This is a genomic window from Neobacillus sp. NPDC093127, assembly GCF_044754175.1.
GTDB lineage: Bacteria > Bacillota > Bacilli > Bacillales > Cytobacillaceae > Neobacillus.
In genome coordinates this window covers 57,672-115,342 of the sequence record NZ_JBIVOP010000011.1, presented here as the reverse complement: position 1 = coordinate 115,342, position 57,671 = coordinate 57,672, and the positions used below count along the sequence as shown (strand labels likewise).

57 protein-coding genes and 1 pseudogene (2 of these 58 cut by a window edge) are annotated in these 57,671 nt (G+C 40.1%); 13 read left to right on the top strand and 45 right to left on the bottom strand.

All coding sequences use genetic code 11. The features are described from left to right. Positions 1 to 313 carry the 3' portion of a hypothetical protein gene (locus ACIQCO_RS16110; protein WP_400430275.1) on the top strand. It extends 173 nt beyond the left edge of the window, so the window shows 313 of its 486 coding nt (coding positions 174-486); the start codon falls outside the window, past its left edge; the stop codon is at positions 311 to 313. Positions 314 to 456: 143 nt separating this feature from the next. Here ACIQCO_RS16110 and ACIQCO_RS16105 read toward each other — a convergent pair whose 3' ends face one another. Next, complete coding sequence (locus ACIQCO_RS16105) at positions 457 to 1,455, bottom strand: DUF418 domain-containing protein (RefSeq protein WP_400430274.1); 999 nt, start codon at positions 1,453 to 1,455, stop codon at positions 457 to 459. A gap of 36 nt (positions 1,456 to 1,491) precedes the next feature. Continuing rightward, a complete protein-coding gene (locus ACIQCO_RS16100; protein ID WP_400430272.1) occupies positions 1,492 to 2,103 on the bottom strand; it encodes a methyltransferase in 612 nt (203 codons plus the stop codon). Positions 2,104 to 2,342: 239 nt separating this feature from the next. Between ACIQCO_RS16100 and ACIQCO_RS16095 the strand changes: the two genes are divergently transcribed. Continuing rightward, positions 2,343 to 3,161 (top strand): PRD domain-containing protein, encoded by an 819-nt coding sequence (locus ACIQCO_RS16095; RefSeq protein ID WP_400430270.1) that lies wholly within the window; start codon positions 2,343 to 2,345, stop codon positions 3,159 to 3,161. Positions 3,162 to 3,273: 112 nt separating this feature from the next. Here ACIQCO_RS16095 and nagE read toward each other — a convergent pair whose 3' ends face one another. The 8 genes from nagE to ACIQCO_RS16055 form a co-directional block, all read right to left on the bottom strand. Further along, the gene (gene nagE, locus ACIQCO_RS16090; protein ID WP_400430268.1) at positions 3,274 to 4,722 is read right to left on the bottom strand and encodes an N-acetylglucosamine-specific PTS transporter subunit IIBC; all 1,449 of its coding nucleotides are present in this window, start codon (positions 4,720 to 4,722) and stop codon (positions 3,274 to 3,276) included. Between the two features lie 189 nt (positions 4,723 to 4,911). Beyond that, positions 4,912 to 5,400 (bottom strand): PTS sugar transporter subunit IIA, encoded by a 489-nt coding sequence (locus ACIQCO_RS16085; protein ID WP_400430266.1) that lies wholly within the window; start codon positions 5,398 to 5,400, stop codon positions 4,912 to 4,914. Positions 5,401 to 5,765: 365 nt separating this feature from the next. Continuing rightward, complete coding sequence (locus ACIQCO_RS16080) at positions 5,766 to 6,323, bottom strand: hypothetical protein (protein ID WP_400430264.1); 558 nt, start codon at positions 6,321 to 6,323, stop codon at positions 5,766 to 5,768. Further along, positions 6,320 to 6,958, bottom strand: coding sequence for an SCO family protein (locus tag ACIQCO_RS16075; RefSeq protein ID WP_400430262.1), 639 nt, complete (start codon positions 6,956 to 6,958; stop codon positions 6,320 to 6,322). The genes ACIQCO_RS16080 and ACIQCO_RS16075 overlap by 4 nt, the downstream gene beginning before the upstream one ends. Before the next feature lie 275 nt (positions 6,959 to 7,233). Beyond that, on the bottom strand, positions 7,234 to 8,910 hold the full coding sequence (locus ACIQCO_RS16070; RefSeq protein ID WP_400430259.1) for a cbb3-type cytochrome c oxidase subunit I: 1,677 nt from the start codon (positions 8,908 to 8,910) through the stop codon (positions 7,234 to 7,236). 15 nt (positions 8,911 to 8,925) lie between these two features. After that, positions 8,926 to 9,387, bottom strand: coding sequence for a cytochrome c oxidase subunit II (locus ACIQCO_RS16065; RefSeq protein ID WP_400430257.1), 462 nt, complete (start codon positions 9,385 to 9,387; stop codon positions 8,926 to 8,928). A 13-nt stretch (positions 9,388 to 9,400) separates the two neighbouring features. Further along, complete coding sequence (locus tag ACIQCO_RS16060; RefSeq protein ID WP_400430255.1) at positions 9,401 to 9,538, bottom strand: hypothetical protein; 138 nt, start codon at positions 9,536 to 9,538, stop codon at positions 9,401 to 9,403. Positions 9,539 to 10,071: 533 nt separating this feature from the next. Next, positions 10,072 to 11,376: an MFS transporter gene (locus ACIQCO_RS16055; protein ID WP_400430253.1), complete on the bottom strand. Its 1,305-nt coding sequence runs from the start codon at positions 11,374 to 11,376 to the stop codon at positions 10,072 to 10,074. 121 nt (positions 11,377 to 11,497) lie between these two features. Between ACIQCO_RS16055 and ACIQCO_RS16050 the strand changes: the two genes are divergently transcribed. From ACIQCO_RS16050 to ACIQCO_RS16040, 3 genes and pseudogenes are all read left to right on the top strand, one after another. After that, complete coding sequence (locus ACIQCO_RS16050) at positions 11,498 to 12,718, top strand: helix-turn-helix domain-containing protein (RefSeq protein ID WP_400430251.1); 1,221 nt, start codon at positions 11,498 to 11,500, stop codon at positions 12,716 to 12,718. Positions 12,719 to 13,350: 632 nt separating this feature from the next. After that, positions 13,351 to 13,443, top strand: a pseudogene (locus ACIQCO_RS16045) (acetylglutamate kinase); the annotation flags it as partial. Between the two features lie 292 nt (positions 13,444 to 13,735). Beyond that, on the top strand, positions 13,736 to 14,848 hold the full coding sequence (locus ACIQCO_RS16040; RefSeq protein WP_400430249.1) for an alpha-helical endospore appendage domain-containing protein: 1,113 nt from the start codon (positions 13,736 to 13,738) through the stop codon (positions 14,846 to 14,848). A gap of 613 nt (positions 14,849 to 15,461) precedes the next feature. Here the strand turns inward: ACIQCO_RS16040 and ACIQCO_RS16035 are convergent. Further along, positions 15,462 to 15,962, bottom strand: coding sequence for a GNAT family N-acetyltransferase (locus ACIQCO_RS16035; protein WP_400430248.1), 501 nt, complete (start codon positions 15,960 to 15,962; stop codon positions 15,462 to 15,464). 491 nt (positions 15,963 to 16,453) lie between these two features. Between ACIQCO_RS16035 and ACIQCO_RS16030 the strand changes: the two genes are divergently transcribed. Further along, a complete protein-coding gene (locus ACIQCO_RS16030) occupies positions 16,454 to 17,032 on the top strand; it encodes a TetR/AcrR family transcriptional regulator (protein WP_400430247.1) in 579 nt (192 codons plus the stop codon). A gap of 25 nt (positions 17,033 to 17,057) precedes the next feature. Further along, positions 17,058 to 18,164, top strand: coding sequence for a serine hydrolase domain-containing protein (locus ACIQCO_RS16025; protein ID WP_400430245.1), 1,107 nt, complete (start codon positions 17,058 to 17,060; stop codon positions 18,162 to 18,164). Positions 18,165 to 18,247: 83 nt separating this feature from the next. Here the strand turns inward: ACIQCO_RS16025 and ACIQCO_RS16020 are convergent, their stop codons facing one another. The 3 genes from ACIQCO_RS16020 to ACIQCO_RS16010 form a co-directional block, all read right to left on the bottom strand. After that, complete coding sequence (locus tag ACIQCO_RS16020) at positions 18,248 to 19,963, bottom strand: metallophosphoesterase family protein (RefSeq protein ID WP_400430243.1); 1,716 nt, start codon at positions 19,961 to 19,963, stop codon at positions 18,248 to 18,250. A gap of 373 nt (positions 19,964 to 20,336) precedes the next feature. After that, a complete protein-coding gene (locus ACIQCO_RS16015) occupies positions 20,337 to 21,938 on the bottom strand; it encodes an FMN-binding glutamate synthase family protein (RefSeq protein WP_400430242.1) in 1,602 nt (533 codons plus the stop codon). Between the two features lie 216 nt (positions 21,939 to 22,154). Continuing rightward, the gene (locus ACIQCO_RS16010; protein WP_400430240.1) at positions 22,155 to 24,068 is read right to left on the bottom strand and encodes a Xaa-Pro dipeptidyl-peptidase; all 1,914 of its coding nucleotides are present in this window, start codon (positions 24,066 to 24,068) and stop codon (positions 22,155 to 22,157) included. A gap of 373 nt (positions 24,069 to 24,441) precedes the next feature. Between ACIQCO_RS16010 and ACIQCO_RS16005 the strand changes: the two genes are divergently transcribed. Together ACIQCO_RS16005 and ACIQCO_RS16000 are read left to right on the top strand one after the other, a co-directional pair. Then, positions 24,442 to 25,350 (top strand): EamA family transporter, encoded by a 909-nt coding sequence (locus ACIQCO_RS16005; RefSeq protein ID WP_400430238.1) that lies wholly within the window; start codon positions 24,442 to 24,444, stop codon positions 25,348 to 25,350. Positions 25,351 to 25,475: 125 nt separating this feature from the next. Further along, positions 25,476 to 26,624 (top strand): acyl-CoA dehydrogenase family protein, encoded by a 1,149-nt coding sequence (locus tag ACIQCO_RS16000; RefSeq protein WP_400430237.1) that lies wholly within the window; start codon positions 25,476 to 25,478, stop codon positions 26,622 to 26,624. 72 nt (positions 26,625 to 26,696) lie between these two features. Here the strand turns inward: ACIQCO_RS16000 and ACIQCO_RS15995 are convergent, their stop codons facing one another. The 4 genes from ACIQCO_RS15995 to ACIQCO_RS15980 all read right to left on the bottom strand — a co-directional run bounded on the left by ACIQCO_RS15995 (position 26,697) and on the right by ACIQCO_RS15980 (position 29,386). Continuing rightward, on the bottom strand, positions 26,697 to 27,425 hold the full coding sequence (locus tag ACIQCO_RS15995) for an amino acid ABC transporter ATP-binding protein (RefSeq protein ID WP_400430385.1): 729 nt from the start codon (positions 27,423 to 27,425) through the stop codon (positions 26,697 to 26,699). Between the two features lie 27 nt (positions 27,426 to 27,452). Beyond that, complete coding sequence (locus ACIQCO_RS15990) at positions 27,453 to 28,118, bottom strand: amino acid ABC transporter permease (RefSeq protein ID WP_066095846.1); 666 nt, start codon at positions 28,116 to 28,118, stop codon at positions 27,453 to 27,455. 35 nt (positions 28,119 to 28,153) lie between these two features. Further along, positions 28,154 to 28,933, bottom strand: a complete 780-nt coding sequence (locus ACIQCO_RS15985; RefSeq protein WP_400430235.1) for a transporter substrate-binding domain-containing protein — start codon at positions 28,931 to 28,933, stop codon at positions 28,154 to 28,156. A gap of 297 nt (positions 28,934 to 29,230) precedes the next feature. Beyond that, a complete protein-coding gene (locus ACIQCO_RS15980; RefSeq protein ID WP_400430233.1) occupies positions 29,231 to 29,386 on the bottom strand; it encodes a DUF1540 domain-containing protein in 156 nt (51 codons plus the stop codon). A 295-nt stretch (positions 29,387 to 29,681) separates the two neighbouring features. Here ACIQCO_RS15980 and ACIQCO_RS15975 point away from each other — a divergent pair, with 295 nt between their 5' ends. After that, positions 29,682 to 30,062, top strand: coding sequence for a YciI family protein (locus ACIQCO_RS15975; RefSeq protein WP_400430231.1), 381 nt, complete (start codon positions 29,682 to 29,684; stop codon positions 30,060 to 30,062). Positions 30,063 to 30,384: 322 nt separating this feature from the next. Here the strand turns inward: ACIQCO_RS15975 and ACIQCO_RS15970 are convergent, their stop codons facing one another. From ACIQCO_RS15970 to ACIQCO_RS15955, 4 genes are all read right to left on the bottom strand, one after another. Then, positions 30,385 to 31,494 (bottom strand): FtsZ/tubulin family protein, encoded by a 1,110-nt coding sequence (locus ACIQCO_RS15970; protein ID WP_400430229.1) that lies wholly within the window; start codon positions 31,492 to 31,494, stop codon positions 30,385 to 30,387. Positions 31,495 to 31,864: 370 nt separating this feature from the next. Continuing rightward, positions 31,865 to 32,236, bottom strand: coding sequence for an MmcQ/YjbR family DNA-binding protein (locus tag ACIQCO_RS15965; protein WP_400430227.1), 372 nt, complete (start codon positions 32,234 to 32,236; stop codon positions 31,865 to 31,867). A gap of 24 nt (positions 32,237 to 32,260) precedes the next feature. Then, positions 32,261 to 32,656: a VOC family protein gene (locus tag ACIQCO_RS15960; RefSeq protein WP_400430226.1), complete on the bottom strand. Its 396-nt coding sequence runs from the start codon at positions 32,654 to 32,656 to the stop codon at positions 32,261 to 32,263. A gap of 220 nt (positions 32,657 to 32,876) precedes the next feature. Then, complete coding sequence (locus ACIQCO_RS15955; protein WP_400430224.1) at positions 32,877 to 33,272, bottom strand: hypothetical protein; 396 nt, start codon at positions 33,270 to 33,272, stop codon at positions 32,877 to 32,879. Between the two features lie 406 nt (positions 33,273 to 33,678). Here ACIQCO_RS15955 and ACIQCO_RS15950 point away from each other — a divergent pair, with 406 nt between their 5' ends. Continuing rightward, positions 33,679 to 34,014, top strand: a complete 336-nt coding sequence (locus ACIQCO_RS15950) for a L,D-transpeptidase (protein WP_400430222.1) — start codon at positions 33,679 to 33,681, stop codon at positions 34,012 to 34,014. Positions 34,015 to 34,219: 205 nt separating this feature from the next. Here the strand turns inward: ACIQCO_RS15950 and ACIQCO_RS15945 are convergent, their stop codons facing one another. The 18 genes from ACIQCO_RS15945 to ACIQCO_RS15860 form a co-directional block, all read right to left on the bottom strand. Next, entirely contained in the window at positions 34,220 to 34,603 is a 384-nt protein-coding gene (locus ACIQCO_RS15945) for a MaoC/PaaZ C-terminal domain-containing protein (RefSeq protein ID WP_400430220.1), read from the bottom strand. A 90-nt stretch (positions 34,604 to 34,693) separates the two neighbouring features. Further along, positions 34,694 to 35,686: an MBL fold metallo-hydrolase gene (locus ACIQCO_RS15940; RefSeq protein WP_400430218.1), complete on the bottom strand. Its 993-nt coding sequence runs from the start codon at positions 35,684 to 35,686 to the stop codon at positions 34,694 to 34,696. A 289-nt stretch (positions 35,687 to 35,975) separates the two neighbouring features. Further along, a complete protein-coding gene (locus ACIQCO_RS15935; RefSeq protein WP_400430217.1) occupies positions 35,976 to 37,376 on the bottom strand; it encodes a purine-cytosine permease family protein in 1,401 nt (466 codons plus the stop codon). A gap of 274 nt (positions 37,377 to 37,650) precedes the next feature. Continuing rightward, positions 37,651 to 37,785: a hypothetical protein gene (locus ACIQCO_RS15930; RefSeq protein WP_400430215.1), complete on the bottom strand. Its 135-nt coding sequence runs from the start codon at positions 37,783 to 37,785 to the stop codon at positions 37,651 to 37,653. Further along, a complete protein-coding gene (locus ACIQCO_RS15925) occupies positions 37,785 to 38,345 on the bottom strand; it encodes a TetR/AcrR family transcriptional regulator (protein WP_400430214.1) in 561 nt (186 codons plus the stop codon). Before ACIQCO_RS15925 ends, ACIQCO_RS15930 begins: the two co-directional genes overlap by 1 nt. Positions 38,346 to 38,533: 188 nt before the next feature. Then, complete coding sequence (locus tag ACIQCO_RS15920) at positions 38,534 to 39,481, bottom strand: MBL fold metallo-hydrolase (RefSeq protein WP_400430212.1); 948 nt, start codon at positions 39,479 to 39,481, stop codon at positions 38,534 to 38,536. Positions 39,482 to 39,570: 89 nt separating this feature from the next. Then, positions 39,571 to 40,824, bottom strand: coding sequence for an MFS transporter (locus ACIQCO_RS15915; RefSeq protein WP_400430211.1), 1,254 nt, complete (start codon positions 40,822 to 40,824; stop codon positions 39,571 to 39,573). Between the two features lie 248 nt (positions 40,825 to 41,072). Further along, positions 41,073 to 41,999 carry an alpha/beta hydrolase gene (locus ACIQCO_RS15910; protein ID WP_400430209.1) on the bottom strand — a complete coding sequence of 309 codons (927 nt, stop codon included), beginning with the start codon at positions 41,997 to 41,999 and terminating at the stop codon, positions 41,073 to 41,075. Positions 42,000 to 42,046: 47 nt separating this feature from the next. Beyond that, a complete protein-coding gene (locus tag ACIQCO_RS15905) occupies positions 42,047 to 43,159 on the bottom strand; it encodes an FAD-dependent oxidoreductase (protein WP_400430207.1) in 1,113 nt (370 codons plus the stop codon). Positions 43,160 to 43,300: 141 nt separating this feature from the next. After that, positions 43,301 to 44,056, bottom strand: a complete 756-nt coding sequence (locus tag ACIQCO_RS15900) for a GntR family transcriptional regulator (protein ID WP_400430205.1) — start codon at positions 44,054 to 44,056, stop codon at positions 43,301 to 43,303. After that, positions 44,053 to 44,742, bottom strand: coding sequence for a 3-oxoacid CoA-transferase subunit B (locus tag ACIQCO_RS15895; RefSeq protein ID WP_400430204.1), 690 nt, complete (start codon positions 44,740 to 44,742; stop codon positions 44,053 to 44,055). The genes ACIQCO_RS15900 and ACIQCO_RS15895 overlap by 4 nt, the downstream gene beginning before the upstream one ends. Beyond that, positions 44,735 to 45,430, bottom strand: a complete 696-nt coding sequence (locus ACIQCO_RS15890) for a 3-oxoacid CoA-transferase subunit A (protein ID WP_400430203.1) — start codon at positions 45,428 to 45,430, stop codon at positions 44,735 to 44,737. The genes ACIQCO_RS15895 and ACIQCO_RS15890 overlap by 8 nt, the downstream gene beginning before the upstream one ends. 16 nt (positions 45,431 to 45,446) lie before the next feature. Continuing rightward, positions 45,447 to 46,397, bottom strand: coding sequence for an MBL fold metallo-hydrolase (locus tag ACIQCO_RS15885; protein WP_400430201.1), 951 nt, complete (start codon positions 46,395 to 46,397; stop codon positions 45,447 to 45,449). 27 nt (positions 46,398 to 46,424) lie between these two features. Next, a complete protein-coding gene (locus ACIQCO_RS15880; protein WP_400430199.1) occupies positions 46,425 to 48,122 on the bottom strand; it encodes a CocE/NonD family hydrolase in 1,698 nt (565 codons plus the stop codon). Positions 48,123 to 48,178: 56 nt separating this feature from the next. After that, positions 48,179 to 48,598, bottom strand: a complete 420-nt coding sequence (locus tag ACIQCO_RS15875) for a Zn-ribbon domain-containing OB-fold protein (protein WP_400430197.1) — start codon at positions 48,596 to 48,598, stop codon at positions 48,179 to 48,181. 2 nt (positions 48,599 to 48,600) lie between these two features. After that, positions 48,601 to 49,764, bottom strand: a complete 1,164-nt coding sequence (locus tag ACIQCO_RS15870) for a thiolase domain-containing protein (RefSeq protein ID WP_400430195.1) — start codon at positions 49,762 to 49,764, stop codon at positions 48,601 to 48,603. 26 nt (positions 49,765 to 49,790) lie between these two features. After that, positions 49,791 to 50,786: a phosphotriesterase family protein gene (locus ACIQCO_RS15865; protein WP_400430193.1), complete on the bottom strand. Its 996-nt coding sequence runs from the start codon at positions 50,784 to 50,786 to the stop codon at positions 49,791 to 49,793. Between the two features lie 101 nt (positions 50,787 to 50,887). Then, positions 50,888 to 51,949, bottom strand: coding sequence for a phosphotriesterase family protein (locus tag ACIQCO_RS15860; RefSeq protein WP_400430192.1), 1,062 nt, complete (start codon positions 51,947 to 51,949; stop codon positions 50,888 to 50,890). A gap of 391 nt (positions 51,950 to 52,340) precedes the next feature. Here ACIQCO_RS15860 and ACIQCO_RS15855 point away from each other — a divergent pair, with 391 nt between their 5' ends. Beyond that, on the top strand, positions 52,341 to 53,096 hold the full coding sequence (locus ACIQCO_RS15855) for an IclR family transcriptional regulator (protein ID WP_400430191.1): 756 nt from the start codon (positions 52,341 to 52,343) through the stop codon (positions 53,094 to 53,096). A 59-nt stretch (positions 53,097 to 53,155) separates the two neighbouring features. Here the strand turns inward: ACIQCO_RS15855 and ACIQCO_RS15850 are convergent, their stop codons facing one another. Then, the gene (locus ACIQCO_RS15850) at positions 53,156 to 53,614 is read right to left on the bottom strand and encodes a universal stress protein (RefSeq protein WP_400430189.1); all 459 of its coding nucleotides are present in this window, start codon (positions 53,612 to 53,614) and stop codon (positions 53,156 to 53,158) included. Between the two features lie 142 nt (positions 53,615 to 53,756). Further along, positions 53,757 to 55,115, bottom strand: coding sequence for a DHA2 family efflux MFS transporter permease subunit (locus tag ACIQCO_RS15845; protein WP_400430384.1), 1,359 nt, complete (start codon positions 55,113 to 55,115; stop codon positions 53,757 to 53,759). 330 nt (positions 55,116 to 55,445) lie between these two features. Between ACIQCO_RS15845 and ACIQCO_RS15840 the strand changes: the two genes are divergently transcribed. Beyond that, positions 55,446 to 55,943: a CarD family transcriptional regulator gene (locus tag ACIQCO_RS15840; protein WP_400430187.1), complete on the top strand. Its 498-nt coding sequence runs from the start codon at positions 55,446 to 55,448 to the stop codon at positions 55,941 to 55,943. A gap of 76 nt (positions 55,944 to 56,019) precedes the next feature. Here the strand turns inward: ACIQCO_RS15840 and ACIQCO_RS15835 are convergent, their stop codons facing one another. The 3 genes from ACIQCO_RS15835 to ACIQCO_RS15825 form a co-directional block, all read right to left on the bottom strand. Next, positions 56,020 to 56,472: a MarR family winged helix-turn-helix transcriptional regulator gene (locus ACIQCO_RS15835; protein ID WP_400430186.1), complete on the bottom strand. Its 453-nt coding sequence runs from the start codon at positions 56,470 to 56,472 to the stop codon at positions 56,020 to 56,022. A 155-nt stretch (positions 56,473 to 56,627) separates the two neighbouring features. Then, on the bottom strand, positions 56,628 to 57,122 hold the full coding sequence (locus ACIQCO_RS15830; protein WP_400430184.1) for a DinB family protein: 495 nt from the start codon (positions 57,120 to 57,122) through the stop codon (positions 56,628 to 56,630). 32 nt (positions 57,123 to 57,154) lie between these two features. After that, positions 57,155 to 57,671, bottom strand: partial view of an FAD-dependent monooxygenase gene (locus ACIQCO_RS15825; RefSeq protein ID WP_400430182.1) — the end only. Its footprint extends 677 nt past the window's final position; the window shows 517 of its 1,194 coding nt (coding positions 678-1,194); its start codon lies beyond the right edge, outside the window; it ends in the stop codon at positions 57,155 to 57,157.

Sequence of the window (57,671 nt, the reverse complement as noted above, 5' to 3'; positions counted from 1 at the left end):
CTTTAAGGATGATCAAACGATGTACGATGCTTTAACGAAAGAGGTCATTCCGAATTATAAAAAATTAATTAGAGAGATTAACTCGGTTTCAATCAAAACGGATGAGGTAAAGGCAATCCATGAGATTTTTATTAAGGGGGCTGACATCCAGTTTAAAGCCCTTGAAAAAGTTAAGCAGGCGATAGAAGATCAGGACTCTGCTCTAATTGAAGAGGCCAACGATATGTTGGCTGACGCCGAAAAACTTCTTCTTGATTACAAAAACAAGCTGTATAAACTGGCAAAGGAACATGATGTAAAAATTGAAAAATAGACTTCCAATCCGCTTAATTTAATGAAAAAAAACTGAACATGGTCAAAGCAAAAAACAATCCATCCTTTATCAGCCAAACAAGGGTGGATTATCTTTTTCCTATTATAAACTGGCTGCTGTAAAATCAACAACGGCTAATTTATTTACTTCCTTAAGCGCGGTATTTCAAAATAGGTTACTATTCTCCATATCCATTCTAAGGGCCCGAAGCGAAAGAAGTGCAGCCATACTAGGCTAAAAATTAGCTGGAACCCCAAAATGGCCAAACATAAATATAGCGATTGGATATAGGTAATATTGTTGAATAAATGCAGTACGTTCCCCGTGAGTAATATGATGGCAGTTTGTGAAACATAGTTTGTTAGTGCCATTCGTCCATAGCTTTTTAGCGGTGATAATATTTTCTGGACAAACGTGAATTGTAAAAGCCAAATCATGAGCCCAACATATAATGCCGAGACAATCGGACCGATGGTAATTCCAATCCTTGTAAAGCGCTGATTCTCCTGGAAATTCGCTTCTGATCCATTGCCGAATACAACCGGAGCATATTGATATTGAGAGAATAGACCAATAATGCTTAAAGTCAGCATGATACTCGTAAAAATGACGATCTGATTACGGTTTTTAGCCAGTTGCTCAAACATATGAAATTGTCCCGCGGCAATTCCCAATAACATCAGCGGAATAACCATAAACAGTTTGAAAGAAAAGATCGCCATTACGATTAACATTGATGTTCCAAACACAAGATTAACAATCTTATTTGCTTTGTAAAATGGCAAAATAAATAGGCCGCAAATAGCGTAAATCGTTAACGCTTCGCCCGGTTGGAATCGAACATGGAACAAACCAATGATGAATAAGGCAAAAATACGTCTTAGAAATAATACATAACCATTCCTTCCTTTTGCTTCGGCCCGTGAAATAAAAATATAAAACCCAACCCCAAACAAAAAGGTAAAAATCGTATAAAAGCGCCCCTCCACAAATAAATATAAAAACCGCCAGTATACGGCATCTATGGTAGAGGATGAGTGCAGTTTCACCGACAGCAACGGGATAATATTCACCAAAATAATCCCCATAAGTGCAAATCCCCGCAAATAATCCAGCGTCTCTATTCGTTTATTTACAACCATTGCCTTCTCCTTAATAGTGTTAATGGTGCCTGACACCTAAATCAGCCGATACACTAAAAATCTTTCATTAGGATTATGTTCAATTAAATGAGGCAAGATGATTTCCTGTTTGAATTCAAACGACGTCTGGTTTTCGAGAAAATAAATATAATCCGCTGATGGATAATATAACACCAGTTCAACATCCCGCTCCACATTCTCCACTGACAACAAAATATTATTGACAATCTTCCTAAATACTTGAATCGAAAACGGATTGAAGAAATAAAAACGATTATCTCTTGCATCAATCTCAAACTCTTCCGCCAAGCAGCAATAAAACTGAATGGAAACTCTGCTGCTTTTCGTTCTCCTCACATAACTTCCGCGATTTTCGACGGCAGCCTGATAAAGGGTCTCATTCATTTCCACCCCGGTCACAGAAGCATGAAAGAAATAATGGATATAAAAGTTTAACCGCCCTTTCCCGCACCCAAAATCAACCACCCGATCACTGCTTTTCACATGATAATGACGAAATAATTCCTCAAGCGCGCTATATGGCGTCGGTTCATAAGGATGATAATGCAAGGACTGGCTAGAAGGACCCCCATGAGGATCCCTGCTCGTTTTGATGTTCAATAATTTATCATAATAATGTTCTTTCATCGCCTACACCTATCAAAATATATTTAGTACGTACAATGCCATTTTTAGATTAAACCATTTTTTGAAAAAAAGACATTAAAACAGAGACAGCAGTCGATTTTTCCTGATAATCAGCCAAGAAAGAAGGAAAAAGTGGTATAATGTCGAAAGTCTATAAATATAGAGGAATGATTGTGTAAAGGTAGAATCATTCCCAATCAATTTCTTAATCGCTCCAGAAAAAAAGGAGATGTTTTCATGTGAAAATAAAAAAAATTCTCAATAACAATGCCGTTGTGGTTTCCGATAATAATCAAGAAAAGATTGCCATTGGCGCAAGAATTGCCTATCAAAAGAGGAAAAATGATATTATTAACCCGAGTAAGATTGAGAAACTATTTGTCATGAAAGAAAATGAGAAATTTCAGAAGCTGCTTCTCCAAATACCCGAAGAACATTTTGCCCTCTCAGAAGAAATTATCACTCACGCTGAAGAATCCCTTGGAGCCAAATTAAACGACCATATTCACATCGCCCTTACCGATCACTTATCATTTGCGATTGAACGAGTACGGGATGGAATTAAGCTGAAAAATAAGCTTTTACACGAAATAAAAATCCTCTATAAAAGAGAATTTGATATCGGAATGTGGGCAATCCAGCATATCGAAAAAAAGACAAACATTAAAATGCCGGTTGATGAAGCTGCCTTTATCGCACTTCATCTGCACACCGCTAACCTGCAAGGCGGTGATATGAAGCAAACACTAAGGCAAACTGCAATCATCGGGAGCATGGTCCAGACCATTAAGGATTCCTTAAACATAGAAATTGATGAAGACGATCTATCTTACCAGCGCTTAATAACTCATCTTCGTTTTGCGATTTCTCGAATCAGCAGTCCTGAGCCGCTTACAATCGATGACGAGATGCTGAAAATGATCACCAATAAATTCCCTGCCGCCTACAACTGTGCAAGGAAAGTCGCTAACGTTCTAATAAAAAATCACGGCATGCTCCTGCCAGAGCATGAACTTGGATACTTAACTCTTCATATCGAAAGATTAAGAAAACGATAAAATAGCGCCTTCCTTTGATTAGATGTACCGTCAGTAAGTGGAGATAAGCCCAACTATCAAAGAAACGCCTGGACTTTAATTCTGTCCAGGCGTTTTTATTAGCTATGACGTTTTACTTTTTCTTACGGATTTTGGAAATTTCATCGGCAACGAATTGTACATTGGTACCGACAATTACCTGAATGCTTTGCGGACCGACAATATTGATTCCCGGTACACCTGTCGCCTTAATTTTCTTTTGGTCGACTGCTTTCATGTCTTTAACTTCCATTCTTAGACGGGTAACACAGTTGTCAACACCAACCACATTCGCATCGCCGCCTAATCCTTCATAAATTTGCGCTGCCATTACTGCAAATTTACTATCGCCTTTAGCTGGAGAAACTTCATCATCCTCAACATCATCGTCTTCACGACCAGGAGTCTTTAAGTTAAATTTCGTAATGATGAAGCGGAATAGGAAGTAATAAATAACCGCGAACACTAAGCCTTGAACAAGTAACCAATATGGTTGATTTGCCATTGGATTTTGTAAACTTAAGAAATAGTCGATAAACCCTCCACTAAAGGCAAATCCTGCTGTCCAATGGAATGCAGCTGCAATCGCCAATGAAAGACCAGTTAAAACAGCATGCACAAGATAAAGCATTGGCGCTAGGAACATGAAAGCAAATTCAATTGGTTCTGTTACCCCTGTCAAGAAGGAAGCAAAACCGGCGGCCAACATTAATGAAGCAATTTGTTTTTTCTTTTTTGTTTTTGCTGTATGAACCATCGCTAATGCTGCTGCAGGCAACCCAAACATCATAATTGGGAAGAATCCTGCTTGATACATACCTGTAACTCCTTTTACCCCTTTACCAGACAAGAATTTCCCAATATCATCAATTCCGGCAACGTTAAACCAGAACACAGAGTTTAAGGCGTGGTGTAACCCTGTTGGTATTAAAAGTCGGTTGAAGAAGCCATAAAGCCCCGCACCAACAGCACCTAAATCACTAATCGTTTTACCAAAAGAAACCAACGCAGTATAAATGACTGGCCAAATAAAGAACAAGACACCCGAAACGACCAACATTGCAACCGCTGTCATAATTGGTACCAGTCGTTTCCCGCTAAAGAAGGCAAATGCGTCCGGCAGTTTTACATGACTAAATCGATTGTACATCATTGAAGCGACAATCCCAGAAAGGATCCCGACAAAAGCATTGTTAATTTTTCCAAAGGCAGGGTCAACCTTTGCAGCATCGATTCCTTGTAACAAACCCACTGATCCCGAAGAAAGCAGTGTGGTGACAACTAAGAAAGCAACTAACCCACTAAGTGCAGCGGATCCATCCCGTTCTTTAGCCATCCCTAACGCTACCCCGACTGCAAAAAGAATTGGGATATTGTCGATAATTGAGCCCCCGGCTTTAATTAAGAAAGCAGCTAACGGACTGTCAGCTCCCCAACCTGTAGGATCGATCCAATAGCCAATACCCAATAAAAGGGCGGCAGCTGGTAAGATAGCAACCGGTAACATTAAAGAACTTCCAAGTTTTTGAAAATACTTTTTCATTTTTTTACCCCCATAAATTTTTTTCAAACTACTAAACATCCCAAAATACTAAAATGAATAATTTCCGCAAAAGAACGACGAATAGCAGTTTTAACCCAGTCTTACTATTTTGTTAATCACCTCCTTAATGTAAATTTTTCAAAAAGTGAAGTGCCGTCAGTCGAAAGCAGCCCTTCACTTTTTCGCACATTATTTTGCCGAAGCAGTGAATAAAACTGTCTTGCCGGCAGTACCTTCCTTTTCCTCGGTGAAAACATATTGCTTTTTGCCTTCTTCACTGTTGGTAATCACAACTGGCGTAACTGTGCTTTTAGCGTTTGTACTAATATATTCTAAGTCAACCTCCATTAGTAGCTGCCCGGCTGAAACTTTGTCCCCGTCTTTAACAGCAACATTGAAGCCCTTTCCTTCCAAAGCAACGGTTTCCAAACCGACATGAATCAGAATTTCTGTACCATCTTCGGCACGAAGACCAACTGCATGCTTAGTAGCCGCCACAAGAATAACGGTGCCCTTTACTGGAGAAACAATATCCCCGGCTGTAGGAATCACAGCCAGACCGTCTCCCATCATCTTTTGACTGAAAACAGGATCTGGAACCTCCTCAAGCGGAACGATCTTGCCGCTGACTGGTGTATAAAAATCCACTGGTTCTTTTTTGAAAAAATTAAAACGCATATCCATTACTCCTTTGTTTTTTTGTATATGGTTCCCAAAAGATGCTAAAAACCAACAAAAAAGGCATGGGGGTATTAATAAACGGATGCAACATCCATTCATTCTTACCACCATGCCTGATCGTATCAGTAACATGTGATCAATATTTAACTGCACAACTTAATCATATCACTAATTCCTAATAAAACAATATGTAAGCGGTAACATTTTTTTAGAAATTTACACCAACAAACGAAAAAATAAAGCACCGGTTCACCTGCACTCATCAAATATGGATCTATATTTTTAAAAAAACTGACCCATGCTCATCCGTAATGATACCCCTAAAGGAAAACCCAGTCGATTGACTGGGACTTCAATTAGCATTATTCATATTTTGTTGGATCTGTAAATGTGACGTATAACAAGTAAATAACCAGGCAGATTGCTGTCGTTAAAAATCCCCAGCCGAGTGTCAATTGATCCATCATGAGGTAGTTGTTACATAATTGCACAGGTGCTTTAATATATAGCAATCCCATCCCAAAATACTTAATGGTAAATATAACGATAATCGAATTTTTTCCAATCGTACTAAGTTTTTTCCAGCTATCACGAAGCGGTATTCCTGCTAAAATGGACAAACTGAAAAATTTAAATACCTCCATACTCGGGAAGTTTAATGCTTCATCCATTGCTCGTGGAATCGTCCAGAAAACTACGATGATGAGAAATAAAATAATTCCCGGGATGCCATTTCCGTTCCATTTTTCAAAAAAACGTGGAAAGCGCAGTTGAAAAAGTCGTGCCATTAAGAACCCAGCGATAACCAGCATCGGCATTTGCATATGCATGTGGACAATCATAATTGATTCCAATAAATGGGCAACCGGAGGGAGTGCTAAGAAAATAAGCAGCAGCAAACCATAAAAGAATTGGTTCATCGTTTACTCCCCCCATCCTTGTTAAGAATGTTGACAAGTTTCTTACCTGCTTCATCAATCTTTTTATAGTCCATGACATCGATGAGCGTGCCTTGTTTATCCACTAAATAAAAGGCAGAGTTATGGGCAAAGTTCCCATTTTCATCAGGAATAACCGTGACTCCAAATGCCTTTAACAATGAATCTAATTCCGTTTGGTTCGAAATCCTTGCCATCCGCCAAGTTTCGCCATCACTATTGAAATAGCCGCGATATTTTTCCAATGTAGCCGGGTCGTCTCTTTTTGCATCAAAGCTAATGCTTAAAAAAACAATATCTTTGCCGATATATTTGTTTGGCAGCAAATCATACACTTTGGACATGTTCATTTCTAATTTAGGGCAAACCGTTGTACAGGATGTGTAAAGGAAGGTAATGAATACGTATTTATCCTTAAACTCAGAAATTGAGTATGTTCGTCCTTTGCTATCCTCAAAAGTGACATCGGGGAATTTAGGCTTATTGTCGATTAGCTGATTAACCCTCGCTGTTTCCGCTGTAAAAGCAGTGAATCCATCTGTCCCAAGATAGAACAATATACATCCAAAGATGATGACAAGAAAACTTGCGAATGCCGTATGCCGGTTTTTGATCACGGAGATCACTTCCCAAATCTATTTTTACTTTAGGCTGTTTTAAAAGTGAATGTTGATTTCCGTTCCAGGCGCTTCGCTTTCCGCGGGGCGGGCGGTGAGCCTCCTCGGCGCTAAAGCGCCTGCGGGGTCTCACCTGTCCCGCTGCTTCCGCAGGAGTCTCGCCCCTTCCACTCCAATCAACATTGTGTTCAAAATCAACAATATTCTTTAACACAGCTTTACTTTAAGTAGAAAGAGATAGCTCTATGCCTCGAGCTATCTCTTTTTTCGAAAAATCACCAAGTCTTAAATGGCGGTGATCCTGGCGGTGCGTTTACGATAAATTCTGTTAGTGGGATGACATAGGCCATTCCTACAAAGATGAGCATGATGACAATCCAAAGGCCCCAGCGCTCTGTCCAATATGGAGTTTTCGAAGCGCCCTCTTCCTCTTCAGCAATCGGGAATTCTGTCTCTCCTTTTGGTGCAAAGAACATCATATTAATAACAGCGTACACTTGAAGCAGGACACCAATAATTAACAATGTGCCGCCGACAGCTAACATGAGCAAATATGGGTCCCAGCCTAACGCTGTGGCATTGTCACCATAGGTTGTATAAGAGGTTCTTCGTGGTGAACCAAGTAATCCTACCGTATGCATGGATCCTGACATAATAATCATACCGACTGTCCAAATGAGGGTTTGAATAACACCCAATTTATTGATTGCTGGTGTTAATACGCGTTTTGATACATAAGGAACTAACCAATAACTGATACCAAAGAACGTCATGACCACTGACATACCTAATGTTAAGTGGAAATGTCCAACAATCCACATTGTGTTATGAACAACCTGGTTTAATTGGTTCGTACTTTGAACGATTCCGCCTGCTCCTGCTGGAATGAAGGCCAACATGGCAATAAAAGGTGCAAGGAAGCGAACATCGCCCCATGGCATTTTTTTATACCAGCCGACTATTCCTTTTCCGCCATTCTTTCTTGCCGTCCGTTCAAATACGGCAAACATCGCCCATGCTGTCATTAACGATGGGAAACCAATCGCTAAACTCATAAACACGTGCATGAATTTAACGGATGCAGAAATACCAGGGTCAATAATTTGATGGTGAAATCCTCCGGTAATGTTCATAATAACTAAGGCAATAATAACGATACGAGTTAATAGATCGCTCCACCGTTTTCCACCGATAATCTTTGGAACAATAACATACCATGCTGAAACAGCTGTTAAATACCAAATGTTAACTAATGTATGACCAAAGGCCCAAAACAATGTCCGAGCAACCATAACGTTGATGGTTTTCACCCAGCCGAATGACCAAGGAATAATCATCACGATTACTTCGATTGCCACAGGCAGAGAACCGAAGAATAATAGGATAAATACACCAGTTGCAAAGAATGATAGGATTGGAACATGTTTTCCTTTATTATTTTTCCGCCAATTCGCCACTTGGATAAACGCTCCAAATGCACATATCCAAACGCCTACGACAATTAATGCCAATCCAATATAGAACCATGGTGAAGCGGCCATTGGCGGATAAAAGGTATACATAACCGATGCGTTACCCATTAAGATAGGGATTACTGCAAATACAAATCCGACAATCTTCAACCCAAAACCAATCCAGGCCATCTTTCTTACTATTGGAAGCAGCCCTCCTAAAGTATGGGAAAGTGCGGCATAGAAATAGCCAATCGTAAAGAAAGCTGTTAACACAACAACAAGTAATAAACCATGTGCTGTCAGAACTTGATAATAATTAAGCCATGATGGTAATTCCAGCAGGCCTGCCCGGTTTAATCCTTGCAGTAAGCCTAATAACCCACCAATGAGTAAGGCCATAAAGGCGACAAATAAATAGGTTTTCGTAATTCTGGCATCCTCCGCGCTGATGCCCATCGCTTTATTTGCTTTTTCTTTTAAAGTTTTTGGTATTGCCATTTTGTCTTCCCCCCTTTATTTCACCGTAATAGTTGTACTCATCATTTGGTGGCCAGCACCACAATATTCATTACATAACACTAAATAGGTCCCCGGTTTGTCAAACTTCTGGGTAATTTTTTGAATATGTCCCGGTGGAACCATGGCATTAATGTTTGTTCCGGCAACTTCAAATCCGTGAACAACATCTTTAGAAGTCAGTGTAAAATGGACCGTTGATCCGGCTGGAACTTCAATATTACCTGGATTAAAACTAAACACTTGTAAGGTCATGACCACTTCATATTCATGATCGCCAATTTGTTTGATACCAGGTTCATTAAATGGTGCGATTTGATCCACTTTTTGAGGGTCAATGGTTTCTTTATTACTTGGTGGTGCCATACCTTGAGCAAATGCTTGATAACCAGTGATAAACATAAAGATCATAATCATACCGAAACTTAACGTCAGCCATATTTTTTCTTCGCGATGCATCTTCTTTCCCCCCTTATACTCTAGCCATATAAAGCCCGTATAGTACGAAATACGTTACAAGAATAACTGCGCCAACCACTGTTACGGAAAAAATCGTCCCTTTATAAGATTCTTTTTCAGACTTTTTCCTGTTGACCTTTGAACCTCCCATCAAAATCCCTCCTAGTTCTGTTGTTACTTATATGATAGTTGGGAACGGTTTTCAGTGAAGTGAACTGCATCACTGCTAATTGAATTTTTATGAAAGGAAATTATTATAGGACGCAAATAAATAGGTTATAGAATGCTGGAAGTTCTATTAAGGAAAACTGCAATAGCACTGTTTCTAAGTGGTTTATATACTATATTGGGAAATGGAAAGGAATGAAAAGGGGATTTACTTCGCAAGGTAATTGTGACAAATTATTGAAAAATAAAAGCCAAGTAAAAAAAGGTTTAATCCCCTTATAAAGATAGGGGATTAAACCTTTTTTAAAATATAGACTAATATATAAACCTGTTGATTGGAGCGGAAGGCGGCGAAGACTCCTGCGGGAGCAGTGGGACAGGTGAGACCCCGCAGGCGTTTACGCCGAGGAGGCTCACCGCCCACCCCGCGGAAAGCGAAGTCGCCTGGAGCGGAAATCAACAGCCCAATTTAGAACTCAAGCCCAAATTTAAGAGACTTTTTCAGTTCCCTCGAATTTAGGCGCTGCCTTTCTTGTAAGAATAATTGATGGGCCGGCTTCTTTCTAACTCAGGATGTGCATTCCTTACAACTGAAGGCCGTGCAAGGACAAGAACAACAACAAGAAATGCCCCTGCTGATATAAGTAAAATCCATTGCGGCGCGAAAACATCGTACAGAAAGCCGTAAAGTACCATACCAAGCGGCATCAGAGCCATGGCCATCGTTTCAAGAATTGAAAAAACACGACCTTTATAATCATCATCGATTTGTTTTTGCATCATCACTTGGATTGGTGTATTAACAATAATCACCAGCGCTCCAAGACTAAACATCATTAATACGTAAAAACTAAAAACTAACCCATACGTCATTTTGACCATCAGTGGAACCGCAATCGCCCCCATTATGAACCCCATCCCAATAATGGCCCGCTTAGAAACAAGAAGCGGAAATTTCACTTCTTTTCTTACAGAGAAATAGATTGAAAAGAGCAGCATTCCCACCGCAAATGCCCCTTGTGTAAAGCCAAAATGCTGTGAAACCATTTTTAATTTTTCAATCAGAATGAAGGAGTAGCCGACCTCAAATGCGCCAAAGAGGAAATTAATTAACAGGGAAATCCAGATGATGGCCATTAGGAGCGGCTGCAATTTCAAATAACTAATTCCCGCCCTTATACTTTGCCACATGGATTCTTTCGGTTGACCTGACACAGTCTCTTTTCGGTTTGCAAACAGTTTAAAATTCATCGTTGATTCAAGAATGACAGCTGCGATGGATGCCGACATATACATAATGAGAAATACCGGCATCGAAACGGCCCCATATAACAGTCCCCCTACTGCCGGGCTGGCTATCGCTGCAAAGGAAATAGACATCTGGTTTAATGACATTGCTCGCTGGACTCTTTCTTTATCCACTAGTCCTGTGATCGAGGATGTAAACGTCACCCCGGAAAACATCGACGTAAGTGACAATATACAGGAAGTGGTATAAATCGCAGCGAGGGACAATCCTGATGTGAAACTTACGACCAGTAATCCCCCTATCGCTATCGTTGTAGCAATTTGCGTTATAACGACAATCATTTTTCTTGAATACTTATCGGCCATGTAACCGGCGAATGGTGCTGCAAGTGTTCGCGGCAAAATATTGCAGATTAAGTTCGCAGCAAAACTGGTCGCCGACCCGGTTGCCTGTAAAATATAAAAACTAATGGCAAAAGCATATACCTGTGCCCCAAATGAAGAAATTAGTTTGCTTATCGTGAATGTCCATAGATGGTACGTTGCTTTTCGAAGCTTTTGTTGATCATCCAAAAAAATCCCCACCCCAATTGTTTAATTTAATTAAACAAATCATAACACGCAGCCTCTTCCTTTTCAAGCGAAAGTTTAATATAATTAAACAAATTAATGAATTTAGGGATGTGCTTTTTAAATGTTTGGAGAACGTATACGTGAAATACGAAAAAAGAAAAAGATGACACTCGAAGAACTGGCGGGTAAAGAACTGACAAAAGGAATGCTCAGTCTGATTGAAAATAACAAGGCCAATCCTTCTATGGAAAGCCTGACATACATTGCTAAGCGGCTAGATGTTGAGGTAACTGATCTATTAGAAGAGGTTAGTACAGTTGAATTGAGAGATACCCTCGATAAAGCGGAGGAGATTTTTAATGTTGATGCTGAAAAAATGACTGATAAATATAAGCAGCTTATTCTTCTTATCGAACCCTTCGTCCCAAATCTTACTCAAGGGTATGAATCGGCACGACTATTGGACATTTATAGCCGCAGTCTTTTTCGTGAACAAAAAGCAGGTTGGGAGGCACTTTCTAATAAGGCCGCAAATCTGTACGATCAGATGAATCTGACAGCCAAACGGGCAAGTATCGGCATCTTTTGGGCGATGGTGAAATTTATCGAGCATAACTATCCACAGTCACTTCAAATCCTTTTAAATGAACGGAAAAAAATCGAATCGAACCATGCTTACATTGATCCGATGACGCGAGTAGATTTTGACTATCATGAGGCGATTTTACATTTTGCAGTTGGTGATTCGGAGGCAGCAGCACGCGTAATGGAAAACGGGATTCATTTTTCAAAAAAACACCGGATCTTTTACCGGATTGATGATTTATATAGGCTCGCCTCCGCACATGCAGAAATGACGGACAATAAAGAATTGGTAGCACATTATATCAAGAAGTTAAAACAATTTGGCGAATTTGCCGACGATCAACAGTCCCTATTGGTTTATGAGCTCTTTCAGGTCATGTCGCTCATTTCAGAAAACCATGATTATCAGACAGCAATAGAAATCTGTGAGGAAAACCTATCAAATCCAGACATGATTGAGATTTACAGGACTTTTTTTATCCTTGAAAAAGGAAAGGCTTTATATTTTCTTGGCCGCTTTCAGGAAGCGATCGATTGCTTGGAAAATGTTTCAGTTCCACCCGGTATTCATCATCCATTTGATTTATCATTGTTAAATGTAAAGGACTCGTATAAAGCGCTTTGCCATATCGAGCTGGGAAACTTGGACAAGGCCATTCAGTTCGCGTCAATTGCGGTGGAAAATTTCGCTTCACTTCCCGATACACCGTATAAGGACTTTGCTGCGGCAGCGCAGAAAAAAATCAATGCAAAGTAAGAAACTGGTGCCTGACACCACGAACGGAGCCGCCCGGTTTTCAGCCTAGGGCGGCTTTACTTTTGAAGTACAAACGATAAAACACGTACCAAATCACAAGATAAATCACTTGGATTTAGAGATACTTGCTAATTGTTTCATGCGGAATTTTATAAAAACGGGTACAAAACCAGAGCTTGTCTAATTCGTGATACATATAAATACAGTACAACCTCACAACAGGGATAGATGGAAGGGAGGGACATATACGGATTAAACTTAGAGGAGGATATTGCTGCATCTATAAAATGATCTAAATTTTCCAAAGGAGATGTATTAACATCAAAACTGTTAGGTTTAATAACACAGTAGCCAGTGATGTATTATTAGCTACTTTTGATGATAACTGGGAACGTCATTTGTCTGATGGACATGTAGTCTACACTGCAACATCCAACACCTCAGAAGTAAAACTGCTAATCAAAGGTGACGAACATGAAACACTTGTATTCAAATTTGGCAGCAGAATCATTGTTGTAGGTAATACATTTCATTTTCCACCCCACAAACAATTTTGGTCTTGATATTAAGAATCAATTATAAGATGCCATATACTTTAGGAGGGGCATCTTATAATTCTTCATAAAGGCACTGGAAATTTACTAAGGCCGTTTTATGGAAATAATATAGCTGCAAAGTTAAGCAACTTGATAAGGGAACACCTAGTCATTGGTGCGGAACTTGTTGTTGATTGCACAATAAGATAATAAGCGGCACTAATTTTAGTGCCTCAGATTGTAGACAAAAGGCATTACGAACATCCCTATTCGGATACTTTAAGTGAGTACCTTCACAATATTGAATAAATAAAAATCTCCGCTTTCCCATAGGGAATTTTTGGCTTTTATCCTGTAAATGAATACTTCTCCATCCTTACAATATTCCCCCTTAAACATGGACAAGAGTACTGTCCACATCATATTTCATTGAGTAAATTATAAAGAACCTAAATAAAATCTTTAAGGAGTTGAAATAATTTTGTCTAATCCCAACATTCCGAATATAACGCCTACCATTTCGCTTAGCATTGCCCAAACTGTTCCATTACTTTTAAGCTCAATTGCCCTTGAGGAGTTAGCTCTCGCTCACCTATTGAACTCAGAAGCAGAGAAACTTCAATTAGTTCTTGGCACATTAACCCCTACAAGGACCACATTTTCTCCTGCCACTGTTTCGTTGTCCAACCTTCTTGCTGTTGATACAAGTGTTCAAAGAACCCTTCGTGACGTCATCAAGAAGGAAATGCTGCTGGAGTTCAAATTTGAAAATGTGCTCGATCTCATTCCATTTGCAGTACCGCCGTTTTCGCCGGTAACATTCACATTTGCTTTTACAGGAGCACTTCAATCTGTTGTTGTTCCGTCAGGTGCTACTTCTGCTAGAATACTTGCTATCGGTGCGGCAGGTGGTGGTGCAACTCCGGCTACACGCGGTAACGGGGCTTCTATAATGGGGGATTTTACCGTAACTCCAGGTGATACACTATCCGTACTAGTAGGAGGCATGGGAACTACAGGTACTAGTACAGGCGGTGGTGGCGGCGGTTCCTTTGTAGGTACGGGAACTGGCTTTACAGCTTTTTCTCCAGGGACCCTGCTGGTCGCTGCTGGAGGCGGCGGTGGTGCCGGTGCTACTACTGGCGGCGTAAATGCAAATGCAACCTCACCAAACGGTACAAGCGGCAATCCGGGTGGCGCGGGAGGAATTGCAGGAAATGGAGGTGCTGCCGGTACTCCTCCGGGTAACAATGGCGGCGGAGGCGGTGCTGGTGTGGCCGGAAATGGCGGAAATGCTAACGGAGCCCCAGGTGGTGGCGGAGGAATGTCTATTACTACCGGCACACCTCCTGCAGCAGGCGGCGCTGGTGGCACTCAAGGCGGCAATACCGGCGGGAACGGAGGTTTCGGCGGCGGCGGCGGCGGCGGAGCTACATCTGGCGGCGGCGGCGGCGGCGGTTTTAGCGGTGGCGGTGGCGGCGGCAGCACTGGCGGCGGCGGTGGCGGCGGCGGTTCATTTAACGGCGGCACGAACCAGGTTAATACTGCCGGTGTCGGCACAGGTAATGGATCCGTTGTCATTACTTTTTCTTAGAATCTAGTTAGTCAGATTTAACGTTTATCAAGGTGTTAATATTTTTGTGGAGGATATTGGATTCAAAATTAGGTTTAAAGAAGAGCGCAATGAAGTGGTAAACCATTTTGAATCCAATTTTGGACGTTCATTAACATAACAGGATAGAACAGAACTAAATCATCATTATCCCCAAGAATCCTTGGGGATTTTGGTTTGTCTCTTGATTCTAAATTATAGTTTCTGCCCCAAAAAAATTATTTTGTTACAAAAAACGTTGATTTGGCTACGAATGATGTCACCCTATCATCTTTAATTTCAACCACACTCAATGTACCTAATGGATTCTCTAAAAACTGTATAAATTCATCAATTTTTTTCACCTTCATATATACGACCTTTACATAAAATTCTATTTAAAATACTCGAATCCCTTCTTCAACAATCCTGCTCTATAGTTGAAGAAGAAAAGGGATTTACTCTTTATTAAAGTAAAGAACGCCTTTAGTTGCATAATAAAAAGCCGCCAATTAAGGCAGCCTGATACTAATTTTGAGGAAACTTATTTTCATGGTAGTTAAACAACAGAAGGTTTCTTAGTCAAGAACCGCTCCAATCGTATTTCGCTATTAAATTACCTATCATAAGGTTCGAGCTTCAAAATAAATTCTTCAACATCCTTGCCTCTTGCGTTGGAAAAACCCTTATCTTCAGAGATGATTTTAAACCTGCATTTTTCCAATACCCTAATGGAGGCGAGGTTATCTTTAGCGGCACGAGCATAGAGCGGGCGTACCTTAATATACTCCAGAAACTCTGACAACGCTTTTGTTGCAATACCATGACCCCAATATTCCTTCCCAATCCAGTAGCTTACTTCGGGTTCGCCGAACTGTTCAAAGTTCGAGACGTGTCCAGTGACAATGCCATTGAATAATATAGTCTTATTTGTGATAGTCTCGTCAGCGATAATTTTTTTCCAATGGTCAAAAAATGCGTCCTTATCAGTGGGGTCTTTAGCTGTAAAGGCAGCCATATAGTTCGCCGTTGAATCAAGTTGTTGTTCGAAAAAGATAGGAAGATCTTCCTCTGTGATATCTCGTAGCTTCACTTCGCTTTTGCTAATGGATTCCATATAATTCACAAGCTCCTTAACATATTTTTGAATATATATTCTTCCAAGTTTAAAGAAATTCCTTCTTCAACTCCTGCCATTTAGTTTAAGTACTTCTATTCACATTAACATAAATATCCAAATATCTTTATGAAATTTAAAATATAATAGTTGGCAACTAAATTCACACCGTAAATCACTTTGAAATCACATACACTACAAAAAATATTTCAGTCTTGCGGATCACTTTGTGAATTCTAGTTTGAATAAATGTTTTAAAAGACTTTAAACCTTGATACAGCAACAAAAAATCACAGGCTATTTCTAATGTGAAATAACGTGTGATTAGTATGTAATTTGTTTTTTATTCCCCTAGAGTAAACCCGTTATTTTCAGCCTAGGGCGGCTTTTTTTTAAATTAAATATTCCTCCTTTACAAATTGTTGGAAATAACATATTATATAACATATGTTATATATCAAGTGTTATATACTTTAATTAAGGAGAGTCCAATGGCACCAAAAAAGAAATTTTCCAAAGATGACATCATTGAAGCAGCATTTGAAATAGCACGAGAAGAAGGCATTGATTCTATTTCGGTGAGAAAGGTAGCTGATAAAATCGGGAGTTCCATTGCACCCATTTATGTAAACTTTACCGATGTTGATGAGCTAAAGAACGCAGTATTAAATAAAATCCATGATATTTCACAACAGATGTTAATGACGAAATACAGTGAAAATCCATTTCTCAATATCGGAATCGCCAGTCTGAAATTTGCAAGAGAGTACAAAGTGCTTTTTAAAGACTTGGTGATGAATAGCAATACACACCTAAAAAATGTTCAGCCTTCAAACAGCAGCCTGCTGGAACAGATGAAACAAGGATCCCGGCTAGACGGTTTCACAGATGAGGAACTTGCTGACATTTTGTTCAAAATGAAGGTGTTTCAAATGGGACTTTCCGTTATGGACGTCTATGGATTCCTTCCAGAAGAATTTACGGAAGAGAAATTGATAGAGGTATTGGAAGGCACAGGCAAGGACGTCATTGCAGCAGCCGGTTTACGCCAAGCTGGAAGGTTGGATTAACAAACTATATTGGGGGGATTAAGAATTGAAAAAAGAACAAGTGGAATCATCGATTAAAGAGCTTTTTCGAAAAACCGTAGAGAAGGATACGAAAATACACAATGCCTATTTATTAGTCGATTCTGCTAAACTCGGAGTTCATTTGAATTTGGCTGAAGGCATAACGGAAAGGATCGCTTCAAGCGCGCAGCAGCCTTATTATATTGCCAGTGTGAGTAAGTTGATTACATCCGTACTTACTAGTATTTTAGTAGAAAAGGATATGATTTCGTACGAAGATCCCATCTCTCGGTATTTAGAACCCGATCTGTTGCACAGCTTGCATCTGTACAAAGGAAAGGATTATACGAGCGATATTAAAATAAAGCATTTATTGAATCACACATCCGGTTTACATGACTTTTTAGAGGATACGCCGAAACAAGCGAAATCATTTGTCAATCATATTATTGATGAACCAGATCGTCTTTGGACGGCAAGAGAAGTCATTGTCTGGGCGAAGGAACATTTGGAGCCGCACTTCCCTCCTGGCGAAGGATTTCATTATTCAGACACAGGCTATCATCTGCTCGGGTTAATCATCGAAAAAATTACAGAAAAACCTTATGGTGAAGTGCTTCGGGCTTATATTTTTGAACCTCTTCAGATGAAACACTCCTATTTAGCTCCTACTGAACCAATCGAAAAAGGCGACTTACCTTTGGCCCATTTATTTATCCGTAACATTAATATCACTCACTACAGCAGCCTTAGTTTTATGCACGCCGGGGGCGGGATTATTTCTACGAATGAAGATTTACTCAAATTTATGAAAGCGTTGGTCCATCATGAAATTATAAGCGAAAAGTCGCTTTCTCAAATGAAGTGTGATTGGGGCAAGTTTTTTATCGGAATTGATTATGGGTACGGCGTAATGAATTTTAAAACTATTCCGGTCTTGATGCCGCAAAAATATAATGTGTGGGGAAATGCCGGCTCGACCGGAACATTTATGTTTTACCATCCAGCCACAGAATCATATTTAATTGGAGGGTTAAATCATTTTCGCCAGAATCGAAAAGGAATCAGATTGATGCTTAAGACCGTTGATAAACTCTTAAAATGTGAGGAATCTAAGGTGGAAAATTACTAATCCCAAACGAACACTCTCCTCAGCAGCATACTATTTGGCTGACCACCTTAGTGGCGGTCAGCCTAAACAAATCCTATTTGATCCTACATGCTCCCAACTGTAAACGTCATTTCAGCAACAGCGTCATACCCGCTGCCATAGAAATAAACGAATTTGTACGCTCCGCCTTCTTTGTATCTTGCCGGATAGAGATTATTTTTTGGATCATAGGTAAATTTATATGTTCCGTCGGTGACTTTCGTATACACCCACCAAATGGAAGCTGTATTCCCTGGATTTTCACCTACTTCATAAAGCCCTATCCAGTCGCCATTAGGAACTCTAACATTTTCTACAACAACGTCTACTTTATCATTGATTCCATTTAACGTATCTTTTGATAGTGTAAATGCCGGTCCTTGTGATGTTTTCCCCATCACCTTCAAAAAGTTTTGACTTTCATTGCCGAACGCATCAATTGCATGGACTTTCATCTCATAAAACGTATTCGATTTCAATCCATTGATTGGCAAGGTAAGCGGATTAGGGATTGGATCCTTGTAAAACTCGGAAAAGGCGAGCATTTCCTTCTCTACTTTCCCTGTTTCAACATTAATCGCACTTATTTTGTAATCATGGACAAGCAGGTCATCTTTCGCTTGCGTGAACATAACCGCCAGACCGGAAGCTGCCGTTTTGTCATGAACAATCGATATCAGCGCGTCATTCGTGAAGAATGGTGCTTTTTTGTCGCGGTCTTCCGTGTATTTAAATTTATTTTTCTTAGCAGGATAGTTGAGTTCAAATGGCTCTCCCGTCCAATCATTGTTATGAATATCCCGGCGCTTCAATATTACTTTGTTCTTATGTACCTCAACAATTAACGCTTGGTTTAGAATATCCGCCCCCTCCGGCACCTCTCCTTGAATCCTGCCACTATCAAGCCACAAATAGGCACCGGTTGAGGTGCCAATCGAAGTAAAATCCTTTTGATGAATGATTCTCGGATCATCTAACGGATAATGGGTATGACCTGAAAAAGAAATGACTTGTGGATAGGCCTTTAATGTATCGTAAAAGAGGTCTCTATTTTTCGAAAAGCCCCATTCACTTCCATAAATTGTCCCCTTAATCGGCTGGTGATGGAAAACAAAAATCGGCATATCCGGGTCATCAGCATTTGCCTGCTTGAGCCGCTCAGCTAACCATCCAATTTGACTAACCGAAAAGGTTCCTTCCGTTAACCCATCTTCCGTGCCAAGGACAATAAAATGATAGCCTTTTATTATCCGATGGTAGTAGATTGATTCCATTCCTGATTTTTCAAGGAATAGCTTTTGGGCATTTGCAACCGAAAGTCCATTCCAGTAATCATGATTTCCGATAGCAAACATCGAAACAGCTTGTGTTTGTTTTCTAACATTATAAGCGTTGAAAAACTTATCGTATTCTAACGTATAGCCATTATCCGTGAGATCTCCAACTACCACAAAGGCATCCTGCTTCGGAACTGCTTGATTCAATTGTTCCAGCGTGCTAACAAACTTATCCAAGTTAAAATTATTACTCGATTGTATATGCACATCGCTAATCACTGGGAAAACTAAATCAGGTTTGCTGCCATTTGAATTCATAACAGATGAACTGGATATGGCACTAACAGGCAGTCCGCCCGTTAGTGAGCTTATTAGGGATGCTCCAACGGCAACCCCCACCATTTTCGTTGTCTTCTGTAAAAAGACGCGTCGATCCATCCCTTCTTTAAAAGGTTCGTTATTTACCGGTATCCCTGCCTCGTTCATGATTTTTTTGTCTGTCATTAATCTTACTCCTTTCTTTTAAAACTGAAGGGATGGCCATTCACCTGGTATTTCATACCTTTAATTCGTTAAAATAAATAGCATCTTTATTCCTTCAGCAAATCAGTTTAAAGAGTAATTCGACATTTTATGATAAATTCCTTCAAAATATGAATATATTTTTATATTTAATATTCATATTTTGAATTTATATTCCCATTCCCTTTTCCAACAAAAAAAAGAGCCCAATTCCTTAAGAAATCAGGCACTCCTTCAAATATTACACCACCTCTGAGGAAAGAACTATGCAATTTATTTGGCCCGTACATTACCGGTCTCCTTGAAGACCATCCCAAAAGTTCGTTAAAAATGAACTTTTATGAACTGCCGCTATTCACCTTGCATCGATTTGTTGTTGAATATCAGTTAGGATTCTTTCGAGCGATATCACGACGCCTTTATCATCTTTGTAACTAATATGCCTTGGCCGGAAATGAACAGGGGAATCCAAACCGGCTGCAGCAGCTATACGAAAGAGCCCCTTTCTTAGTGTGACAAGATAATTCACCACACGGTATTTCTTTTCGTCAATCACAAGTGCCTTTTGCAGGTCGGGGTCCGTTGTTGTGACCCCCACCGGACAGGCATTGGAATTACATTTCAATGTTTGAATACACCCAACCGTAATCATAAAGCCGCGGGCGATATTGACTAAGTCCGCCCCCATCGCAAGGGCAATTGCAATCCGGTCAGGGGTGAACAGTTTACCTGAGGCAATGATTTTCACGCGATCGCGGACCCCATATTTTTGCAATGTGGAAACCAAAATAGGAAGCGCTGATTTAATCGGTAAACCGACACTATCAATCAGTTCTTGATAGGATGCTCCTGTCCCCCCTTCACCGCCATCAACAGTGATAAAGTCCGGCCCTTTGCCCGTTTCCTTCATATATTTAGCCAAATCTTCGACACTATCATTGCCGCCGACCACAATCTTCATTCCTACCGGTTTGCCAGTATGCTCGCGGATCTTTTCGATAAACTCACACATCGAGGGAACATCGCTAAACTGGTGAAACCGGTTCGGGCTATCCACAGATTTATACGGTTCCACTTTACGAATTTCGGCAATTTCCGGTGTAACCTTTTCGCCGTCAATATGGCCGCCGCGAGCTTTGGCGCCTTGGGCAAGTTTCAGTTCAAATGCCTTTATTTGCGGAATCTCGCTTTTTCTTTTTAGTTCATCCCAATCCACTTCACCATTTTTATCACGGATACCAAACAGGGCTGGACCGATCTGCATGATGATATCAACCCCGCCCTCTAAATGGTAAGGTGATAATCCCCCTTCCCCGGTATTCATCCAAGTCCCCTTTGCTAAGGCTAATCCTTTCGATAAAGCGGTAACGGCATTTTTCCCGAGTGCCCCATAACTCATTGCTGACATTCCAATCAGACCATGGAGAACGAAAGGTTGTTTCGTATTCGGACCAATCACAACAGCATCAACATCTTGAAGTAAATAGGCAGGTGATTCCTCGTCCACCCATTTCTCCTCTCTTTGTGAAAATAGCGGATCTTTCAATAATATGTATCTTTTGGTTTGGACCATTGTTTTATTATCCATTTTGATTTCTTCCGTTAATTTTGGAAACATATCATTTCGTACAAATAAACCTTCTTCCTCAAAATCTTGTTTCGAGCCAAATGCCACAACATCACGCATATATTTAGAACCTTTTACAATATGTTCGTATTCATCCCTGGAAAACGGCTTCCCCTCCGTATCGCTGTTAAACCAATATTGCCGAAATTCCGGACCCACTTTTTCAAAAAAATAGCGGAAACGTCCTAATGCAGGATAATTCCTTAAAATCGAGTGTCTCTTCTGATTTCGGTCAAACATGAACAAATACACAAGAAAAAGAACTAGGGCTAATAAAACAAGGGCAATAAAGGTAAACAAGATGATGATTATAACATCTGCGATATTCATGAGAACCCCCTATAAAAGAATTAATTTCATTCTAATTTAGACGGAATTGGTAAAGTTTATACAATAGGAGGTTTCTGACTCGGTTAAGCCGGATGGAGGATGAATCTTCCTTTCCAGAGTAAGATATTTAAGTTCTAGTTCACTTTTTACCAGGAGAATATCCTTAAACAAAAGAAGGCTTAAGTCATTAGACTTAAGCCTTCTTTTGTTTGTGTTTTATTGTTTAAAGGCGTTACGACCGCCGACAATTGGCAATGTTATTTCACTGCGAGTTGGTGTAACCGATATTTTTGTACCAGCATTTGGACGTATTGTATAGTCATAATCACTGGCGATGAGAACAATACCAATTCTGTGTCCCGCCTTAAATACATAGTCCTTAGGCTGCATTTCCCATTCGAAGGTGTAGTCTCTGCCCGGCACAAGTGATTCTGAACGATCTGCTGAATGAAGATTTTGCGGATCGACCCAGCCACGGGATACAATGACAGGATTTGAACTACTGTAGTCAACAAGCAAAGCTGTTAAGTTTGCAACAGGACGGTCAATGCTTGCTCTTATACTTAATTTAGGCGTCCCGCTCAACCGAGCCTCACCTGTTAATTCGGACGTTACATAAGCTAATCGGTTTGAAGAATTTAATTCTGGATTTGCTATAAGTGTATTTGCCTTTTTCATCGGATCATCAATAATTGTTTGCGTATTATGCGGTTGGTTAGGAACAGGATTTAGATGTAACGACCCTAAATCATTTCCCATCCCTGTTAAATGAAGCGTTGTAGCTGCTGTTCCTTGTGCCGGCCAGCTTGCTTCCTTGCTCCAAGTTTTATCCTCACGCTGGATGTCAACGGCAGGCTCATTCATAACCCCATTTTCAATTCCATACAGGTAATAGTCAAACCATCTATTTTGTAATTGCGGCCAGTTATTTCCTGATGGACTTGAATGGGCACCCTGATGGAGCCACAATCTGCGAGGGACATTGTTTTTTCCTAAAGCTTCCCACCACTGCGCGAATTGTTTTGTCTTGACGTTCCAATCATTTAGACCATGAACGACGAGAACACTAGCCTTCACCTTTTTGGCGTCCTTGACATAATCGCGGTGAGCCCAGAAGTCACTATAGTCACCAGTATCTCTGTCTTGAGCAGCTTTTAGCTCGGCAATGACATCCTTACATACTTGAGGATTTTTTCGCGTTAACACGGCTTCAGCCATGTTATCGGTGTCCTCACCTTGATAGCCGCCCGGGGCAATAACAGCTCCGTTGGCACGATAGTAGTCGTACCAGCTGCTAATTGCCGCAACTGGAATAATTGTTTTCAGTCCATCCACACCGGTTGCCGCTACCGCATTTGGCAATGTTCCGTTGTAGGATGTACCTGTCATCCCCACATTCCCTGTTGACCAATCAGCCGAAGCCTCTTTTCCATCCTCGGAATACGCTTTAGCCCTGCCATTCAACCAATCAATAACTGCTTTTGTACCAAGAATTTCTCTTTCATCGCCAGTAGTTGGACACCCATCCGATTTGCCTGTCCCAATACTCTCCGCAAGAATTACTCCATAACCACGGGGAACATAGTAGTTACCTAAGGAACCTAGATTGGCTGCTTGTCCTTCTGCTAACGCAAATGGCTTGCCGCCACGTCCATTCCCGTTACCAGGGTGCTTAACTGGAATTAAGTCCACATCGACATTAAAAACAGGAACATCGAGGATTCCTGATCGGTAGGGACTCATTTCATAGATGACGGGAACTTTAATCCCAGGCTCTGTTTTAGGACGGTATACTTTAATGGAGACCCGGTCACGCTTACCGTCTCTGTCGCTGTCAACCTCTGTTTCAACGAACAAGTTTTCAATGATTGCTTCGTCGGTAGAGTAGATTGGTTTTGTCATCCCATTATCAAGTTCAATTTTTGTTGCCCCTGACGCTGTTTCTGGGATCAATCCATTAAGAGGAATCCCTTTCCACTCCTGGACCTTTTCTTTACCGTTTGACTTGGATGCAGTTGCAGTTGCGAGATTTTGTTTACTTTCTGCATTTACTGTCCAAGTATCTACCCCTGCTACTAATGAAAGCGAAAGAACCGAGCACAAACTGATGGACAAGATTTTTTTCCTCACTACTTTTCCCCCTTTATACATGATTTGAGGCAGTTAACTTCATCCTCTATTATATAACTGAATCTTTAAAAAGTTTGAAAAACTATGTCAAATGAGTAAAATCAGGGGAAAAGTGCTATTTTTCGAACAAGCTTTATAACGAAAAAGTCCCGCTTTTCCTTTTGTTGAAAAGCAGGGCTTAAGCCATTTGGGCTATTTCAGTAAAACCTTCTAGTAATGCACCTTATGAATCTACTTTAACTTTAAAAAAACTTTAACCTCTAAATTAGATAGAATTGGTTTCAGCATTGGTTTATAATGATAGAGTTTTGGAATCTAGCATTTCTATAGGCCTCATTACCATTACATAAACTATAAACAAGGAGATATTACGATGTGGTTTGTTTTTTCACTTTTAACAACCTTTGCTTGGGGCGGGGCTGACCTATTTTATAAAAAAGGCACGGATAGCAATGATAAATTCAGCCATCTTAAAATTGTCATTATGGTCGGCTTGGTTATGGGTCTGCACGCAACGGCATATTTGTTCATTAAAGGGCTGGCATTTAACCCTATCGATCTACTGAAATACTTGCCTGTATCGGCCTTTTACATTTTATCGATGACGGTCGGTTATATTGGGTTACGTTATATTGAGCTTTCGATTGCCTCACCCGTGCAAAACTCTTCTGGAGCCATAACGGCTATCTTATTATTTATCTTTTTCCCGCATGAGCTTGGCATTGTTCATATAGCAGGTGTGGCCATTATTACCGCAGGCGTGCTTGGTCTGGCCATTTTAGAAAAGAAAGCCGAATCAGCCGCACTCAAACTCACAAACGTTCAGATTGACAAAAAATATCAAATTGGCTTCCTGGCGATTACCTTTCCGATTATCTATTGTATTCTTGATGGACTTGGAACCTTTGCGGATGGAATTTACCTGGATGAGTTGAAACTCATCAGCGAGGATGCGGCCCTCCTTGCTTACGAATTTACCTTTTTCATTTGTGCCGTGCTGTCATTCATTTTCTTTAAAGTCATCAAAAAAGAGAAGTTTCAGATTTTCAAAGAACGAGACAAAGGATATGCCGCTATTTTGGAAACAACCGGCCAGTTCTTCTATGTGTTTGCTATGGCAAAGAACGCGATTATCGCAGCACCGCTGATTGCGTCCTATAGCATCTTTTCGATTATCTTATCGAGAATTTTCCTAAAAGAAAAACTGAGCAAAAAGCATTATGCCGTTATCGTGGTTGTGATGCTCGGTATCGCTTTGCTTGGTTTTGCAGATGAACTATAAACTAAAGTGTCCACCCCAGGAGGACAAATGTCCACGAGTGGTGCCTGACACCCTTTAGATGATAAACTATGAATTATAGGGTCTGATCGTTGATTCATTTTGATGAACTAAGGGGGAGGTTTCTTGTGCATAATTTATTCGTAAAATCTGCAATTCAACAGACATGGTTGCAAAAATTGCGGCAGAAAGAAGACATATTTAGAAGTAAATCGGCGGAAATTGATGAAATGGCTGCTTTCCCAAAAGAAAATATTCAGGATTTAGTGGAGATGGGCTATACAAGTATTACCCTTCCGTCTGCCTACGGAGGAGACGGATTAAACGTCTATGATATGGTCCTCCTTCAAGAAACGCTAGCAAGCTTCGATGGAACTACCGCCCTTTCGATTGGCTGGAATCTTGGGGTCGTCGGAGAGATTTTTGAAAGAAAACTTTGGGAACCTGAGAAATTGAATTTCTTTGCAAAAGAGATTCTTAATGGGGCACTAGTAAACCGCGCCGTAAGTGAAGCGCAAACAGGAAGTCCTACTAGAGGCGGACGCCCTGGGACAACGGCTGTCAAGAAAGATGGAGCATGGGTCATAACAGGACGAAAAACCTTTACGACCATGTCGCCGGTTTTAACATATTTTCTAACCTCAGCTTGGATTGAAGAAAAGCAAAAGGTGGGCTTCTTTCTCCTCCATAAGGATTTAGAAGGACTAACGATTGATGAGACGTGGGATGTCATTGCCATGCGGGGAACAGGAAGCCATGATCTTGTCCTCCACAATGTCACGGTTGATGAGACACAACTTGTTGAGCTTCCGGATATGCCGCGCGGTGGCAAACTGAATGGCTGGATCCTTCATATTCCTGCTTGTTATCTTGGTATTGCCCAAGCGGCACGCGATTATGCTGTCCATTTTGCCAATCATCATGCGCCAAATAGTCTAAATGGACCAATTAGCCAATTACCTAATGTCCAACAGCTGCTAGGCGAAATTGATTTAGAATTAATTAGAGCGAGACATCTTATCTACAGTGTTGCGGCGGCTTATGATGACGAAGCGCGTCGGGAATACCTTGAAAATGAGCTGGGGGTTGTCAAGCATACGGTAACAAATTCAGCGATATCGATAGTTGATAAAGCGATGAGGATTGTCGGGGCAAAAAGTCTTCAACGCACAAATCCCCTGCAGCGGTACTACCGCGACGTTAGGGCGGGGCTGCACAACCCGCCTATGGATGATATGACCATAAAAAAATTAGCATTGTCTGCAATTAAACAATAAAGAAAAAAATAAAGGTTCAGATTCCCGGCACGGTAATGCTCTAGTGTGCCTGGGGTCTGGCCCTTTAATTTTCTATTTAAGCATAGTTGCTTTAAGGAATTCTATTGTACGTTCTTCCTTTGGATGATCAAAGAATTCTGATGGTCTATCTTTTTCAACTATTTTGCCATCATCCATGTAAACAATCCAATCGGCAACCTCACGGGCGAAGCCCATTTCATGGGTCACAACCACCATAGTCATTCCTTCATCAGCAAGCTCCTTCATGGTCGCTAACACCTCTCCTACCAGCTCAGGATCAAGGGCTGATGTTGGCTCATCAAAAAGCAAAATATCTGGCTTCATAGCCAGTGATCTTGCAATCGCTACACGCTGTTTTTGCCCGCCGGACAATTTACTCGGATAAACATCCGCCTTATCCTCGAGGCCCACCTTTTGGAGCAGCTCCCTAGCTTCTTCTGTCGCCTGAGTCTTAGAAAGTTTCTTCACAACTGTCGGTGCTTCAATAATATTTTCAAGAACTGTTTTGTGTGGAAAGAGGTTAAAATGTTGAAAGACCATACCCACCGATTGACGGACATGGTTAAGGTTATGGGTATCTGGTGATACCTTTTCCCCTCGGATAAAAATCCCCCCATTGTCCTTTTTCTCCAGAAAGTTTAGACATCTTAGTAATGTACTTTTTCCAGAACCGGAGGCACCGACAAGGCACACAACCTCACTTTCATAGACAGACATATCAATATCCTTTAATACGTGCAATTTCCCAAAAGATTTATTTAAGTTTTCTGTTCGAATCATTTCTCGTCCATTCACGTTCTAATCCTCCTATCGATCACTGACTGCTAATTTCTTTTCAAACATGCTCACTGCCATCGTTAACAATGCAACTAATACAAGATAATAAATAGCCACGATTAGCAAGTAAGTCATTTCATCAAAATTATTCGATCCTAGCGTCGTAGAAACATTGAACAATTCATTCATAGAAATAAAGGCTGCAAGCGAAGAATCCTTTAGACCAATAATAAATTGGTTACCAAGGGGAGGCAGTGCCCTCCTGAAGGCCTGCGGTAGAATAATGCGACGTATCGTAACACCTCTAGTCATTCCAAGAGAACGGCCCGCTTCCATTTGCCCTTTATCAACCGACTGAATTGTTCCGCGGAAAATTTCTGCAATATAGGCACCGTTATGAAAGGCAAGCGCAAGAGCTGCTGCCCAAAAATCGGGGATTAGAAACAGCCCGCTGAAGCCAAAATACAGAATGAAAATTTGGACAATAAGTGGCGTTCCACGCACAAGGAATACATAAGCATTTGAAACATATTCAAGTATTTTTACCCTAGAAATTTTTAATAGTGCAAAGAACAATCCAAATATAATCCCAATCAAAATAGAAACTAACGTAAGCTTTAATGTTAGAAACATTGCATCAATGAAAAGTCCCTTACTGCTATTCAATGTATGAAAAAAATGCGAAAAACTAGGCAAACTCACGACATCCTTTCTGTCTGTTAATCAATCTATTATTCTGGTTTTTTCGTTATATCCTCATCGAAATACTTTTTGCTGATTCGGGTAAGTGTGCCATTGTCACGAAGTCTGTGAAGTGCATCATTTATTCGCTTAAGGAGCTCAGGATTGTCCTTTGGAACAACAATCGCCTGCTCACTTCGCTCAATTAGCTGCTGCCCTTCAATTTTAAAACCTTCCTTCTTTGCACTTTTCCCAGTAACAAAATCGGTAATAACAGCATCATGCCGCCCAATGCTAAGCGCTTTTAACGCCGTAATATCACTGTCGTACATTTTAAGATTGCTCGTATACTTTTTGGCAGTATCTGCATAGGTAGACCCTTTCGCTACGGCCACTTCTTTCCCTTTTAAGTCTTCTACTGTTTTAATATTGCTGTCAGGTCTTGTAAAGATTTGTGGTCCTGAGTAGTAGTACGGAGTGGAAAAAGACACTTGTTTGGCACGAGCGGTGTTGATGGTGTGGCTGGCAACGGCTGCATCTGCCCTGCCAGTTTTGATACCCTCTATCAGCCCTTTGAATTTCATTCTCTTCTGGATTGGTTCAAGCCCCAGTTCCTTTCCGACAGCGTTCCCTACTTCAACATCGAAACCTGTCATCGAAAGGTCATCATTCAGATAGCTAAAGGGTTTAAATTCACCAGAAGCTGCAAAAATAAATTTCTCCTTGTCTATCAGCTTGGTTCCATCTGAAAGCTGGTTTTTTTGGACACAGGCAGTCAGCATACTAATCATAAACAAGCTTAATAGCAATAATATGTATGGTCTTCTCATGCTTGCTCTTTTCTCCTCTCTTTTTTATGGATACTGTTATATACCCATAATGTTTGAGGTTTAATCACATAGGGGTAAAAAGCAGAAAAACCCAGTATTTTAATGGTTTCTTTTGAAGCTAGACAATTTCGAAGTCGAATATATAACATTCTTATATAATGAAAAAAAAGCCCTTTTTGGGCTAGTTAATGGATGAAGAGATGCAGGTGATCTATACGTCTCCGATTTTCATATAAATCCAAAACCATCTTTAAATAAAAAATGGGCCGCTTAGTCAATAAAAATAATATCAGGGGGTTATTTACGTTTTTTAAAGGTTTTACAAGCAGTTTCCTCAACATTATCAGCTTCTCTGCCATTAGAAGCAATCACGTAAATAGAATCAGCAATACATTGGTCACCTTTAGCCCAGTATTCGCAATTTTCTACATTGCACTTCACTTCCAATTTCATGATATCCACCTCCTTTAAATGGTTATATTCAACAATACCCTTTTCAAAGATGGGATAAACACTGCCACCCTCCTCCCCCACTCGTTTTTTATTGATGTAAAGCGATGGATATATACGCTAAGATGAACAAATTTTGTATGAAGACGTACTTAATCTAAAGGGGCAGGTTTGAGGAAGGAATATCCTTTGATTTTATAGAATATTTAAAAGGAGAGATTTTGAAGATTCCGGTTCGTTGTATTTATAAAGAGGTCAATTAGGAGATTTGCCTCTAAAAAAGAAGGAGGAAATTTTTATGCTGTTTATGATAATTGTCAAAGCCTCGAAGAATTCGGAAGCCGGAAATTTCCCTAGCTCAAAGCTCATTGAAGCCATGACGAAGTACAATGAGGAATTAGTTAAGGCAGGCGTGCGGGTTATGGCTAAAGGACTTCATCCAAGTTCAAATGGGATTCGCCTTTCGTTTCCGAAACCAGGAGAAAAGCCAGTGGTTACGGATGGTCCATTTACGGAAACGAAAGAATTGATTGCCGGGTTCATTCTGATTGATGTGAAGTCGAGGGAAGAAGCCATCGAGTGGGCAATGCGGATGCCGGACCCACAAGGACATGGGGAAGGTCAGATTGAATTGCGTCAAGTATTTGAGGCGCCGGAGCTAACTAATAAACCGCAATGATTTTATTTTAATCAAATTAGCGAATACCATAAAAGAATTTGTAAAAAAGAAACTTATGTTATGTTCTTCAACTACCTGGGGCTTAAGTTCAATCAGCCTTCTAAATTAATAAATATGCAGCCTAAGTTTTTATGAGCTTGGGCTATTTTTTATAACAAAAAAGCACCGCAAATACGGTGCAAATTGATTTGCATTTTACTTATACATTTTCAGTTGTAAGTTACCGTTTTGCGATAAGAAACGGAACCCGTTATAAGAAGATCGTGTCTTCTTACAGTCTTAAAAACTCAGTAGTGTGCCGGGGGGCTGACCCTTTAAATATTTACCTCTGATATTTCGATAACTTCGATGAAATACTTCCTGTCTTCCTTTCCTGCGGTCTAGCTTTCAGGTTGGAAGCCCATGATATTCGCGACTCATACTTCTGAGTATGTTCTTTATTGACTAAATTCTGTAACCGGTCCTTGTTCTTTTCGAGCGATTCCTCAAGTGCCTGCATTCGCCGGGCAGGAAACGGCAGCCCCGCTAGGATCGTTGTTATCGAAGGATCAGATTCCGAGATATAGGTTCCTTCGAACAATTCCAGCGGTTCTCCCACCCTTTCAAAAACTGCAGGGACATTAATGAGCTTAGCCATTTTCTCTGACCCCTCATAGATTAAACCTGCACGAATAACACCTGTTGATTCCACAGGACAAAAGATCGAGTTCGCCCACGATTGTTGTATTTTACTAGCAACGTCTGACGTCGTCTTGGCCTCTGTTAACGTGGCCGATGAGATAACCGTTACTCCTCTTGTACAGAGGATATTCATCAGGTCTGTTTCATCGAAGTTTCCGTAAACAGAACTCTTTTTCGTTACTTGGAGCACATTATTAATTGCTTCCATAACTTGATGATTAGAAGAAAGGTAGATTTGATGTTTACTGGATTGCGGGTTCAACTTTCGCATCTGATCATTATCGACTAGGAACACTGATGAGAGCGAGTCTATTTTGGAAAGCTCCTCGATACACTCAGCAGCATTGATCCGGTTGCCCGCTAACACATTGCGATCAGGAACAATCGCAATTGCACCAATGTTGACGCCTGGCAGTTGATCTAAAAACAGGTCAATTAATAACGGGCTCATACCTGATCCGGTGCCTCCGTCAGTAGAAAAGGCCACTAGCAAAAGTTTTATATTCTTAAAGGAACGATGGACAAAGTCAATGATCTCGCGATAATTTTCATTTACCGCCCTTAATCCAATCGATCGATCTTGCCCGGCACCATTATACCCTGGGACAAAATACTTTCTTTCCACCTTCGTGTTCACTAAACCATCGCGCTGATTCGTGTTGATAAGCGCTGTTTGAAAACCCATGGTTGATGCAATCTCAGCTATATTCCCGCCTGCTTGGCCTACGCCTAAAATCCCAATAGATTTCATCAGATCGCCTCCTTCTCTTTCTAAAATAATACTCATGATTTATAAAATTAGACTTTTTCCTTTATAAATGCATGAAATTAGTTAGAGCGGACAGGCTCCTTGTCTCCGTCTTCGTCCGTGAAATAGGCGACTTGATTAAGAACTGGATAAAACCATTATGAATGATTCTCTTAATAGTGCAGAGGTAAACGGCTCGTACCATCAAGTTTTCTTCCGAAAGGAAAACAAAAAACCGAGCCTGTCCTTTGAACATTGCACGGTTTCTGTTTTTCTTAATGTAAGGTCATGGTTTATGAGGTGACAAGTCTGCTGCCTCGATGATTTAATTCCTTTTTAAAACAATTTTAGCATCCATTTCAATATGTTTTCATCACTTTTTATGCAGTTCATTCCATTGCTTAACCAAACGCTTCGGTGCCGCACGTAAATAGGCCTCTTGAAGTAAATCGGTTAATTCATCCCAGTCTTCCCCTTGCGGATTTTGAATCGAAACCCAGCCGTGCTGTCCTATGTAAGGGGTTTTGAAAAAATACTCCTTCTGCAGCAGCAATTCTTGTGTTTCCCGATCTGACTTGAACGACAAGTTGAATCCTTTGTCGCTTTCACCCGAAATCACGAATGATTTTCCATTGATTTTAAAAGTATTGTGACCGAAACCATCGATAAGTTCAACAGCTTCGGGCATTGCCAGACAGATAGTGCGTAAGTTTTCAAGCATGCTTGCAGCGTTTTGTGATTTCATATTTTTATTCACCTATATTGGTTTCTATTTTGCATTCACATCGGGTTGATGAATTCCAAATATATTGCCTTCGGTATCGGTATAATACCCTTGCCACGCCATTCCAGGCAGGGCATATTTGGACATTGCGACCTTGCCACCATTCTCAATAATTTTCGCTTCGGTTAAATCGTAATCCTCCACTCCCATTGTACAAGCAAATCCATTTAAAGCTTGGTTTGGTTCCGGAGGAGCACTTTGCCGCTGCATCAAAGCACCATTGATTCCAAGTTCATTTTCATCTCCAGTCACCGCTCCAAAGTATGGCATTCCGGCATACTCACTCCAATCCTGAAATGACCATCCAAAAACCTCTCCATAAAACTTCTTTGCCCGTTCCATGTCATTCACATGAATTTCGAAATGAACTAATCTGCCCATAATTACCTCCTATTTTTTCAAAAAATAACTACTTCTTTAAATCATTATTAACCTCTCTTAATAATTATAGTACATGAAAACTATTCGACTTTTTTAATAAAAATCCTCTCTCAATTATTTTGGAGTATAGGATTACTCTATCTGCAAAAATTTGTTTTATTCACTTTCTCTGGATATTGCAACGCAGCAAGCGTTGAGCCTTTAATGACGAATATTCTACTTAATTTAGAATTTCTTTTGCTTTTTCCTTCATTTCATTGTAACGTTCATTAAAAAGCTCGAGGAACGTGCCGTCAGCGGTAAAATACATAACGATGGCTTGTATTTCACGTTTACTGAATCTGCCGCGATCATGTATTTTATATCCTCTGCCATTAAGTTTTAGCCTTATTATAAAACTGTCAGCTTTCCTGCCTTCTTTCGGGTATGCCTGAACAAAATTAAGAACCGCCTCTTTGCATGTACAATCCGTGTTCATACAATATGAGTCCGCAATTAAAAATAACTTTCCAAGATAATTTAACTGGAAAAAATCGTTGTTTTGATCGGGATCGGGGAAAACCTCTGAATAACAAACTGTGATGCCTTTAACCATCTTTTTCAGCACTGCATTCATACTATCGCTCCTTTTTTATAACCTCGATTGACCGGCAACGCTCCCATTTATTCTATTAGTTATATGAATTTATTCGCATCAGCATTTTAACAGGAAGTTATTATAAGAAGGCATGATAGTGGGTTTAAAATGATGAAAATTAAAGGGGAAGATTGCAGATTTAATAGAAGGAATCCAAATTTTAAAAATAATTTTTATTGTTCTTTCGACATTTTTCCACCTCCATTCCTGAAAAATTATACCACACTGAATTTCAAAATAATTTCGTCTCTTCTAAAGGTTTCCTACAATTCTGTGAACACACCGTTTCCATCATTGACCGGTTCTTGGGAAGTATTTTGACAGGAGGGTCACAAATACCTACTTTACTTCATACACTAATCAAAAAAAATGGGAGTTGTTTTTGATGGCAAAATGGATTAACGTATCGACGTCGAATCATCAACTAAAACTATTTGATGGAAATAAGCTTATAAAAACTTATCCTATTGCAGTGGGAAAGATATTGACCCCCTCACCTTCTGGGACTTATACGATCATCAATAAACAGCGTAATCCAGGCGGACCGTTTGGAGTGCTATGGATGGGCTTGTCTAAACCGCATTACGGAATACACGGAACCAATAACCCAGCATCCATCGGTAAGAATGTCTCACATGGATGTATTAGAATGTTTAACCATGATGTTCTAGATTTATCATCTAGAGTTTCGATTGGCACCTCTGTTGTTATTCATAAATGACTCTGTCAATCCTGCTCGCTTTATTACATAGTTGGAGGAAAGTTCGACGGAGAGACCTTCATTATTCTATGAAGGACTAATCCTAATAAAAAGACCCCGATTAGTCCCTCATCAAGCAGGTGAATACAAATAAGTCGCAGTTGGCTCGTCCACTTCAAGAACTTCGCAATCAAGAATTAATTTCCGCTGCTCATTTCGGAATTGGCTAATGACCTAATATTACTCCCGCAAAGTTTCCGCTCAATACTTGTTTCTCATGTTGATTAGTGCAAAGGAAAGTTGCCAAAATAGATATTCTATTATTATCTTTCTTTTCCAGTTTTTCAATTGTTACTTCACAACTTATTGTATCTCCAATAAAGACGGGCCTCAAAAATTCAAAATTCATTGTACGAGCCAGTACATTGTAATCTCCGCCAACTTTTGTTGGTAATGTAGCAGTTAACAACCCTTGAACCACAATTCTCCCAAGTTCATCCGGATTCGTATGATGATCCCCTTCATCCATGGATACTTTTGTAAACAATTCAACATCTTCTTTTGTGAATGTGCGTTCAAATCGAATGATATCTTTAACTTTCAAACTCAATTTATACTCCCCCTAAATTCAATAGTTTGATAGAAAAGTTTATAAATGAAACTAAAAAAGCAAGATTCAACAGTTTTTATTCATTCCCTACTATTTTTCATTATGTGAGCATATCTTGACATGCCAATCTTTCGGCTTGATGTTCATATCCATCCATTCCTTTTGTGGTGCTATGTATGGAGCTGTGGCGATTAAATGATTATTATGCCAGCTTGCTGCTCCGGAACGAATCATTTCATCCAACAGGACTTGAATAAATTCCTCTGGCTGAAGCTGGAAAGCGTAGCGTGAAAAATCTTGGAACCAACCACAATTTAATAGGTAATGATCAATTTCTTCTTTTGGCAATCCGTTTTTCATGATTAGTGTAAAGGCAAAAATCCTTTTGCAGGCATGCCATGAAACTTTTTCTGGACTTTTGTGCCACTTTTCAAGCCGTTTCCTTGCTGTATCAATGGAACTAAGTGGATCCACTATTTGGGGTCCATGTCCCGAATAGGCATGCCTGATTCGGAGCGTGGATACCCGATCAATACTTTCTAAAGATCGTTGGATTGATGAAACACCCTCTCGAAAGATGTTAAACCAGCCGACATCATTTCTGTGAAAGAGATCCCCGCAAATAAATATCTCTTCTTCCGGATCATAAAGAGAAATATGTCCTAACGTGTGTCCCGGTGTGTGCAGGACCTGAAAAGTTCTGCTTCCTGTATGAATTTCATCGTTATCTAGTAGCTTCAGATCGACTTGGTAAGGTTCCACAGGCTGATCTAACCATTCAGCACTACAGGCTTCAAGATCACAAGCATTAATTAAATCAGCATCCCATTTATGAGCAGCAATCTTAACTCCATAATTTTTTTGAAGATGAAAATTTCCCCCTACATGGTCACTATGATAGTGGGTATTCACAATAAGATGTAATTCCTCTGGTGAAACGCCTGCTTCATTAATTAATTGCTCTGTTTCTCTCGCATCACTTCCAAAACCAGTATCAATAAGGATTGAGAGCTGATCCTTGATAAGAATCATGTTTGCACTTGGAAATTTCCTCTCAAAGAAAATAATGCCGTTTTTCTCCATTTACTATTCCTCCTTTTGTTCAAGGATTAAACAATTATGATTGAACGTTCGCTCATTTATATTATACGTTATTTACAGAAGAGTTAAAAAATTATCACCTCTCCATTTTTAATGAAATTGACAATGCCTGTGCCACAACCCAAGTTTTGTCGAGATAATGTCGACAAATTACGGGTAGTGACACAGGCACTTATTTTATTTATTTGTAAAACAAAAAAGACCATAAGAAGATGGTTTCTTCTTACAGTCAAAGATATCGGTGAATATAATTTATTTAAGAAGACGTAAGCTATGATGCGATGTATTCTTTTTCCGGTATATCATCAGCTTTACACTTACTGTAATATTTCCCTTTTGTTAAAACAGCGAAAATTATAGTAAGAATAGAAGCTAGAATTGCTGCAAAAAAGGCAGCCGTACTTTGTAAGAACGTACCCATATATCCTAATGCAGCGATTGTCCCTATAACACTTGCTACAATTAATGGAACAACCCCAACAGGATTCCATTTATACAGATTCTTCTGCCTTGCCTCAAAATAATCAGGGCCAATCTTCAATCTTTTTTTCACTACTAGGGCATCAGTAACCAAAATAGCAGCCCATGTCAAAAGAAACACTCCTTGGAATGTCATGGCAGTATCTAAATGATCCAGTATTCCGCCAAGCATCAAGGCCATGGAAATTACCCCCGCGACAACAATCCAAAATCGTCTGCCTGGTTTAAATTTAAACATATTCTCAAAAAAATTAGAAAGCGAAAGTGAAGCACTATATATATTGGTAATATTAATTCTTATTTGGGTTAACAAGGTAAATAGAACTCCACCGAGGCCAAGGAGAGATACAATGTAAACACCCGGGTTAGATTCTCCTAAACGAACCCCAAACCATATTCCAAGACCTCCCATAACGCCAAAGCAGAAAATTTGTGGGACAAATCCAATCATGAAGGACCCTATTTTAATGTCTTTCGGTTTTAGAAAACGTGCATAATCTGAAGCAAGAAGTGCTGTTAAGCCCATTATACCGTGCTGCATCCCTATGCAAAGCAATAAAGCTGTCCCGCCTGCCTGAACTCCCTTGGGCATATACGTCCAAAAGCTTCCGTCGTAAATGGAAGTTTTATTGAACGCGACTATAATAGTTGAGATTAAAAAAACACCGAATATTGGCAATGACCATTTTTGCAATTTATCTAATTGTTTTATACCAAACCAATTTAACGGTATAACAATTGAACCAAAGACGATGATTAAAAGCCATACTGGTATGATGGGGAAAAATGCATGTATTGCAGCAACTAATATCATGCCTTCAAATGCACAATACATGATAAAGTTGGATGCATAAATGAACGAGGTTAATGAAGCGCCTATATATCCAAATCCTCCTCTAGATAATAAATTTACATTCATACCAGATTTAGCCGACAAATAGGCAATGATTGTTCCAAGAATCCCAGCAACAATGATTGCATAAATAGCTGAAATGATTGCGTTAACAGCCCCGAATTGAAGTGCCATTACACTTCCCATTTGAAAGTAAAAAATAGCCGTTGCAATTCCAAACGTAATATTTGTAATACTGAACCAGCCCATATTCCTTTTTTCTGTTGGTACCCTATCATATGAATAATCATCCTGCATCACTTCTTTTGCTTTGAGATCTGCCTCTTGACCAGTTCTCATTCTATCATTCCTTTCCTTTGTGAACACTTTCACATATGGTTTTAACTTTTTTTATAAAATCACAATATTGATAAAATAATTCAACAAAATTGAAAAGTATCAATATGTGGTAATTAGGATTTTTTTTATGATTCATCATTACCGCTATAGAATCATTCGATCGTTTCAATCAGATCTAGGTTATACTTTTCGGAGAGAATAAACCGCGAATTTCAAGTAGCAAAGGATAAGCTGGAGGATAATTTAGCATTAATCTTTAATTAGTATATCACAATCAGTTTACATAATCAAACAACGGATAGGTGGACGGACCTCCATAGCTGTGACGCAATGGAGTCAAGCCCTTTTTTGCACTGAGGCCAGATCCCAGTGCCCTCGTTTCTTCTATTAAAAAAATAACATCATTCATTAACCCTTCTTCAATAGATTGGGTAATAGCCGCGATATTATTTTTAGTGGTTCGCTTGTTTTTTCTGTTAAACAAATCATAATTCCACCTTCAATAGAAGCATTCATCATGACAGCAATTGAATTAGCAGTTTCTTTCGAAAACCCATCTGCTACTAACTTAGTCGAATAAATCCGTTGCATCTTTAAGTAAAGGTCCTCACAGGTTTTTCGGACTGGATCACTTAACGACCCCATTTCGCTAACGATACTGATAAAAGTGCAACTAGTAATCGTACCTTCACGTTCAAAGATGCCTATTACTTTTTCAATCATCTTCTTTGTAGCTTCTTGAGTTGTTGGATATCGGTTAAAAATATCCTCAATATCCGAAGTAACCGCATCACTCATGGACTGAAGACAAGCAATGAGTGCTTCTTCTTTTCCATTTGGAAAGTGATGATAAAACGACCCTTTTGAAATGTTACATACTTTTAGTATTTCGTTTACTCCTACACCCTTATATCCTTTTTGTTGGAAAAGGGTGGTGGTGATGTCGATTATCATTGATTTTGTATCCATTCAATAGTCCCCCCCTAAAAAACCGACCGGTCTTCCCATTACTCTACCAAAAAGACTTTCCCTATTTCAAGATTTTCCAATATGTTAAGAACCTGAATGGGGGGTGAACGGTTCACATAATGACTAAGAACCCGTTTTTGGAGTACCGGAAACGGGTTCTTCTTCACCGATCAAGAGGCTAATAAACCTTAATTGCAAGAATAATGCCAAATTCCTTTTTTCATTTCTTTTTTAATGTTCCCCTGAAATTCGATATAATCCAAATAACCAATGACTTCAGACATAGTAGTGAAAAACTGCTTTTCATACTTATCCTTATATCGTACTTGGGCAATTCCACTCGCGGTTGTAAATCCGGATTTAATCATGTTTATGTATTTGCTGGCCTTTTCATCTATCTCTTTTATTCTTTTCTTTAATAAATCAACTGGCTTTTCGATGATCATACCGTGTCCTGAAAAAACGAGTTCTGCATTCAATAACAAACATTTCTCTAATGACTGCTTTTGTTGTACCAAGGATTTTGTACGGATCCCATCATAATTTGGTTCAATCATTGCTTTGCTTGAAATTTGTTCAATTAATAAATCGCCAGCAAATAGCCACTTACACTCTTTATTATAAAAGGCGACCTGATCTGGAGCGTGGCCTGGAATTTCGAAAATATCAAATCCTAATAGTTGGTTATTGGTGATTCCTTGAATTTCGCAATGGATTTTTTTATCCTCATTTAGAATAATAGGATTACGGTAATCAGCTACTTGTTTCTCACCAATTTCACCACATCCCATCTCACGGTATAGCTTTCTGAAAAACTCTACCCTCATTTTCACATATTCTTTGTCTCTTTTTAAGACAAGTATGGCATATGGATGGGCGTATACAGGAATGGAATGGGTCAATACAATTCGATTGACCAAGCCAACATGGTCCCTATGATGATGCGTTAGTAGAATTTCTGTGATATCGGTAAGTGTGTAATCATGATCCTTTAATGTTTTTTGTAGGGAATTCCAGCAATCATCATTGTTCAATCCGGCGTCAATTAACGTTAAGGAATTCTCCTGTTGAACTAAGAAAAAGTTAAAACTTTTTAATTTGTTTGAGGCCGGAACGACAATGGGTAATACCTCCATATTGCTTTTCACCCTCTTTCTAAAATATTGATAAACCTAACCCGCGTCTTCCCAGAAGAGGCGGGCTAAGTTGTTCTTATAAACTAAAACTATAATTGGACATTAGGTTTGACTTCTTGCACTGGAGTGAATTGTACTTTAGCTGGTGCTGTTTCTTTGAAGAAGAATGAGAATATGAATGCCAACCCAGCCGCACCAGCAGCTACGAATAATGGTGTTTGAATACCATACATGTCTGCTAAAGCACCATTCACCATTGGATTTAAGAATCCACCGATTAACTCACCAATACCGATGGTTAAACCGATGGCAAGACCTGAGTATTGTAATGGAACAGACTCAACTGGAATAACGGACATCGACATGCCAATTACACCAGAACCAGCCGAACCAATGAATAAAAGTAGCATCATTAATGGTATTGAGTCCACGAAAACGATAGCTAGTGGTATGAGAATTAACAACAAGCCAGAAACTAAAGAAGCTGGTTTACGTCCAGTACGCTCTGAAATGGTTGGGATTAAGAAACCGAAGATTGCATATCCAACTCCGAACGTAGCCATTACGAAACTCATTCTTGTTTCTGATAAACCTTTTGCTTGGACTAAATACGTTGGCCCAAAAATTTGGAATGCCATAAGTGTGGTCATAACTAAGCTGAAAACAACAATTGATAACCAAATATTACGGTGCTTCAGAACATCTTTCACTTTAACTTTATCAGTCGATTTGGTAGCATGCATAGCGTGGAATTTCACTGGATCTGGATTTTTAACTGATTTGAGGATGACAAAGCTTAAAATAATCCCTGGAATAATCGTTAAATAGAATGCAACATGCCAGTCAAAATTTGTTGCTAATGCTACGATTACTACAGGTGCTAAAATACTCCCGAATAATGCGTTACTTGTGTTCATAGTGAAACCTAAGTTAAATCCTTTCCGACGCTCCGAAGATTCCATCGCTAAAATCGATTGGGTTTGCGGAATCATTGGACCTTCTACAATACCCATTAATAGACGTAGGACGAATAACATGGCAAAAGATTGTGCTAAACCGTGTGCTAATGAAATAACCGAGAATGCGAGTACTAAAATGGCTAACATTGATTTCTTACTCTTAACTTTATCTGAAATGAAGCCACCTAATGGACCAGATATTGACCAAGTTAATGCAAGAGCTGCTCCAAGTAAACCTAATTGCGTGTAGTTTAGTCCTAAATCTACAGAAATCATTGGGAATAGGTAGTTAATCGCTAAACGATCAAAGAATACGAATCCGATTGTGAAGAAGACGATTACCACTAACTTATTTTCATAAGTCCAAAACTTTTTATTTTCCATTAAATAAAACACCCCTTTTTAAATTTAAATTCTGAATATTTCGAATATTTTCGACGCCTCTATTCTATCCACCTCGATGTTAAGCCTTTCCACTCATCCTTGTAACCGTTCATTTTCACCCCCTTAAAGCATTGAACAAGAAAGTTTAAGTACTTACACGCTAAAAAAGAAGTGAGCAAACGCTTTTTGCCTTGGGACCTGCCGCTTTTGATCACTTCCTAGAAATGTCTGTAGCCTATTAAAATTCTCTACTTGGACATTAAAAATTTCGCTGTACGTTTATAAACGTCTTTATACTCATCAAGATGCGTGAATTTACCTAAGAACCCATGCGTAGCGCCTTCATAGCGCTTTGTTTCAACAGGTACACCACATTTTTTTAAATTCTCCGCAAATAGTTCCCCTTCATCGCGCATTGGATCATATTCTGCTGTGATGACAAGTGCAGCTGGAAGATCTTCTAAATTTTCTTCTCGAATAGGTGAAACTAGCGGATTATCTGTTTCTACATTTCCGATTAAATAGAAGGAGTTATATTCAGCTAATTGATCACTTTCAACGAAATAACCCTTTCCATTTTCCACTAATGACGGATAACGAAACTCGCTGACGTCAAGATCTAAGGATGGATAATATAGTACTTGTTTCGTGATGGCAAATTCCTTTTTGTCACGGGCCATTAGTGAGACAGCAGCAACTAAGTTACCACCCGCACTATCACCTGCAAGAGCGAGATTCTTACCATCCCATTGCAATTCATCCTTGTGTTCAGCTGCCCATTTTGTTACGTTATAGCAATCTTTTAATGGCGTAGGAAATGGGTATTCAGGAGCAAGACGGTAACCTACCGAAATGACTTTATAACCGGATTCCAGGCAAATCGGACGAACAATTTCATCATGACTTTCTAAATTTCCGGAGAAAAATGCTCCACCGTGGAAATACATGAGAATTGGATAAGACTCTGCTTCCTTCGGTGTATAAATTCTTACTGGTATCTCCGCTTCATGAGTCGGAATTGTTCTTTCTTCAACTGAATAAACTTGAACACGTTTTTCAACAGGTAAAATAGGTGCATCGAACATTTTTCTATGCTCTTCTGGAATGATTTTTGGTTTTGTATCAGATTGTGGAATGAAATCCAGAATCTTTTTTATCTCGGGATGTACAGGCATCTGCGATAACCTCCGTATTTCATTTTTTGTACACACAACAAACGATATCAATTTACCTCAGGAGTCTTTTCAAAGAATTCTTTTTCCGGGAAAGCGGTTTCTTCTTTATCACTATGAAACTGACGGGATAAATTTTGATACGTAGTGCAGATTGGTTTTCTTAGAGACTCATATTTTTGTAAGGCTCTTTCAACAGTATCAGCTTCAAGTAAACATTCAGCCAATACCCCTGCATCTTGGATGGCCATATTTGCACCTTGACCTTGGTTATGAAGCATAGAATGTGCGGCATCCCCAAGCAGGGTGATACAATTATTACTCCACTGTTCAACAGGGTCGATATCGTATAGTGATCGAACATCAAAATGATTAATATTTTCTGCAATCTTCTGGAGGTTAGGATGGAAGTTCATTAATTGGTTGAGCATGTCTTCTTTCGGCACGTTCGGTCTCCCTGATCGGTCTTCGTGTGGAACGGTAATATCGACTGAAACTTGTTTCCGATATTTTAACGGCAGTAAATAATAATTGACTTTATCATCACAGAAAATTCTCAATGTGTCTTCAGAAGCTAAACCATATGTTTCATCCTCATTCACAAGAGCCCGATAGGCATGATAACCGTGGAAAACCGGCTCATTTTGACTGAAAAATAGGGAACGAGTAAGGGAACGAATACCATCAGCAGCAATGACCAAATCGGCTTCCACTTTGACACCGTTCTCAAATTCAATTTCAGCAAAATCTCCATGGCGAACGATTGAATTACATTTATGATTTAAATGGATAAACTCAGAAGGTATTGCATTAATCAATGTATCCAGACAGTCCGCACGATGGATTAATCTCGCCCATTTTTCTTCCGGGTCATCTGTTAACGCAGGCCATTTTTCCTCCAGTAACACTTCTCCTGAATCTGAAAGAATTTCCATTAAAACGCTTTTATGGGTCACTCTCTCAATTTCCTCCAAAAGCCCCCATTTCTTGAAATAACGGATGGATGGCGGACGCAAACCGATACCTGCACCTACTTCTTTTATAGCTGATGCTTGCTCATAGACGTCGACATTAAATCCTGCATGCCGTAAAGCTACTGCTGCTGATGCCCCGCCAATACCGCCACCGATAATAGCAATTCTTAAATTTGACTTTGAATTCATAAACTTTTCCCTCCTATGCTACTAATTTAATTAACTAATATAAGATGCCTCCAAATATCTGCTTTCCCGTTGCCTCCTAGATGTGTTACTGTTAGCCGCGACATCAAAATTTGTCCCACGTCTCTTCAGTTTAGGTCAATCTCAACGATTCACTGTAAAAGAAAATTTATAGTCATCGGCTCTATGGACAGCCTTTCTCCAGCCAATAAGGCGATCATTACGCGTATACAACTTCGTCTCTATTACGAGGACAGGATCCCCATTTTGAATACCCAAAAGGTCTGCCTCCTCATGGTTTGCACTTGTTGCGCAGATCTGGTGATCACCGCGAGAAATGAAAATTCCTTTTTCGTTCTGTAGGAGCATGAAGACACTGTCGACCATCTCTAGATCCCGCTTTGTTGGTTGGAAATATTCAGAGACATCCAGATATGTCTGCGTCCATACAAGCGGGATTTCTTTAAGCAGGATTAACCGAGAGATTTTCAAAACCTTATTACTTGACACAAGTCCAAGAATAGGGCACAGATTCCCTGTGGGTAAGACTCGATCTACTTCTAGTATTCTCGAAGTGCAATCTAACCCTTGATCGCGAAGGAAGGCAACTAGTCCCCCTAACTCTAACCCTGGAGGTCGTACGGGAAGTTCTTGAACAGGGAAAGTTCCTTTCGCCCGCTCTCGGTATACGTACCCTTCATCGCTAAGCTCCTTCAGTGCCATTCGAACGGGCGCCCGACTCACGTGGAAGCGCTGAACAAGATCTTGCTCAGTGCTGAAAGGACGGCCATTTCTACCGTCAGCAGACTGCAGCTCCTCAATTAGTATTTGCTTAATTTGTTTATAAAGTGGCACTGATGAACTGCGATCAATGGACGTTTTTTTGATATGCTTAATCAATGTTGAATAGAGTCTCCTTTTACAAGATGGTCCGCAGGAACCTTAAGAGGAGCAGCTGTTCTTTCCTGCAAATACTTAAATGTAACGCTAGGAGCAAGTTCTTGAACAACAAGACCATCTTCTGTCACATCAATCACAGCAAGGTCAGTATAGATACGATCAACACAGCGAGGCGCTGTCAGTGGATATGTACATTCCTCCACGATTTTCGATTCTCCCTTCTTAGTGCAATGCTGCATACAGAGGAAAACACGCTTTGCGCCGACCGTTAAATCCATGGCACCTCCAACACGTCCAAGAGGATCGTTCGGTACCTTCCAGCTAGCAAGATCACCATACATCGAGACTTGGAATGCGCCGAGTACCGCTGCGTCAAGGTGACCGCCACGGATCATGGCAAATGAGTCTGATTGTGAGAAGAAGCTGCCGCCTGGTTTTAATGTAATTGGTTCCTTACCAGCATTAACAAGATCCATATCCTCTTTCCCTGGTTCAGGTTTAGGACCAAGCCCAAGAAGACCATTCTCACTATGCAATATGATTTCCCGGCCTTCAGGGATGACATCTGCCACAAGTGTCGGTATTCCAATACCAAGATTTACGAACCATCCATCTTCTAGGTCTTGAGCTACTCGGGAAGCTAAATCTATCTTTGACCATCCAATCTTGTGTTCGTCTTTAACCATTTCCTAACACCCTCCCTTCACATTGAGCTTCCAATTTTACTAAACGATGCACGTAGATACTCGGTGTGGCAATGTTCTCTGGACCCAATTCTCCGACTTCTACGATTTCATCTACCTCGGCAATTGTAATGCGGGCTGCTGTCGCCATTACCGGGTTAAAATTACGCTGTGTCTTATTGTAAACAAGATTCCCCCAGCGATCTGCCCAATGTCCCTTGATAAAAGCATAGTCACCTGTGATGGCTTGCTCTAAAACGTGCAAACGACCATTGAACACACGTGTTTCCTTGCCTTCTCCAAGTTCTGTGTGCGCTGCCGTTGGTGTGTAAAAGGCAGGAATACCCGCACCCCCTGCCCGGATGCGTTCTGCTAATGTTCCTTGTGGGACAATTTCTAACTCGATCGTTCCATTCTGAAGGCGTGCAATCAAATCGTCTGCGTGTGGACCGACAGGGAAGGAGCAGATTATTTTCCTAACTTGATTATTGCTGATGAGTGAGGCAACACCATCGCTAACGGCACCAATATTATTTGAAACAACTGTTAAATTCTTCGCGCCCTGCTCTACGAGTGCAGATATCAGATGAGACGGTAGTCCGCTTCCCCCAAATCCTCCAACAAGCAGGGTTGCTCCATCGTGTATATCGGCAACGGCCTTGGCTGTATTTTCAAACCTCTTTTGGATCATTTCAATTTTCCTCCTCTCATTTAATCTGCGAACCAATAACTTCCTCATGGTAACCATTCATCGTTACAAAAAATGCGCAAGGTAAGTTCCGTGGATCACCTGTATAGCCAATTTCGGCAGCAATCCAGCCAAACGATCCATACAGTTCATGCTGTTCAGCAGGAAGTCCATTCTCTATGTGGCACCGCGCGACGTCGCTCAATTTGGCATCCATATCAAGACTGGCTTGTAACACAGTTGCTACCTGCTCACCCTCGATTTGTGCACTTTGCATATCACCATTGATATTGCGGAATGGATGACCTAAGAATAATCGGTTAGGACGAACTTCTTCTAACAACCGTTGTACACTTTTGCGATATAAAGCTGGGTTTTCTATTGTGGGTAAGCCGCTAAAACCGCCATACATTTGAACAGCATCCGCTGCAAACGCCCAATTTAATTCATCCAAAATAAATGTCACAGAACCGATCGAATGCCCTGGAGTTTCAATCACCTTTAATCTGATTTCACCTCCAAGATAGATGGAATCACCTTCAACTACCACCAAGTCCGGTTCGATCGTGCCACTAATATCTGTTGTTAACATTGTGATATGTTTTTCTTGTATGGCTGGATTGGTGATGTATTTTCCTTGTAGTGCCTTGTAATCAACAATTTGCTCATTCTTATCACGTAATAGTCGAGCTTCTTTTTTGGGAATGACTACTTTTGCCCGTCGTCCTGTTTTTTCCCATACTGCATATGCACCACCGAGGTGATCCACATGGCCATGTGTTAGTAAAATCCAACGAATATCTTCTATTCGGATATCATTTTCAGCTAGAGTTCGCTCAATGTCTTTCCTTGCTGAGACATTCACACCGGTATCAATGAGTGCTGGTTCTGGCGCATCCACATAATAGGCAAATGCGGAAATTGGTCCAAATTTACATTCAATTGGTATAACACGTATTGACTTTGCCATAATCGTTCATTCCTCTTCTTTCCTTCGTTACTTATTTGTAACGTCAAATTGTTTAGGAATTACCGGTAACACTAAACGCGATTGGTGATCTGCATCTCGATAGATTTTGTGTGTTGTTGCACGACCGCTTGGTAAGTGATAGCTATCCGGCGGCAGTAATTTTGCATCTTCTCCATCAAGTGGTTCGTTACATGCAAGATCTAATTCAATACGATGTCCTGGTTTAATTAAGAATGAGAATGGATATAAGCGAATCGCATACTCGTTTATTTCACCAGGTGTTACTGGTACCACACGGTTATGTGGGTGCCATGGCTCACCAGGTTTTGATCGTTCTTCGTCTAATTCACGATGGGATGCTTTTAAATAACCGGAAGTCATAAGCGTACGTTTTCCGCTTGGGTCTACATCATAAAGTTTGGCAATGAAGTTTGTATCTTCTGTATCGATTTCAGCATGAATATATAAAGCCCCTGTACCTGTCATTTCTACAGACTCTAAGAATTTATTACTAGTCCAATTAATCTTTTCTGATGTTGTTGTTACTGTTAATGGTGCTTGGTAGAAGCCATCTGGATGTGCATATTCGGATCGTAATGGCTCTGGTTTCTCGCTCATTTTGTGGCGAGGACGTAAGTAGAACGCTTTCTTTTCTTCATATGGCAATGGCCAGTGTTCTTCTTTACGCCATTTGTATGAGCCTTCAACAGAGAACTGCACTGTTGGTTCATCCATAATGCCATTGTCGATGCCTTTTAACCAGTAATCATACCAGCGGAACATTTCGTCATGACTTTCGTGAAAGGGACGCTCTAACATTGGCGGCAGTGCTTGGATATCAAGTTTTTTAATGCCTGATACTTTGTGGAAGCATTCGATTGTGCCTTCAACATTCCACCCGCGGCCCCATTTTGCTTGGAAGTACGTTGGGATTGTTACTTTATGTGCTACTTCTATAGCGCTATCTTTTTGCCAGAATGGGCCGTCAAGTGGATTTAACAAGTAATCCATCCACAATTCGTGGCGGTCTTGATAGTGTAAAAGGTGAACAAAGTCTGACCAATGGGCAATATCTGGGTCATTTAAACGCTCTTGCGTTTTCTCTTGAAGCTCTCCTGGTGAGAACACTTTTGAGCTCTTGCTTGCTACATTATTGAACGCGTTACCGCTATCGCCGCCGCGTCCTTCACGAGACGCACGAGGCATTAACCACATGATACCGCCGTGATAACAAAGTTCATAAAGATCGAAGTGGCCACCGTTCGTAAAGATTGCTTTTAAGTGTGGCGGCTGCTCCGCTGCACCTAAAATTTGAACAGAGGCAAAGTAGGAAATACCAATCATTCCGATGTTTCCATCACACCATTCTTGCTCTGCTAACCATTCCACGAGGTCATAGATATCTTTTCCATCTCCATGACCACCAGAGTTATAGTTACCGCACATTTGTCCTTCAGAACCTCCTGTACCTCGTACGTCAGCGATAATATGAGCATAACCTCGTGATACTACTTCACGAATATCACCTGCTTCAATCGCTCCGTTCCAAAGATGACTTGGACGTGCTTGAGGAGGTAATGTTAGTGCTTGTGCTTGTAGTTCTTTACCGTAGGGGCTAAGAGCAAGTAGTGCCGGTACTTTTTCTGTGCCCTCAGGACGGTAAATATCTGCAGCGATATGCACGCTGTCACGCATTTTAATGCGTACGTCCTTAGTGATGATCATTTCAATTCGCTCCTATTCTTAGTCCTTCTAAATATGAGATTAAGAGATTTGATTACTTAAAACCTATTTTCGATAGGTGTGAAACAAGGGATAAAAGGGCCCGGATTTCCTTGATCGCCGCTTTGCTTGAATACCACTTTTACTCGTTGATCGATGCGCACCGTATCCAAGTCACAATCGACGATATTTGTCATCATTTTTGGACCTTCATCGAGCTCAACGAAGGCTATGGCATATGGGACGCCACGTCGCATCACACTATACGTATAGATACTTCCAGTGCCTTTTGCTTCTATCCAATTTGTTTTATCACTCATGCAAAAAGGGCATAGCACTCGCGGATAATAATGATACACACTACACGAATCGCACTGCTTGATAAGGAGTTTTCCTTCTTCAGCGGCAGTCCAATATTCCTTATGTTCCGGGTGAATCTCAGGGATCGTCATCGTTCTATCTTGATAGGTAGTTCCCATTCTTACACCCTCTCCATGATAAGTGTCGCACTGCCATGACGGCTTGCAAGCCCGCCGCCCGTCCCGTGGGCTAACGCGATATCACAATTTTTCACTTGTACTTGCGGGTGTGCCTCTCCGCGCAGCTGGCGAACAGCCTCTATCACTTTCACGATGCCGCCCCGGCTCGCTGGATGATTATTGTTCAACCCTCCGCCATCTGTATTGATTGGAAGCTTGCCAATTCCTGAAATCAGATTCCCATCAGCGACAAACTTGCCGCCTTCCCCTTTTTTGCAAAAACCTAGATCTTCAAGCTGCATCAACACTGTGATGGTGAAGCTATCATAAACAGATGCATACTTAATATCTTGTGGTGTAACTCCAGCCTCCTCGAAGGCTTTAGGTCCTGACCATACAGCTCCTGAATACGTAAGGTCTGTTTTTCCGCCAAGTAATCCTTTAGGTGCAACGCCTGCGCCCATCACTCGGACAAGTGGACGTTTGAGACTTTTGGCAATCTCAGGTCTCACTACAACTAATGCACCCCCGCCGTCGCTCACTACACAGCAATCCAATTTATGTAACGGATCCGCAATCATTGGAGACGCAAGGACATCTTCTATTGTTACTACATCACGCAGCATCGCATTTGGATTGTATTGGGCATGGTTTGATGCAGCCACTTTAACCCAGGCTAACTGCTCACTCGTCGTGCCGTATTCATGCATATGACGCATCGCAGCCATCGCGTATTCATTCACAGCAGTTGGTCCAAAAGGAAGTTCAAACGGTGTATCTGGAACATTTGCACCAACTAGTTTCTGTTTAACCCCACTTCTCCCTTCTGACCGTGGCCGTCCTGCCATTGTAATTAACGCGACATTGCATTTTCCCGCAACGATTGCCTGTGCCGCATGGGAAACATGGGCAATGTACGATGAACCACCGGTATCTGTACCATCTACATGACGTACATTTAGACCTAAATAATCAACCATAGACAGTACACCACCCGGAGCGTCACCAGCGCAAAAATAACCGTCTACATCTGCAATTGTCAGGCCTGCATCTTCTAATGCACCTTTCGCACATTCAGCATGTAGTGCCGCAACTGATTTATCTGGCGCTTTACGAAGTGGATGCTCGAACGCCCCTGCAATATAGGCCATTCCTTTTATACTCATATCTCTCGACCTCCCGCTGCTCTTGTTTAAATCTGTAGCTGTTTAAGGCTAAGGCCTTTCGGTTTAACAGGTTCTTGCATAGTCAAGATTTTTGCAGGAGTGTGAACTAAAAGTTGTTCAAATACTTCTTCCCCAACACCTGCTTTCGTCAGGTCTGGTAAAAACTCTTCAAATAAATAGTTTACAGAATGTCCTTTTAATCCAGGCCATCCTAAAGCACAGCAGTTTGCATCTGCTGAAATAACCGCACGATCTAGATAACCTTTTTCAATGAAACGGAGAAAATGTTCAACACGATCTTGACGCGGGCGTGACCAATACGGTGCACCTTCAACTTCACTGTCATAGCCGATTGTATCGAAGCCTACCCATCCGCCTAACTTAGCAATTAAATTGTCTCGAGTCTCATCAAGATACCCGCCATCATCTGCATGCCCAAAAAGAACGCGATTAAGCGGTAACCCTTCTTCATTGAATATATCAATTGAAGTTTGAGCATCTACGCATAAATGTGTAATGATTGGAGCGCCTGTTATTAATGCTGCACGTGCAGCTGCCTGGTAAATACGTTTATCAAGTTCATTTAATTTACCACCACGGCTTACACCTACTTTTATGGCGCCTGCTTTTGCGTCTGTACCGTCAATACCAACTGTAATTTCACGTACAAATAAATCGGTAAGATACTCGACTGATTGCTTTCGAAAATAAGGCAGGGCTGAGTCAGCTGCTACAAACCCTGTAACGGCTACGATATTAACACCCGTTCTGCGTGAAAGTACTTGGAAATATTCGATGTCGCGTCCATTCCCGATTCCTGTGCAGTCAACAAAGGTTTTACCACCGTGTTCGCGGAAGCGACGTAATTTTTGTAATGTAACCTCAAACGCTTCTTCAGGTTTTTTCCACCATTGTGTATCCAAGTCACATCCCGGCAGACCAAACCCGATATGCTCATGCATTGCTGTGATTCCTAAATCTTCTGTAGGGATGGGGCCTAATACGGTATTTACTTTACCCAAAGTTTTCACTCCTCACCTTAATAGTTTTTCTTATAAAGGACACAAAGGCTGTATACTCTACAGTCTTTAACTACTTGCCAAAATACAATTTATCTATTAAATTAATAAGTTACTGAATGATATAATTTATCCCAGTCAAAGTTCCAACCAGTAACCTTTTGGTCAGCTGATACATCAACAGTAAGAACGCGCGCAGGATTTTCTTCCAATAAAAGACGGATTTGTTCTCTCGTCACTCCAGCATCCTGTAACATGGGTACGAACTTTGTTAATAAGTAATCATATCCAAGCCCTTTTGTTTCATGACCTTTTGCTACACCAATTGCATTGGTTGAAATTAGCACTCGATCACCAAGACCTTCGGCAAGTAGCTTTGCGACTAACTTTACACGTTCTTCATCATTAACGAACCCTTCACTTGGAGACCAGCCAACATGGTCTATAGCAACATAGGCCCCGCGTTTAGCAACTGCAAAAGCTTCCTTCCGGCGGACAGCGTCTAAACGATCAAGTCCACCAATAATGATCCGGTTCTCGGCAACACCTTCACCTAATAAAATTTCCAGGTCACCCGTAGCATCTGCACCGTATTGAACAGATACAGGAACCCCTGTTGCTAAAGCTGTTTGTGCAGAACCACGGAAAAGACCAGTTTCTACCTCGGTGATTCCACTTCGAGTGGCAATGGATGTGACTAAACCTGCTGAACTTGAACGTTCAACGCGTGGAATAACGATTCCTTCTAGTACCTCTTTTGTGAACAAACCTGAAAATTGTTCTGCTGACCATGGTGTTGGTGGATTTTTTTGTGGAGTGGTAAAGTATCCACTTAACATTGGTTCCGGTCCTAATCCTGTTGACGCAATAATGTGAACGCCTGTTGTTCTTGAAAGCGTTCGATAAAGTTGCACATCACGACCATGGAACATGCCACTAGCATCTACTATTGTTTTCCCGCCAAGTCGACGGAACTCAGTGAGCTCACGCTTTAATTCCTCAAATATCTTACTTCTGTCCATATCAATCTCAGGCGCATACTGTGCACCAGGAAACACAGAAAGCAGTGTTTCATGGATAAGAACCACACCTAATTCCTGAGCCGGTACTGGTCCAAGTACAGTACGAACAACGCTTGAACTTTTTTCGTGTACATTATCTAGCATTGTAAAACCTCCTACCATTTATGGTTCCAACCTTTGACTTGTCGAAGGTGTGGATTTAGTTGAAGAGAATTGTCTAAACAGACCAGTCTGTCTAATTCAATTAAATAAAAAACCTCTTGCTCGGGTTAAATTACTTAACCGTCCCAAGAATGCCTTTTCTGGAATGTAATCGCTTTCTATTCCATAAATAGTGAATTAAATCACTATTTATTAATTACATATTATAATATTGTTATACCAAAGTCAATTATTTTTCTGATAATTCCCAATAGACTTTAAATTTATTATTTTGATATATTTATATTTAATGAATTTAGTTAACCTCTTCCAACTGTAGGATTTGGCTTGCTGCTATGTTAATATATGGATAAGGTCTATAGGGGGTACAAATATGGAAATCATTAAAAAAGGAACAACCATCCAATCATTACAAATTGGGATGGGTATTGTAGAATCAATCGCGAAACAGGGAAGGCCGTTGAAGTTTTCTGATATTCAAGATTTGACACAAATTACAAAAAGTAATCTATATAAATACTTAAATACCTTTACACAATTAGGCGTCCTGTATCGTAACAAGGATACGGGAGAATATGTATTGGGAAGCAAGTTGATTGAATATGGAATGGCAGCTGTAGATCAAGAAAATGTTATCGACCGGATTTCACCTTTTCTGCATGATATTAATGAGAAAAGTTCGAGTACTGTTCTATTTTCCCTGTGGACCCATAATGGTCCAATGATTGTAAAAGATGTTAACACCAATCGAGGGTTGAATATTGGAGCTCAAATAGGAACCCTTCTTCCTATCCGTTCTGCAACAGGTAAAGTGTTTATGGCATTCATGGACGAGCAAATTATTCATGAATGGAAGGCGAACGAATTCAAACAAATTCCACAAGAATTGGTTAGCCAACTGGAAAAAGAATGCAGATTCGTGATTGAGAAGGGAATTGCTTTTGCAAGGGAACCACTGGTTTCATCAGTGTCCTCCGTATCCTTCCCAGTCTTTAACTATAAGAAAAAAATCCTCGGCGCCGTAACAGTTGTAGGCTTTTCCGAGTTTATCCCCAAAAATGAGTATCATGAACTCAGTCATTATTTCATTCAAATCAGTAAAGAAATCTCGGGCTGTTTTGGTTATTGAGGATAAGAATGTGTATTAAAAGAGCATCTGCTTATTTAATTGCAGATGCCTCTTCTATATTAGTTTCTTCCTTTAATTGCATGTAAAACAGGTCTGCGAATCACTAAAACATCACAATTAGCTGACCGTACAATTGCTTCAGATACGGAGCCAGTCAAAAAACGTTCAACAGCATTTAGCCCCGTGGCCCCACACATAATTAAATCAGCTTTGGCTAAGTTAGCAATCTCACTAGTGATGATCGTTTTTGGGGATCCATATTCGATTACTACCTTTACGTTTTTAACACCATCTGCCTCAGCATGTGACTTGTAGCCATTCAACAGTTCCTCTGATGACTGCTGTGCACGCTCAACAACTGAACGGTCAAAAGCTTCGAATGAACGAGTATTGATTACGTTTACTATGGTTAATAGAGAATTTTTGTTACGTTTTGCAACTTCGATTGATTTGCGAAATGCATATTCAGCTTCTTTTGAACCGTCAACAGCGACGACAATACTTTTATAATGATCCATCTGCCAATATCCCCCTCTATCATGATTTGAAAGCTGTTCTATCTTTAGAAGATGTTTAAGTTTAGATTCTGTGCATTGGAAAGGAAATTCTACATGCTGGGTAATGGAACAGTTGCCATTCATTTAAGATATTGGCTTTAGATTAATGTTTGGGCTTTTTCAAGAATAATGACAGTACAACATTAATCACCGCTAATACTAAACTGATAATAAACACTAGTGAAGACCCTGTTGCTGCTGCTTGTGTCGGTTCATTCGCAACAGTTGCTAAGTAACTACCTTGTTTGGCTGATAAAACCGATACCATTACCGCAATACCAATTGCTCCAGCTACTTGTTGGATCGTTTGAGTTATCGCGATTCCATCTGGATAGTACTGTTTAGGAAGCGAATTTAACGTATTTGTTTGTACAGAAGCAAGAACCGCCCCAATACCTAACATCATGACAATATGAGTTACCACAATCGCCCATATAGCCGTGTCTGTACCAAATTGTGAATAGCATACATAACCAAGGGCTACTAAAATGGTTCCAGGTGTAATCACCGCTTTCGGACCATATTTGTCAAATAAACCACCAATTATTGGAGCTAACACACAGTTAAGTAAGCTGCCTGGCAGCAGGATAAGACCTGTTGTAAAAGCAGCAACTAATAAAGCCATTTGCATATACATTGGTAAAATAACAAGCATCGACAACATATTGAAGAACGTTATAAAACTCATAATGACTCCAAGAACGAAAAGTGGGGAATGAAATGCTTTTAAATTCATCATCGGATTCTCCATTTTCGTTTGACGAATCGCAAAAATAATAAGTGCTACAAATCCAATGATGATCGATCCAAGAACAGCCGTACTTGTCCACCCTACCTCACCAGAAACACTAAATCCGTAAACAATACCACCGAACCCAATCGTTGACAGAATAACAGATAATGCATCTATCGAAACCTTACGTATCTCATTTACATTCGGTAAATACTTGACCCCGAAAATAAAAGAAAACAGTAAGAACGGGAGTGTAACCAAGAAAATCCAATGCCATGATAATGTATCTAAAATAAGGCCTGCTAATGTTGGACCTAGTGTCGGTCCAGCTAACATAACTAAGCCCATGAGCCCCATCGCACCGCCTCGTTTATTTGGAGGAAAGATGGTAAAAATCACATTTTGCGTTAAAGGTAAACTAATGGCTAATCCTGCTGCTTGAATGATACGTCCCGCTAATAACACACCAAATACCGGTGCTGCTGCCGCAAGAATTGTACCGATAAGTAATAGCGATACAGCAGTTAAGAACATTTGACGTGTGGTGAATTTTTGCATCAAAATACCTGTAACTGGTATTAAAATACCTAAGGTTAAAAAATAACCTGTTGCTAACCATCCGACCGTCGTAGCATTAACATTGAATACACTACTTAATGCACCTAAGGCTATATTTAATGCCGTTTCACTAAAAAGTCCGACAAAGCCTGCCACTAACAGTGCAGCCATTATCGGGCCAGTTTTGAATTCTTGTTTTAGGACTGTTTTACTTGGTTGATTCTGACCTGTGTTAATTTGCTTCTGCGCTGTATTCATTTGTTGATTCACTTATTAAAACTCCTTCAATTAAAATTCGTTTACCCCTTTGTTGCTTTCCTACTGAAATAAATATTTCGTGATTTCTAATATCAGCAATAATCCAACTCCGTAGTACACCCCCGGATACTAAGCGATTTGTTAACTATATCAAAAAAAAAATCATAATGTCAACTAAGTTGACAATATTTTTTTATTAAGTTATAATTAACTTAGTTGACAATATATATCTGGAGTGATCAAATGTTTACTATTGGAGATTTGATTATTTATTCCGCACATGGCATTTGCCGAGTCGATGATATTTGCGAAAAAACAGTTTCAGGTATGACAAGACCGTATTATGTGTTACATCCTATAGAAAATAATCATCAATTAACAATTAGTACTCCTGTTAATAATAATAAAGTGGTCATGCTTGAACTGATCCATCAAGAGGGGGCCAATGAAATCCTCGAATCTTTTAAAGATCCAGGGATAAAATGGGTCGACAATCCTAACATACGTTACAGGTTATATTCCGATATAATAAATACAGGTGATCGAAAAGAAATTGCTCTAGTTGTAAATACGCTAATGGCGGAAAAAATGGAAGTTGAACTTCATGGAAGAAAACTTTATGAACAAGATCGTAAACTTTTGACCACTACACAAAATATACTTTTTAAAGAATTAGCCATTTCATTGAAAACTACTTTTGAAGAAATAAATGACAGGGTAATAAGGCTGATAAAGGGATAAAAAAAAAAATGGCCCTACTGAGATGAACATTTCAACAGGGCCATTCTTTTTATTTATCGTTATTATCTAGTTAATGTTATATCCCCCAATCTACCTTTAATAAATCTTTAAGAATCTTTACTTCCGGGGCACCTATTTTTTCTGCAATTTTATTCTCAAGTTGAGCTTTAAGGGCCGCGTTTTTTTCGTAGCATTCTTCTCCTAAAGCAGTTAACTGAATACATTTTTCTTTCTTGTTATTTTCCACATTTTTGATTTCGACTAATCCTTTTTCGGAGAGATTTTTGATAAACTTATGTATCGCCTGACGAGAAATTTCTACATTTTTTGTAACATACGAAATGCTAGGCTGTTTTTTATAAATCCTAGCCATGATATACCATTCAGAATTTGAAATATAAATCTCACTTTGATCATTCCATGCTTTTTCTGAGATTTTTCGAACCAAACTATGACGCTCACTTAATAGGTCTATAAGATCCAAATTTTGTAATTCAGAGTTTGAAATCAAACGATTCACTCCAATCATCATCTTCGCCACTTACTATACAACACTTAACGGTGGCTGTCACGACCCGAAGTTTGCTAAATTTTGTCGAAAGAAATACATTTGCAGAAAAAGAGCCCCTTTCTATATAGAAATAGGCTCTTTTATTAGTTGCGCTCTGTACCGGGTTCTCGTGTTTATCGAATTTTTTCTAAATGACGGACAAGTTGACCGTAATGACCCACTACGTGCTGAACGATTAAATGGTTGACTAAAAATGATAACGGTTTTCCGTCAAAGTTTGGATTATAGCTTGGAGCTGTTTTGACTAGATCCTCTTCTTTAACTTTTCCAAGTACTGCCTTTACTTTCGGGACTAAGTTTTGTAGTGCAGTTATAGCATCATCTTTATTTAAACGAGATACAACGTTTTCATTTACTGCAGCTAAACGACGCACATGTTCATGATTGCGTCCCCATTTTGCCCCTGGAACAACTAGCAACGCTTCTAAATCTGCAACCCAAAAATCTACAGCTTCTAAAATATGCGACACAATTTGCATGGCTGACCATTCTTTTTCAGAAGGTTTAATATTAAGCGCCCCCTCTTCCGTATTTTTCAATAGCGCTACAATATCATTTATAGTCGTTTTAAAGACTTCCAATTTTTCAATTAGTAATGCTGTTGTCATTGAATTTGCCTCCATCGTTTTGTTGTTGTAACCTAGCTGTCTACACGTTGGTAATTTTTTTTGAAATAGCCATAAAGAAAATCAACAACATTGTAATCAGTTGGTTTGTGTTGTTCGAAAATAAAGTTGCGAAGTGAAAGTGTAGTTGGATCCTCCGCGTGAATAATTTGGCCCCATCTGCGTGCGGATGATTGTACCATTGCAGAACGTGGGATTCGTATATCTTGATATGCTTTAAATGCTTCTTCGTAAGAATTATGTTCTTTTAATTTTTCACCCAAAACAAAGCCATCTTCAAGTGCTTGAACGCCGCCTTGAGCTAAATATTGAAGCATGGCATGACCAGAATCCCCTAATAGCGTGATGTTGCCTTTTGTCCAATTGTCGATTGGTTCACGGTCATACATTTGCCAACGGAATTGACGGTTAATGTATGATAGAGCATTTTCAACTTTTGGATGACAATTTTCAAAACGACGTGCCATTTCCTCTGGAGTTCCCCAGTCTTCTACAGTAGCATCATAGGATTTAAATACAACAACTTGGTTA

Bases quoted from the DNA above. Each gene is read 5' to 3' on its own strand.
- ACIQCO_RS15895 (WP_400430204.1), bottom strand. From the start codon at position 44,742: ATGGTTAAAGACGAACACAAGATTGGATGGTCAAAGATAGATTTAGCT.
- ACIQCO_RS15935 (WP_400430217.1), bottom strand. From the start codon at position 37,376: ATGAGAACTGGTCAAGAGGCAGATCTCAAAGCAAAAGAAGTGATGCAG.
- ACIQCO_RS15880 (WP_400430199.1), bottom strand. From the start codon at position 48,122: ATGATCATCACTAAGGACGTACGCATTAAAATGCGTGACAGCGTGCAT.
- ACIQCO_RS16105 (WP_400430274.1), bottom strand. From the start codon at position 1,455: ATGGTTGTAAATAAACGAATAGAGACGCTGGATTATTTGCGGGGATTT.
- ACIQCO_RS16020 (WP_400430243.1), bottom strand. From the start codon at position 19,963: ATGACAGACAAAAAAATCATGAACGAGGCAGGGATACCGGTAAATAAC.
- ACIQCO_RS15870 (WP_400430195.1), bottom strand. From the start codon at position 49,764: ATGAGTATAAAAGGAATGGCCTATATTGCAGGGGCGTTCGAGCATCCA.
- ACIQCO_RS15960 (WP_400430226.1), bottom strand. From the start codon at position 32,656: ATGGGCAGATTAGTTCATTTCGAAATTCATGTGAATGACATGGAACGG.
- ACIQCO_RS16035 (WP_400430248.1), bottom strand. From the start codon at position 15,962: ATGGAATCCATTAGCAAAAGCGAAGTGAAGCTACGAGATATCACAGAG.
- ACIQCO_RS15955 (WP_400430224.1), bottom strand. From the start codon at position 33,272: ATGAATGCAGTGCTGAAAAAGATGGTTAAAGGCATCACAGTTTGTTAT.
- ACIQCO_RS15830 (WP_400430184.1), bottom strand. From the start codon at position 57,122: ATGACAACAGCATTACTAATTGAAAAATTGGAAGTCTTTAAAACGACT.
- ACIQCO_RS15845 (WP_400430384.1), bottom strand. From the start codon at position 55,115: ATGGCTGCACTGTTAGTGGCAGGCTTTGTCGGACTTTTTAGTGAAACG.
- ACIQCO_RS15855 (WP_400430191.1), top strand. From the start codon at position 52,341: ATGGAAATCATTAAAAAAGGAACAACCATCCAATCATTACAAATTGGG.
- ACIQCO_RS16085 (WP_400430266.1), bottom strand. From the start codon at position 5,400: ATGCGTTTTAATTTTTTCAAAAAAGAACCAGTGGATTTTTATACACCA.
- ACIQCO_RS15975 (WP_400430231.1), top strand. From the start codon at position 29,682: ATGCTGTTTATGATAATTGTCAAAGCCTCGAAGAATTCGGAAGCCGGA.
- ACIQCO_RS15890 (WP_400430203.1), bottom strand. From the start codon at position 45,430: ATGATCCAAAAGAGGTTTGAAAATACAGCCAAGGCCGTTGCCGATATA.
- ACIQCO_RS15910 (WP_400430209.1), bottom strand. From the start codon at position 41,999: ATGCCTGTACATCCCGAGATAAAAAAGATTCTGGATTTCATTCCACAA.
- ACIQCO_RS15950 (WP_400430222.1), top strand. From the start codon at position 33,679: ATGGCAAAATGGATTAACGTATCGACGTCGAATCATCAACTAAAACTA.
- ACIQCO_RS16060 (WP_400430255.1), bottom strand. From the start codon at position 9,538: ATGGGAGGTTCAAAGGTCAACAGGAAAAAGTCTGAAAAAGAATCTTAT.
- ACIQCO_RS15850 (WP_400430189.1), bottom strand. From the start codon at position 53,614: ATGGATCATTATAAAAGTATTGTCGTCGCTGTTGACGGTTCAAAAGAA.
- ACIQCO_RS15915 (WP_400430211.1), bottom strand. From the start codon at position 40,824: ATGGAAAATAAAAAGTTTTGGACTTATGAAAATAAGTTAGTGGTAATC.
- ACIQCO_RS15905 (WP_400430207.1), bottom strand. From the start codon at position 43,159: ATGAATTCAAAGTCAAATTTAAGAATTGCTATTATCGGTGGCGGTATT.
- ACIQCO_RS16015 (WP_400430242.1), bottom strand. From the start codon at position 21,938: ATGAATATCGCAGATGTTATAATCATCATCTTGTTTACCTTTATTGCC.
- ACIQCO_RS15920 (WP_400430212.1), bottom strand. From the start codon at position 39,481: ATGGAGGTATTACCCATTGTCGTTCCGGCCTCAAACAAATTAAAAAGT.
- ACIQCO_RS16050 (WP_400430251.1), top strand. From the start codon at position 11,498: ATGTTTGGAGAACGTATACGTGAAATACGAAAAAAGAAAAAGATGACA.
- ACIQCO_RS15985 (WP_400430235.1), bottom strand. From the start codon at position 28,933: ATGAGAAGACCATACATATTATTGCTATTAAGCTTGTTTATGATTAGT.
- ACIQCO_RS15840 (WP_400430187.1), top strand. From the start codon at position 55,446: ATGTTTACTATTGGAGATTTGATTATTTATTCCGCACATGGCATTTGC.
- ACIQCO_RS15965 (WP_400430227.1), bottom strand. From the start codon at position 32,236: ATGAAATCACAAAACGCTGCAAGCATGCTTGAAAACTTACGCACTATC.
- ACIQCO_RS15835 (WP_400430186.1), bottom strand. From the start codon at position 56,472: ATGATTGGAGTGAATCGTTTGATTTCAAACTCTGAATTACAAAATTTG.
- ACIQCO_RS16065 (WP_400430257.1), bottom strand. From the start codon at position 9,387: ATGCATCGCGAAGAAAAAATATGGCTGACGTTAAGTTTCGGTATGATT.
- ACIQCO_RS15875 (WP_400430197.1), bottom strand. From the start codon at position 48,598: ATGGGAACTACCTATCAAGATAGAACGATGACGATCCCTGAGATTCAC.
- ACIQCO_RS15980 (WP_400430233.1), bottom strand. From the start codon at position 29,386: ATGAAATTGGAAGTGAAGTGCAATGTAGAAAATTGCGAATACTGGGCT.
- ACIQCO_RS15860 (WP_400430192.1), bottom strand. From the start codon at position 51,949: ATGCTAGATAATGTACACGAAAAAAGTTCAAGCGTTGTTCGTACTGTA.
- ACIQCO_RS16080 (WP_400430264.1), bottom strand. From the start codon at position 6,323: ATGAACCAATTCTTTTATGGTTTGCTGCTGCTTATTTTCTTAGCACTC.
- ACIQCO_RS16005 (WP_400430238.1), top strand. From the start codon at position 24,442: ATGTGGTTTGTTTTTTCACTTTTAACAACCTTTGCTTGGGGCGGGGCT.
- ACIQCO_RS16030 (WP_400430247.1), top strand. From the start codon at position 16,454: ATGGCACCAAAAAAGAAATTTTCCAAAGATGACATCATTGAAGCAGCA.
- ACIQCO_RS15995 (WP_400430385.1), bottom strand. From the start codon at position 27,425: ATGATTCGAACAGAAAACTTAAATAAATCTTTTGGGAAATTGCACGTA.
- ACIQCO_RS16100 (WP_400430272.1), bottom strand. From the start codon at position 2,103: ATGAAAGAACATTATTATGATAAATTATTGAACATCAAAACGAGCAGG.
- ACIQCO_RS15925 (WP_400430214.1), bottom strand. From the start codon at position 38,345: ATGGATACAAAATCAATGATAATCGACATCACCACCACCCTTTTCCAA.
- ACIQCO_RS15970 (WP_400430229.1), bottom strand. From the start codon at position 31,494: ATGAAATCTATTGGGATTTTAGGCGTAGGCCAAGCAGGCGGGAATATA.
- ACIQCO_RS15930 (WP_400430215.1), bottom strand. From the start codon at position 37,785: ATGAATGATGTTATTTTTTTAATAGAAGAAACGAGGGCACTGGGATCT.
- ACIQCO_RS15885 (WP_400430201.1), bottom strand. From the start codon at position 46,397: ATGGCAAAGTCAATACGTGTTATACCAATTGAATGTAAATTTGGACCA.
- ACIQCO_RS16070 (WP_400430259.1), bottom strand. From the start codon at position 8,910: ATGGCAATACCAAAAACTTTAAAAGAAAAAGCAAATAAAGCGATGGGC.
- ACIQCO_RS15940 (WP_400430218.1), bottom strand. From the start codon at position 35,686: ATGGAGAAAAACGGCATTATTTTCTTTGAGAGGAAATTTCCAAGTGCA.
- nagE (WP_400430268.1), bottom strand. From the start codon at position 4,722: ATGAAAAAGTATTTTCAAAAACTTGGAAGTTCTTTAATGTTACCGGTT.